Annotated in this window: 41 protein-coding genes and 1 riboswitch; of the genes, 13 read left to right on the forward strand and 28 right to left on the reverse strand. The window is 67.9% G+C overall.

The annotated features are described in order from the left end of the window. Positions 1-203: 203 nt before the first annotated feature. Together WDC87_RS15790 and WDC87_RS15795 are read right to left on the reverse strand one after the other, a co-directional pair. On the reverse strand, positions 204-1,115 hold the full coding sequence (locus WDC87_RS15790) for an MBL fold metallo-hydrolase (RefSeq protein WP_252745123.1): 912 nt from the start codon (positions 1,113-1,115) through the stop codon (positions 204-206). A gap of 65 nt (positions 1,116-1,180) precedes the next feature. After that, positions 1,181-1,819, reverse strand: a complete 639-nt coding sequence (locus WDC87_RS15795) for an NAD(P)H-binding protein (RefSeq protein ID WP_072167743.1) — start codon at positions 1,817-1,819, stop codon at positions 1,181-1,183. A 108-nt stretch (positions 1,820-1,927) separates the two neighbouring features. On the opposite strand from WDC87_RS15795, the gene WDC87_RS15800 reads away from it, so the two are divergent. From WDC87_RS15800 to gph, 3 genes are all read left to right on the forward strand, one after another. Further along, on the forward strand, positions 1,928-2,857 hold the full coding sequence (locus WDC87_RS15800) for a LysR family transcriptional regulator (RefSeq protein WP_072167744.1): 930 nt from the start codon (positions 1,928-1,930) through the stop codon (positions 2,855-2,857). Further along, positions 2,854-3,645 (forward strand): class I SAM-dependent methyltransferase, encoded by a 792-nt coding sequence (locus WDC87_RS15805; protein ID WP_005415136.1) that lies wholly within the window; start codon positions 2,854-2,856, stop codon positions 3,643-3,645. Before WDC87_RS15800 ends, WDC87_RS15805 begins: the two co-directional genes overlap by 4 nt. 63 nt (positions 3,646-3,708) lie before the next feature. Continuing rightward, on the forward strand, positions 3,709-4,377 hold the full coding sequence (gene gph, locus WDC87_RS15810) for a phosphoglycolate phosphatase (protein ID WP_088496580.1): 669 nt from the start codon (positions 3,709-3,711) through the stop codon (positions 4,375-4,377). Positions 4,378-4,468: 91 nt separating this feature from the next. Here gph and btuB read toward each other — a convergent pair whose 3' ends face one another. Next, on the reverse strand, positions 4,469-6,310 hold the full coding sequence (gene btuB, locus WDC87_RS15815) for a TonB-dependent vitamin B12 receptor (protein WP_088496579.1): 1,842 nt from the start codon (positions 6,308-6,310) through the stop codon (positions 4,469-4,471). Between the two features lie 114 nt (positions 6,311-6,424). Next, positions 6,425-6,648: riboswitch (cobalamin riboswitch) on the reverse strand. Positions 6,649-6,791: 143 nt separating this feature from the next. Between btuB and WDC87_RS15820 the strand changes: the two genes are divergently transcribed. Then, positions 6,792-7,373: a histidine phosphatase family protein gene (locus tag WDC87_RS15820; protein WP_088496578.1), complete on the forward strand. Its 582-nt coding sequence runs from the start codon at positions 6,792-6,794 to the stop codon at positions 7,371-7,373. Positions 7,374-7,462: 89 nt separating this feature from the next. Here the strand turns inward: WDC87_RS15820 and WDC87_RS15825 are convergent, their stop codons facing one another. Beyond that, a complete protein-coding gene (locus tag WDC87_RS15825) occupies positions 7,463-7,825 on the reverse strand; it encodes a TfoX/Sxy family protein (protein WP_053498035.1) in 363 nt (120 codons plus the stop codon). After that, complete coding sequence (locus WDC87_RS15830) at positions 7,822-8,304, reverse strand: GAF domain-containing protein (RefSeq protein ID WP_004140850.1); 483 nt, start codon at positions 8,302-8,304, stop codon at positions 7,822-7,824. Before WDC87_RS15830 ends, WDC87_RS15825 begins: the two co-directional genes overlap by 4 nt. 68 nt (positions 8,305-8,372) lie before the next feature. Between WDC87_RS15830 and bioD the strand changes: the two genes are divergently transcribed. Continuing rightward, positions 8,373-9,056 (forward strand): dethiobiotin synthase, encoded by a 684-nt coding sequence (bioD, locus tag WDC87_RS15835; protein ID WP_061478648.1) that lies wholly within the window; start codon positions 8,373-8,375, stop codon positions 9,054-9,056. Positions 9,057-9,134: 78 nt separating this feature from the next. On the opposite strand, the gene WDC87_RS15840 is transcribed toward bioD, so the two are convergent. From WDC87_RS15840 to msrB, 4 genes are all read right to left on the reverse strand, one after another. Beyond that, positions 9,135-10,586, reverse strand: a complete 1,452-nt coding sequence (locus tag WDC87_RS15840; protein WP_252745122.1) for a PLP-dependent aminotransferase family protein — start codon at positions 10,584-10,586, stop codon at positions 9,135-9,137. A 210-nt stretch (positions 10,587-10,796) separates the two neighbouring features. Beyond that, positions 10,797-11,534, reverse strand: coding sequence for a peptide-methionine (S)-S-oxide reductase MsrA (gene msrA, locus WDC87_RS15845; protein ID WP_252745121.1), 738 nt, complete (start codon positions 11,532-11,534; stop codon positions 10,797-10,799). 14 nt (positions 11,535-11,548) lie between these two features. Beyond that, entirely contained in the window at positions 11,549-13,318 is a 1,770-nt protein-coding gene (locus WDC87_RS15850; protein ID WP_252745120.1) for a cytochrome c biogenesis protein DipZ, read from the reverse strand. A gap of 2 nt (positions 13,319-13,320) precedes the next feature. Next, positions 13,321-13,893, reverse strand: a complete 573-nt coding sequence (gene msrB, locus WDC87_RS15855; protein ID WP_074725511.1) for a peptide-methionine (R)-S-oxide reductase MsrB — start codon at positions 13,891-13,893, stop codon at positions 13,321-13,323. A 144-nt stretch (positions 13,894-14,037) separates the two neighbouring features. On the opposite strand from msrB, the gene WDC87_RS15860 reads away from it, so the two are divergent. Both WDC87_RS15860 and WDC87_RS15865 read left to right on the forward strand, forming a co-directional pair. After that, the gene (locus WDC87_RS15860) at positions 14,038-14,757 is read left to right on the forward strand and encodes a response regulator transcription factor (protein WP_053462082.1); all 720 of its coding nucleotides are present in this window, start codon (positions 14,038-14,040) and stop codon (positions 14,755-14,757) included. Then, positions 14,754-16,223, forward strand: a complete 1,470-nt coding sequence (locus WDC87_RS15865) for a HAMP domain-containing sensor histidine kinase (RefSeq protein WP_053506601.1) — start codon at positions 14,754-14,756, stop codon at positions 16,221-16,223. The genes WDC87_RS15860 and WDC87_RS15865 overlap by 4 nt, the downstream gene beginning before the upstream one ends. On the opposite strand, the gene WDC87_RS15870 is transcribed toward WDC87_RS15865, so the two are convergent. After that, on the reverse strand, positions 16,220-17,566 hold the full coding sequence (locus tag WDC87_RS15870; protein WP_252745132.1) for an ATP-binding protein: 1,347 nt from the start codon (positions 17,564-17,566) through the stop codon (positions 16,220-16,222). The genes WDC87_RS15865 and WDC87_RS15870 overlap by 4 nt on opposite strands. Beyond that, on the reverse strand, positions 17,563-18,252 hold the full coding sequence (locus WDC87_RS15875) for a winged helix-turn-helix domain-containing protein (protein ID WP_010484092.1): 690 nt from the start codon (positions 18,250-18,252) through the stop codon (positions 17,563-17,565). Before WDC87_RS15875 ends, WDC87_RS15870 begins: the two co-directional genes overlap by 4 nt. A gap of 349 nt (positions 18,253-18,601) precedes the next feature. Between WDC87_RS15875 and asnB the strand changes: the two genes are divergently transcribed. Then, entirely contained in the window at positions 18,602-20,503 is a 1,902-nt protein-coding gene (asnB, locus tag WDC87_RS15880) for an asparagine synthase (glutamine-hydrolyzing) (RefSeq protein ID WP_164083288.1), read from the forward strand. Positions 20,504-20,937: 434 nt separating this feature from the next. Here asnB and WDC87_RS15885 read toward each other — a convergent pair whose 3' ends face one another. Both WDC87_RS15885 and queD read right to left on the reverse strand, forming a co-directional pair. Further along, positions 20,938-21,285, reverse strand: coding sequence for a phasin family protein (locus WDC87_RS15885; protein ID WP_049466358.1), 348 nt, complete (start codon positions 21,283-21,285; stop codon positions 20,938-20,940). A 118-nt stretch (positions 21,286-21,403) separates the two neighbouring features. Further along, positions 21,404-21,766 (reverse strand): 6-carboxytetrahydropterin synthase QueD, encoded by a 363-nt coding sequence (gene queD, locus WDC87_RS15890; RefSeq protein ID WP_053462085.1) that lies wholly within the window; start codon positions 21,764-21,766, stop codon positions 21,404-21,406. A 191-nt stretch (positions 21,767-21,957) separates the two neighbouring features. On the opposite strand from queD, the gene WDC87_RS15895 reads away from it, so the two are divergent. Both WDC87_RS15895 and WDC87_RS15900 read left to right on the forward strand, forming a co-directional pair. Further along, a complete protein-coding gene (locus tag WDC87_RS15895) occupies positions 21,958-24,597 on the forward strand; it encodes a TonB-dependent receptor (RefSeq protein WP_164082359.1) in 2,640 nt (879 codons plus the stop codon). Between the two features lie 71 nt (positions 24,598-24,668). Then, positions 24,669-27,263 (forward strand): M14 family zinc carboxypeptidase, encoded by a 2,595-nt coding sequence (locus WDC87_RS15900; RefSeq protein WP_164082358.1) that lies wholly within the window; start codon positions 24,669-24,671, stop codon positions 27,261-27,263. Between the two features lie 530 nt (positions 27,264-27,793). Here WDC87_RS15900 and WDC87_RS15905 read toward each other — a convergent pair. The 13 genes from WDC87_RS15905 to WDC87_RS15965 form a co-directional block, all read right to left on the reverse strand. Beyond that, on the reverse strand, positions 27,794-29,218 hold the full coding sequence (locus tag WDC87_RS15905; RefSeq protein ID WP_164082357.1) for a DEAD/DEAH box helicase: 1,425 nt from the start codon (positions 29,216-29,218) through the stop codon (positions 27,794-27,796). Positions 29,219-29,669: 451 nt separating this feature from the next. Continuing rightward, positions 29,670-31,037, reverse strand: coding sequence for an SLC13 family permease (locus WDC87_RS15910; RefSeq protein WP_088496420.1), 1,368 nt, complete (start codon positions 31,035-31,037; stop codon positions 29,670-29,672). Positions 31,038-31,141: 104 nt separating this feature from the next. Then, on the reverse strand, positions 31,142-32,062 hold the full coding sequence (mdcH, locus tag WDC87_RS15915; protein ID WP_111201161.1) for a malonate decarboxylase subunit epsilon: 921 nt from the start codon (positions 32,060-32,062) through the stop codon (positions 31,142-31,144). After that, positions 32,059-32,916, reverse strand: a complete 858-nt coding sequence (gene mdcB, locus WDC87_RS15920) for a triphosphoribosyl-dephospho-CoA synthase MdcB (RefSeq protein ID WP_227836623.1) — start codon at positions 32,914-32,916, stop codon at positions 32,059-32,061. Before mdcB ends, mdcH begins: the two co-directional genes overlap by 4 nt. Further along, entirely contained in the window at positions 32,913-33,554 is a 642-nt protein-coding gene (gene mdcG, locus WDC87_RS15925) for a malonate decarboxylase holo-[acyl-carrier-protein] synthase (RefSeq protein ID WP_252745247.1), read from the reverse strand. The genes mdcB and mdcG overlap by 4 nt, the downstream gene beginning before the upstream one ends. Further along, the gene (gene mdcE / locus WDC87_RS15930) at positions 33,547-34,251 is read right to left on the reverse strand and encodes a biotin-independent malonate decarboxylase subunit gamma (protein WP_065178163.1); all 705 of its coding nucleotides are present in this window, start codon (positions 34,249-34,251) and stop codon (positions 33,547-33,549) included. The genes mdcG and mdcE overlap by 8 nt, the downstream gene beginning before the upstream one ends. A gap of 2 nt (positions 34,252-34,253) precedes the next feature. Beyond that, the gene (locus WDC87_RS15935; RefSeq protein WP_252745248.1) at positions 34,254-35,162 is read right to left on the reverse strand and encodes a biotin-independent malonate decarboxylase subunit beta; all 909 of its coding nucleotides are present in this window, start codon (positions 35,160-35,162) and stop codon (positions 34,254-34,256) included. After that, positions 35,159-35,479 carry a malonate decarboxylase acyl carrier protein gene (gene mdcC / locus WDC87_RS15940; RefSeq protein WP_065178127.1) on the reverse strand — a complete coding sequence of 107 codons (321 nt, stop codon included), beginning with the start codon at positions 35,477-35,479 and terminating at the stop codon, positions 35,159-35,161. The genes WDC87_RS15935 and mdcC overlap by 4 nt, the downstream gene beginning before the upstream one ends. 10 nt (positions 35,480-35,489) lie before the next feature. Next, entirely contained in the window at positions 35,490-37,133 is a 1,644-nt protein-coding gene (mdcA, locus tag WDC87_RS15945; RefSeq protein ID WP_188241185.1) for a malonate decarboxylase subunit alpha, read from the reverse strand. A 163-nt stretch (positions 37,134-37,296) separates the two neighbouring features. Then, the gene (locus tag WDC87_RS15950; RefSeq protein ID WP_252745249.1) at positions 37,297-39,504 is read right to left on the reverse strand and encodes a TonB-dependent siderophore receptor; all 2,208 of its coding nucleotides are present in this window, start codon (positions 39,502-39,504) and stop codon (positions 37,297-37,299) included. A 329-nt stretch (positions 39,505-39,833) separates the two neighbouring features. Next, complete coding sequence (gene mqo / locus WDC87_RS15955) at positions 39,834-41,525, reverse strand: malate dehydrogenase (quinone) (RefSeq protein WP_252745251.1); 1,692 nt, start codon at positions 41,523-41,525, stop codon at positions 39,834-39,836. 257 nt (positions 41,526-41,782) lie between these two features. Beyond that, positions 41,783-42,367, reverse strand: coding sequence for a hypothetical protein (locus tag WDC87_RS15960; protein ID WP_072168683.1), 585 nt, complete (start codon positions 42,365-42,367; stop codon positions 41,783-41,785). Positions 42,368-42,533: 166 nt separating this feature from the next. Further along, positions 42,534-43,439 (reverse strand): LysR family transcriptional regulator ArgP, encoded by a 906-nt coding sequence (locus WDC87_RS15965; RefSeq protein ID WP_072168684.1) that lies wholly within the window; start codon positions 43,437-43,439, stop codon positions 42,534-42,536. A 138-nt stretch (positions 43,440-43,577) separates the two neighbouring features. Here WDC87_RS15965 and WDC87_RS15970 point away from each other — a divergent pair, with 138 nt between their 5' ends. Together WDC87_RS15970 and WDC87_RS15975 are read left to right on the forward strand one after the other, a co-directional pair. Beyond that, complete coding sequence (locus WDC87_RS15970) at positions 43,578-44,213, forward strand: LysE family transporter (protein ID WP_072168685.1); 636 nt, start codon at positions 43,578-43,580, stop codon at positions 44,211-44,213. 163 nt (positions 44,214-44,376) lie between these two features. Beyond that, the gene (locus WDC87_RS15975) at positions 44,377-46,365 is read left to right on the forward strand and encodes a prolyl oligopeptidase family serine peptidase (protein WP_088496413.1); all 1,989 of its coding nucleotides are present in this window, start codon (positions 44,377-44,379) and stop codon (positions 46,363-46,365) included. Between the two features lie 56 nt (positions 46,366-46,421). On the opposite strand, the gene WDC87_RS15980 is transcribed toward WDC87_RS15975, so the two are convergent. Then, positions 46,422-48,176 (reverse strand): oligopeptide:H+ symporter, encoded by a 1,755-nt coding sequence (locus WDC87_RS15980; protein ID WP_180890469.1) that lies wholly within the window; start codon positions 48,174-48,176, stop codon positions 46,422-46,424. Between the two features lie 79 nt (positions 48,177-48,255). Beyond that, positions 48,256-49,404 (reverse strand): DUF1624 domain-containing protein, encoded by a 1,149-nt coding sequence (locus WDC87_RS15985; RefSeq protein WP_072168688.1) that lies wholly within the window; start codon positions 49,402-49,404, stop codon positions 48,256-48,258. Between the two features lie 200 nt (positions 49,405-49,604). Here WDC87_RS15985 and WDC87_RS15990 point away from each other — a divergent pair, with 200 nt between their 5' ends. Continuing rightward, positions 49,605-51,569 carry an oligopeptide transporter, OPT family gene (locus WDC87_RS15990; RefSeq protein WP_072168689.1) on the forward strand — a complete coding sequence of 655 codons (1,965 nt, stop codon included), beginning with the start codon at positions 49,605-49,607 and terminating at the stop codon, positions 51,567-51,569. The last annotated feature ends 284 nt before the right edge of the window (positions 51,570-51,853 follow it).

Raw genomic sequence — 51,853 nt, forward strand, 5'->3', positions numbered from 1 at the left:
GATGGGTGAATACCTGAACTTGGCGATCGTGCAGGTGGCAGAGATGTGGTGGAAGGGGACGCGGAAGACCGAGCTTACATGGACGTACTTGCAGCGCCCCCCGCAACCGGACCCACCTCGCCTTCCCACCGATAGCCAGCTGTTGCTGTTGCTGTTGCCTCTGCAGGTGCAGGGCGCAGCCCTGCAAAAGAAAACTCCCCACCTCATGGCCACTGCATCTCGCCCTTGGCCACCTTCGCACTCAGCTCCAGCGACGCCACGCCGTCCAGCTTCGGATAGCGCGCCTGCATCGCCTTCACCAGTGCCGCGCTGTCCTTGGCCTTTGCCGCCTCGGCGTCGAACGCGCGGATGTAGTCCGCAGTGAAGCGCAGCGCACTGGCATCCAGCGCCGCACCCGGCGCGTAATGCCCCGGTACCACCACCTTCGGCTTCAGTGCCTGCAACCGCTGCAGGGTCTGCAGCCAGTCAGTGTGCGACTTCGTCGTCTGCGTGTCGGCCATCCACACGTGCTCACCGGCCACCACCGGAATGCCGCCGACGATCGCGCGCAGCGACGGTACCCACAGCACCGTGCGGTCCGGGGTCGGGCCATCCAGGCCGATCAGTGGCAGGCGCTGGCCTTCCAGCTGCAGGGCATCGCCGTCCAGTACCTGCGGCACCACGATGCGTGCCGGCACGTCGGCGCCCATTTTCGGTCCCCAGTGGGCCAGCTTGCCGGCCTGGGTCTGCTGGATGTGGGCGACGGTCTGCGCAGTGGCGACGATGCGTGCCTGCGGGAAGGCATCCTGCAGGGTGGCCAGGCCGAAGTAGTAGTCCGGATCGCCGTGACTGATGTAGATCGTGGTCAGCTGCTTGCCACTGGCGCGGATCCGTTCGACCAGCTTGCGTGCGTCGCTGGCGCCGAACTGCGCGTTGACCAGGATCGCGTCGTGGCGGCCTTCGATCAGCACCGAGGATACCGAGAACATCGCCTGCGGGCCGGGATGGAAGGTCTGCAGGTGCAGTTGTGATTTCGTCGCGATGGTCGGCGCCGCGGTGGCCGGTGCGGCCAGCAGCGGCGCACTGGTGAACGTGGCGGCCAGGGCGAGGGGAAGCAGCAGGGCAGCGGTACGCATGGGGAATTCCTTGTGTCGGATAGGGAGCCGAGCGTGGGCTTGGCCCTACAGGGCTCGCGCGTCGATCAGTACGCGGCCGTGATGATCTGCTTCGGGTACTGGTGCGCTTCCAGCTCGGCGACGAACGCGGCGCCGTAGTCGGCATAACTGATGCGGCTGTGACCGCTGGCGTCGGCCAGGAAGGCCTTGGGCTGCACACGGTACTGGCCGCGCTCTTCGCCCGGGCCGATTTCGGCGGCCGGCGAGAAGAAGGTCCAGTCCAGGTCGTCCACTGCCTGCAGGCGATTGAAGGCTTCACGATGGGCCAGCGCGTACGGCTTGTAGGCTTCCGGGAAGTTGGGGGTATCGACCAGCTGCACGCCCGGCGCGACTTCCAGGCTGCCGGCGCCACCCACCACCATCAGGCGCGGTACGCCGGCCTTGCGCGCGGCGGCCGCCAGCTGCGCGGCGATCTCGCCCACGCGGCCGATGTCATCGCCCGGACGCGGGCCGTAGGCGCTGGCCAGCACGTCGTGGCCAGCGATGGCGGCGACCAGCGCGTCCTGGTCATCCAACGAGGCGATCACCGGATGGGCACCGGCCAGTTCGGCCGGAAGGTCCTGCGCGCTGCGCACGATGACGGTGAGTTCGTGGCCGTGGGCCAGCGCGTGGCGGGCGATCTGGCGGCCGATGTTGCCGGTGGAACCAACGAGGGCGATCTTCATGGCAGGACTCCGTGGGGCGATGTGGGCTGGGAATGGGGCCACTCTAGGCCGCTGCAGTCGCTCTAAAAACAGCGTATAACGCGCTTGTTTGTTGCACGAATCGAGCATATGGACCGATTGACCGCCATGGCCGTGTTTGTCGAGGTGGCCGAGCGCGGCAGCCTCACCGCCGCCGCAGAAGTGCTGGACATGTCGCGGGCGATGGTCAGCCGCTACCTGGCCGAGGTCGAGGGCTGGCTGGGCGCACGCCTGCTGCACCGGACCACACGCCGGGTCAGCCTGACCGGCCCGGGCGAGGCGGCGCTGGCGCGCTTCCGGCAGATGCTGGCAATCGGCGAAGAACTGCAGGGCGAGCTGGCCAGTGATGATCCCGAGCCGCACGGCACGCTGCGGGTGACCGCCAGCGTGTCGTTCGGGCAGAGCCACCTGGCGCGGGCGGTGGCCGGTTTCGTCGCACGCCATCCGGCGGCGCGCATCGAGCTGCTGCTGGTCGACCGCACGGTGAACCTGGTCGAGGAGCGCGTGGACCTGGCCGTGCGCATCGCGCGCCAGATCGACCCCAGCCTGATCGCGCGGCGGCTGGCCACCTGCCGCTCGGTGCTGTGCGCGACGCCGTCGTACCTGCAGGCGCGTGGCACGCCGACCGCGCCGGAGCACCTGGCCGCGCACAACTGCCTGACCCACCACTACGTCGGCAAGAGCCTGTGGCAGCTGCACCGCGATGGCCGTTCGCTGTCGGTGGCGGTGGGCGGCAACATCAGCGCCAACGATGCCTCGCTGCTGCTGGAGGCGGTACGCGCCGGTGCCGGGATCGCCATGCTGCCGACCTACCAGGTGGCGCCACTGCTGCGCAGCGGCGAGCTGATCGAACTGCTGCCCGGATTCAGTCTGGACGAGCTCGGCATTCATGCCGTGTACGCATCACGGCGCCAGCAGCCCGCTATCATGCGGCGATTCCTGGATTACCTGGCCGAGTGTTTCGCCAGCCCGGCCTTCCAGGATCTGGATTGGCGCCCACCGGGCAAGGAGAACACATGAACCATGGACAGGCCTTGATCGACCACAACCGTGCTGCCTGGGACCGCCAGGCCAGCGAAGTGCGCGAATGGTCGCGCCCGGTGGAGAGTTCAACCATTGCCGCCGCGCGCGAAGGCCGCTGGCAGGTGCACCTGACCCCACGCGCGCTGCCACTGGACTGGCTGGGCGACGTGCGCGGCCGCCGCATCCTGTGCCTGGCCTCGGGTGGTGGCCAGCAGGCCCCCGTGCTGGCCGCTGCGGGCGCCGACGTCACCGTGTTCGACCTGTCCGACGGGCAGCTGGAACAGGACCGTCGGGTCGCTGCGCGTGATGGACTGCAGCTGCGCACGGTGCAGGGCGACATGCGCGACCTGCACGTATTCGCCAACGACAGTTTCGACGTGGTGTTCCATCCGATCTCCAACCTGTACGTGCCCGACGTGCGCCCCGTGTGGACCGAATGCCGCCGCGTGCTGGCGCGCGATGGCATGTTGATGGCCAGTTTCTACAACCCGGTGCTGTTCGTCGGTGCACGTGATCCGCAGCTGGATGCACAGGGTTTGATCCGGCCGCAGTACGCCATTCCCTATTCGGACCTGGAAGACCTGCCCGCCGCAGAGCGTGAGGCGAAACTCGCGCGCGGTGATGCGCTGACCTTTGGCCACAGCCTGACCGAACTGATCGGCGGGCAGCTGGATGCAGGCTTCGTGATTGATCGGTTCATGGAAGACTGGCAGCCGAAGCCGCGCTTCCTGATCGACCGTTACCTGCCCACCTTTCTGGCCACCCGCGCACGCAGGATCGGATGAGGCGGATCCTGGAAAAAAACGCGGCGTACAATGGGCGGCCCCACGTTGTACAGGCGTCGTCCCTTGTCGTATCCCTATCCGCTGGTCGTATTCGATCTCGATGGCACGCTGGTCGACAGCGCATCTGACATCGCCGAAGCGCTGAACCGCACGCTGGAAGCCATCGGCATGGCACGCGTGCCGGAAGCCACCGTGCTCGGCTGGATCGGCGACGGAGTGCGCCGCCTGGTCGAACAGGCCGTGCACGCCGCCGGTCTTGAGGTCGATCTGGCCGAGGTCATGCCGGTGTTCATGGTGCACTACCGTGAATGCCTGCTGCGCAGCCCGCGCCTGTTCGATGGCGTGGCCGAGGCACTGGCGCAGCTGCGCGCGCGCGACGTGCCACTGGCGATCTGCACCAACAAGCCCGAAGCACTGGTGCCGCCGCTGCTGCAGCACCTGGGCATCGGTGATGCGTTCGCGCTGGTACTGGGCGGCGATTCACTGCCACAGCGCAAGCCCAGCGGCGAACCGCTGCGGCACATCGCCACGCACTTCGGGCTGCCGGTGCAGGCGTGCCTGATGGTGGGAGATTCGTTGACCGACTACCGCGCCGCCGAAGATGCGGGCATGCCGATCGCGCTGGTGCGCTACGGCTATCCGCGCGGCCTGGACCTGGCCAGCGCGCATGCGGTGGCGGTGATCGACGACCTGCGTGAACTGCCGGGGTTGACCGCCGGCGTCCCGGTGTAGAGCCGAGCCCATGCTCGGCTGCTTTGCTGCCTGAGCCGAGCATGGGCTCGGCTCTACAGAGAAAGCGCCGGGCAATGCCCGGCGCCTTCTTTCATTTCGGCTGGTAACGCACACTCAACTGGTACTCACGGCCCGGCTGGTTGAACCACGCCACCGTCTCATACCTGCGGTCGAACACGTTGGTGGCACGCGCCAGCAGCGACCACGACGGCGTCAGCGCGTACTCGGCGCGCAGATCCAGCGTGCCGTACCCCCCCACCTTCACCGCGTTGGCGGCATCGTCATAGCGCTTGCCCGCACCCTGAACCGTCAGGCCTGCGCGGAAGTCCCCGAAACGCCGGTCGATGTCCAAGCGCGCGGTCTGCTGTGCACGACGCGGCAGCCAGTTGTCGAACTGCGTGCTGCCGCCGGTGCGGTTGCGTGGGTCGGTGTAGCTCAGCTGGGCGTTGATGTCGAAGCCGGCCAGCAGCACGCCACCGGTCAGTTCGGCACCGCGGATGCGCGCCTTCTCCACCTGCTGCATCCTGAAGGTCGCCGCATCGTAGGTGATCAGATCATCGATGCGGGTTTCATAGACGTCCAGGCCCCAGTGCCAGCCCTGTCCCTGCTGCGAAACGCCCAGGTTGGCGCTCTTGGACTTCTCCGGGTTCAACGTCGGCACACCGCTCCACGGGTCATACAGGTCGCTGAAGGTCGGCGCCTTGAACGCGGTGCCGTAACTGGCATTGACACGCAGGCCGTGGCCGAGCTCCATCGCCCAGCCGAGGCTGCCCGTAGCGTGGTTGCCGAACTGCTGGTTGTCGTCGTTGCGCGCGCTGGCCTGCAGCTGGTGGCGGCCGAAGCGCCCCTGGTACTGCACGAACACGCCGGTGTTGCGGCGGCTGTCGACCCGATATCCGGCACTGCTGCCATCCAGGTTGTCTTCGCTCCAGTCCACGCCGGTGCTCAGCAGCTGGCCTTCGGCCAAGGCGAAGTCACCCTGCAGCGAGGCACTGTCGCGGTGGGTCTGAGCGCTGCCACGGGCACCGAAGTCACCGAAGTTGTCCGACTCGTTGTCACTGCGCCCGACATTGGCGGTGAACGCCAGGCGTTCGGACGGGGTGTAGCGCACCTTGCCGGCCAGCACCTGCTGGCGGGTTTCCGAATAGTTGTAGTAGCCGTCGTAATGGTTCTTTCCGTCGGCACGCAATGCACTGCCTTCCACGTTCCATTGGTCGTTGAAGGTGTAGCCACCGCGCAGGCTCTTGGACAGGTTGCGGTAGCCATCGCGGTCATGTTCGTCGGCAAAGCAGCCGGTGAACAGCGTTGCCGAGCCGCGGCAGGCATCGATGCCATCGGAATGCTGGTAGGCGATGTCGGCGCCGAACCAGCCGCGTTCGGTCCCGCCACCGATCCCGCCGCTGGCTTCGCGCAGGCCGTTGCTGCCGCCACCGAGCTGGAAGTGCGGGGCGAAATCACCCTGGTTGCGGCGGGTGAAGATCTGGATCACGCCGCCAATGGCATCGGCGCCGTACAGGCTCGACTGCGGGCCACGCACGATTTCCACGCGCTCGATCTGCGCCAGCGGCAGGTCCTGGTACATCGCCAGGCCGAGGTCGGCACTGTTGATGCGCACGCCGTCGACCAGCACCACGGTGTGGCCCGAGTTGGTGCCGCGCAGGAACAGCGAGCTCTGCTTGCCGAGCCCACCGGCATTGGTCAGGTTGATGCCGGCGCGGCCGCGCAGCAGTTCCTGCAGCGACGTGGCCTGGCTGGATTCGATCTGCGCGCGGTCGATCACCTGGGCCGGCGCGATGCTGTCCTGCAGGGCGATCGGGGTGCGCGTGGCGGTGACCAGGATCTGGTCGAGCGCGGTGGTGTCATCGGCGGCCTGTGCCAGCGCGGGCAGGGCGGCCAGTACGGCCAGGGACAGCATTCGGGACTGCAGCTTCATGGGGGACTCCAGGTGCCACGCACGCCCGCGTGGCGAAGGGGCGGAGCCGCGAAGGCAGGCACGCGCCGATGCCGCAGCGCACGCCACGGTCATCCAGCGCCATGCCCACCGCATCGCGACCTGAGGCTTCCGGGCCGGTCTCCGGGCTTGCCGCCGGGTGGCGCGAGGCCACCGTCCAGGCGCCTTCCCATGCCTGCGGCACAGTGGCGGTGTTGCCTGGAACTGACGTGCTTACCGTTGCGGGGGCAGCGCCGGCCTGGCGTGGAATCACGCGTCACCGGCTTCCCGTTTCAACCTGCCGGCCACGGCCGCAGGTCACCTGGAAGTGCGCGCAGTCTACGGCATCGCAGGCCGTCCCGTTGCGTCGCGCCTGCGCGGCTGCCTTTGCTGTGCCTTTAGAATGGTTGCTCGATCCCGTGGTGCCGTTACCGATGTCTGCCCGTTCTCCGTTGTACCTGCGTCGCCCGTCCGGGACGCACGCATGATCCTCGACCTGGTCCGCCATGCCGGCAACGGTCGCGATGAGTTCCTTGATGGCCGCAGCGATCCACCGCAGCTGGCCGGCCTGCCGCAGGAGCTGGTCGAGGCCTATGCCGAGCAACGCTGGGAGCGGGTGATCAGTTCACCGCGGTTGCGCGCGCTGCACACGGCGATGGCGCTGGCCACCCCACGCGGGCTGGACGTCGAAGCGGACGAGGAATGGGAAGAACTGGATTTCGGCGATTGGGACGGGCAGTCGCTGTTCGACCTGCCGGAAGATGCGCTGGCCGCCTTCCACGCCGATCCGCATGCGTTCCCGCCGCCGAACGGCGAGAGCTGGGGGCATTTCGAGCGGCGTATCGCGCGCGCGCTGGATCGCCTGCTCGATGATGATGATCATCCGGTGCCGACGCTGGTGGTCAGCCATGGTGGCCCGCTGCGCATGGTGTTGTCGCAGGTTTGCGGCCTGCCGATGTCGCTGTGCTGGGCCCTGCGCATCGACCACGGCACGCGCCTGCGGGTGTGGCTGGAGCGGGGCGAGGTCGGGCTGGTGGGCGAGCTGCTGGAACTGCAGCAGCCCTGATCTGCTCTTGTAGAGCCGAGCCATGCTCGGCTGCACTTCGATCAGAAAGGCCAGCCGAGCGTGGGCTCGGCTCTACAGGAGGGCGCGGCTCAATCCTCGTCCGCGCGCTCGGCCACGTTGTCCTCGGCGTCATCGTCGGCATCGAAGCGCTGCTCGTGCACCGGGCCCGACGCCGGGCCGGCCGCCTTCAGCGGATGCGCGGCGATGCGCGCCTCATAGTCCTGCACCAGCGCCTCACGCTGCGGCTCGCTCAGCTCCTGCCAGTGGCAGTCCAGCAATGCGCCTTCCAGCGAGTACAGCAGGTTCAGGCTGGGCTTGAAGCCGGCCCGCTTGACCTTGACGAAGGCGCCGACTGCGCCGATCGCCACCAGGTCCTCGCGGCTGCGCAGCCCGACCTGGCGCAGCCAGGCTGCACTCTTCGGGCCGATGTTGCGCAGCTTCGGTGCGCTCATCCCAGTGCCTCGACGAACACGCGGGCGATGGCTTCCAGGCCGGCCTGATCGTCGGCGTCGAAGCGGCCGACCTTCGGGCTGTCGATATCGAATACGCCGATCAGTTCATCGCCGCGCAGCAGCGGCACCACCAGCTCCGAACGCGAGGCCGAATCGCAGGCGATGTGGCCGGGGAAGGCATCGACGTCGTCCACGCGCTGGGTTACGCGCTGGCTGGCGGCGGCACCGCACACACCCTTGTCCAGCGGGATGCGCACGCAGGCCGGCAGGCCCTGGAACGGGCCGACCACCAGTTCCTTGCCGTCATACAGGTAGAAGCCCACCCAGTTCAGGTCGGGCAGGGCGTGATAGACCAGTGCGGAGAGGTTGGCCGCGTTGGCGATGCGGTCGGACTCGGCGTAGACCAGGCCACGGGCCTGTTCCAGCAGCTGGGCGTATTGTTCCGGCTTGCTGCCGGTGAGCGAGGCATTGGCGAACATGCCCGCAGTCTAGCAAGTGCACCGGGCCGGCGATAATGCACACACTGTTGCCCTGTTGGAGCCCATCGATGCCGTTGCCCGCTACGCTGCCGCCCGCCCTGTTCGTTACCGGCACCGATACCGAAATCGGCAAGACCGCGGCCAGCACCGCGCTGCTGCATGCACTGCGCCAGCGTGGCCTGCGTGCAGTGGGCATGAAGCCGGTGGCCAGCGGCAGCGAGGATCTGGGGCAGGGCCTGCGCAACGAGGACGCGCTGGCCCTGCAGGCGGCCAGCTGGCCGGTGCCGGACTATGCCGATCTGAATCCCTATGCGCTGCGGCAGCCACTGGCACCGGAGCTGGCCGCTGCCGAGGACGGCGTGCAGGTGGAGCTGGCGCCGATCGTGGCCGCGTTCGAACGCCTGCGCGCGAAGGCCGATATCGTCGTGGTGGAGGGCGTGGGCGGTTGGCTGGCGCCGGTCTCGGCCACGCTGGACCAGCTCGACCTGGTGCGTGCGCTGCAGCTGCCGGTGCTGCTGGTGGTGGGCATGCGGCTGGGCTGCGTCAACCACGCGCGGTTGACTGCGCAATCACTGCAGGCCAGCGGCGTGGACTGCCTGGGCTGGATCGGCAACCACATCGACCCGGCGATGCAGCGCCAGGACGAGAACATCGCCACGCTGCAGCAGCGCCTGCCGATGCCGTGCTGGGGACGGCTGCCGCATCTGCCGGGGGCGGATGGTCAGATCCTGAGTACGCACCTGCTCGACTGACCTGCTTCCTGTAGAGCCGAGCCCATGCTCGGCTCAGCGGGGACCGTCAGCGAAGGGCAGCCGAGCGTAGGCTCGGCTCTACAGGAGCTGGCGCACTGCCAGCTCCCGCGCGATCGCACCCAGCCGTTCCACCGCACCGATGAAGCGCGCATCCAGGCTCTGGCAGCACGACAGCCGCAGGCAGTGGCGATAGCGCGCACCACGCGAATAGACCTGGCCGGGCATGAACACGATGTCCTCCAGCAGCGCTCGCTCGAACAGCTCGCGCGTGTCCACGCCCGGCAGTTCCAGCCACAGCAGGAATCCGCCCTGTGGTTCGGTGGCGCGGGTGCCTGCCGGGAAATGCTCGGCTACCAGCTGGCGCAGCCGTCCCACCTGTTCGCGGTACAGGCGGCGCATGCGATGCAGATGGTGCTCGTAGCTGCCTGCTTCCAGATACGCGGCCACCGCATCGCCGAGCAGCTGCGGCTCGCCGCCGGTGGACTGGAACTTCAGCAGCGCGATGCGCTCTGCGAAGCGGCCGCCATCCAGCCAGCCGATGCGGTAATCCGGCGCCAGTGTCTTTGAGAAGCCACCGACCACCATCACCCAGCCATCGCGATCGAAGGCTTTCAGCAAGGGTGCCGGCGGTTCGCAGAACTGCAGCTCGGCGTACACCGCATCCTCGATCAGGGGCAGCTGCCGTGCGTTGACCAGCTCGGCCAGGCGTTGTTTGGCGGCGGTCGGCATGGTGCAGCCGAGCGGGTTGTGCACGGTCGGCATCACCACCAGTGCGGCCAGCGGCGTGTGCTCCAGCAGCGCATCCAGTGCATCCACATCCAGTCCGTGCTGCGGGTGGGTGGGTAACTCGATGGCCTGCAGGCCGAGGTTGGCCAGCAACGGATACAGGTTGAAGTAGGACGGCGCCTCGATGCCCACCGCATCACCGGGCTGGGTGACCGCGCGCAACGCCAGCTGCAGGGCTTCCATCGCACCATGGGTCAGCAGGAGTCGCTCGGCGTGGGTGTGCAGGCCCATGCGCGGACTGCGGCGCACGATCTGCGCCAGCAGCCGGGGGGAGCCGTTGGGTCTCGCATAGGTCTCCACCGTCTGCTGGCCGTGGCGCAGCACCTGCGCGGTATGCCGGGCCAGCTGCGCGCCGGGATAGAACTGGCGACCACGTGGGCCGGCGAAGGCTAGGTCGACCACACCCGGGCGGCGCTGCGCTTCCAGCACCCGCGCCATGAGTACCTGCTGCAGCGGTGCGGTCGGGGCCGAGGGCACATCGCGCAGTGACCGTTCCGGTACCGACAACCGCGGCGCCACCTCGAAGCCGGCCTTGGGCCGCGGAATCACCAGGCCGGCATCTTCCAGCTGGCGGTAGGCGGCAATCACGGTGTTCAGGCTGAGCCTGCGCTGCGAGGCCATCTGCCGCAGCGAGGGCAGGCGGCTGCCGACCGGAAGACGCCCGCCATGGATGGCCTCGGCCAGTTCATCGGACAGCCGCTGGTAGCGGGGAGGAATCATCGTGGCCTGGTCATCTGTATCCATCGAAGTTCCCGCCATCTGGTGCTGTACCCGTGATGATGGCGAGCCTAGCATGTCGTCGTCGGCCGGGCCTGATCGGGGCGTGGCCGGTATTTTCCAAGCGCACGGCTGGATGGCCGTGCGTTTTTTTTTGGATAGTGCCGGCCGCTGGCCGGCAATACCTCGATCCGGAAAAGTGCGGTTGCCGGCCAGCGGCCGGCGCTACCCAGGTCGTTACCGCATCGGCACCAGCACCGCCTCGCGCCGGTACAGCGCCGGGAACTGCTTGGCCAGGGCCGCCAGCTTCGGTGCGTCGTAGTAGCGGATGTAGGCCGCCTGCGGGTAGTTGGTCATGTAGTTCTGGTGGTAACTCTCGGCCGGGTAGAAGCGCTGGTCGCTGACCAGCTGGGTGACGATCGGTGCGCGGTAGCTGCCGGCCTGGCCGAGCTGGGTGATGTAGGCGCGGCTGGCGGCCTGCTGGCGGGCGTCATCGCTGAAGATCGCCGAGCGGTACTGGCTGCCGTGGTCGGGCCCCTGGCGGTTGAGCTGGGTCGGGTCGTGCGCGACCGAGAAGAACACCTGCATCAGCTGCCCGTAGCTGACCTGGCGCGGGTCGTAGTCGATCTTCACTGCTTCGGCATGGCCGGTCTGGCCACCGCTGACGCGCTCATAACGCGCATTGGCCGCACTGCCACCGATATAGCCGGAGACCGCGTTGCTCACGCCCTTGACGTGCTGGAACACGCCCTGCACGCCCCAGAAGCAACCACCGGCGAACACCACGCTGGCGTGGGTCGCGTCATCGCGGAACGCCGCATCGCCGGTGGGGGCCGGCAGTGCCTGGATCTGCGCGCTGGCTTCGACCGGTGCCGCAGCCGCGCCGTGGTCGACCAGCAGCACGCCGGCAATCAAGGCCGTGGCCACCAGGCCGGCCACACCGGCGGCGATGCCCTGTTCAAAGGAGAGTTTCATCATGTCCTCCCGGTTCAACCGAAGGTGAAGGCATAGGCCTGCACGCCCGCATCGAGGAACTCGATCTCGAAGCGGTGCGGGCCGACCGTGCCGCGCTGGCGCACCAGCTGGTACAGGCGGTGCTCGTCGACCACGCCACTGCCATCGGCACCGACATCACTGCCGGCGTCGGCGGCGGGCAGCGGCTTGCCATCCAGCCAGACGCGGAAGCGCACCGGCGTTCCTTCCTGGCCCGGTGCCAGCACCAGGTGCAGGTCGCGGGCATGGAACTGGAAGGCGATGCGGCCGCCGGCCTGCTGCAGCTGTGCGGCCTCGTCGGTGATGGTCCAGCGCCCGGACAGTCCCCACTGGTTCAACGCCAGGCTGGCCGGCAGCGTGTAGTCGAACGCGGCGTCGCTGCGCTGCCCGCCGGGCGAGGCGAACTGCTCGGCACGGGCGTGGCCCAGGTAGGTTTCCGGCGAACGCAGGTTGCTCATGTCGGCCTGCGCGGCCACGCCCTTCAGCTCGGCGGCAGCGGGATCGGCGGGCGGCGGCAGGTTCGTCTGCCCGGCGTCGGCCAGCAGGCGACGGATCATCTGTTCCGAGCGCGCATAGTTGCCTTCACCGAACTGGTGGCCGCGGATGTTGCCCTGTGCGTCGACGAAGTACTGCGCCGGCCAGTAGCGGTTGTTGAACGCGCGCCAGATCGTGTACTGGTTGTCCAGCGCCACCGGGTACTCGACCTTCAGCTGCTGCACCGCCTTCATCACGTTGCGCGGGTCACGCTCGAAGGCGAACTCCGGCGTGTGCACGCCGATCACCACCAGGCCGTGGTCGCGGTAGCGGCGCTCCCATTCGTGCACGAACGGCATCGCGCGCAGGCAGTTGATGCAGGAGTAGGTCCAGAAATCGATCAGCACGACCTTGCCGCGCAGCTGCTGGGCTGCCAGCGGGGGGCTGTTGAGCCAGCCGGTGGCACCGTCCAGCGCGGGCAGGGTGCCTTCCACCGGCAGCGGTGCATCGGCAGCGGCGTTGGCACCGGCCACCATCATCATCGGCGGTGCCGACGGCTGCGCGCCGGGTACCGCATCCAGCAGGCCCTGCTCGATGCGGGCGGTGCTGACCGTGGAAAGACGGGTCAGCAGGCCGGTATCCCAGCCCAGGCCGATCGCCACCACCGCCAGCAGGGCGGCCACGCCCAGCCCCTTGCGCAGCGCATCGCCGAGGCCAAGCCGCGCCTGCAGCGCACGGAACACGCGGCCGCCGACCCACACCGCCAGCGCCAGCGCAGTGATCGCGCCCAGCGCATACGCCAGCAGCAGGGTGCTGGTCCCCACGCTGGCGCCATGCAGGGCGGCACCGGTCAGCACCAGGCCAAGGATCGGCCCCGCGCAGGGCGCCCACAGCAGGCCGGTGGCGATGCCGATCAGCAGCGATGTCCACGCACCGCCCCGTCCCGCCGCGTCGGCGGCATCGGCACGCGCGCTCAGGCGGGCGCCCACGCGCTGGAACGGTGCCAGCAGGTGGTCGGCCAGTCGCGGCCACAGCAGCGCCAGCGCGAACAGCGCCATCAGCAGCAGGGCGATCCAGCGTCCGACCTGGTTGGCCTGCGCCACCCACTGGCTGCCCACCGCGGCCAGGCTGGCAACCACGGTGAAGGTGAGCGCCATGCCCAGCAGCAGCGGCAGCGTGCTGCGCAGGAACGGTCGGTCGGCACGCGCGAACACGAACGGCAGCACCGGCAGGATGCACGGGCTGAGCAGGGTCAGCGCGCCCCCCAGGTAGGCAAGCAGCAACAGCAGCATGGTCAGGCTCCGGAAACAGGAGAAGAACCGACCGGCACCCGCCAGCCGTCGGCGGTGCCATCCGTGGCGCCGGGAACGAACACCATCGCCGCACCGTTCATGCAGTAGCGCAGCCCGGTCGGGCGCGGGCCGTCGTTGAACACGTGGCCCAGGTGGCCACCGCAGCGGCGGCAGTGCACCTCCACCCTCAGCATCCCGAAGGTCACGTCGCGGTCTTCGCCGATGGCGTTGTGCAGCGGTGCCCAGAAGCTGGGCCAGCCGGTGCCGCTCTCGAATTTGGTGGACGAGGAGAACAGCGGCAGCGCGCAGCCGGCGCAGGCGAAGGTGCCCTGCCGGTGTTCCTTGTTGAGCGGGCTGCTGTAGGGGCGCTCGGTCGCCTGCTGGCGCAGCACCGCGTACTGCGCCGGGGTCAGGCGCTGGCGCCACTCGGCATCGCTGTGCATGACCTCGAACTGTCGCGACGGACGCGCTTCGGCGGCGGCCGGGGCGGCGCGGCTGCAGGCCCCCAGGCCGAGCAGGCCGGCGGCGGTGGCAACACCGCCCAGGCCCAGCAGATGGCGGCGGGACAGGGACATGGCGGACTCCGGGAAGGGGCGACGGGGCCATGCTGCGCCCGCCCGGGTCAACGAATCCTCACGCAGGATTCAATTTTTCGTGAGGTATCGGCGGCCGTCCCGCGCCACAATGCAGCCAGCCTCCCCGCTGGCCCCGAGTTGCCGATGTCGACCAAACGCGTGCTGATCGTTGAAGACGATGCCCACATCGCCGACCTGCTGCGCATGCACCTGGGCGATGAAGGCTACGAGGTCGCCCATGCCGCCAGCGGCGACGCCGGCCTGCGCCTGCTGGAGCAGGACGGCCCGTGGGACGCACTGGTGCTGGACGTGATGCTGCCCGGCGTGGATGGCCTGCAGGTCTGCCAGCGTGCACGCGCGATGGCGCGTTACGTGCCGATCATCATCATCAGCGCGCGGGGCAGCGAAACGCAGCGCATCGTCGGCCTGGAGCTGGGCGCGGACGATTATCTGGCCAAGCCGTTCTCGATGCCGGAGCTGGTGGCGCGGGTGCGTGCGCTGTTGCGCCGCGCCGAGGCGATGGCACAGAGCGCGCGCATCGATGCCGGTGCGATCGAGCTGGGCGGGTTGCAGCTGGACCCGGTCGCGCGCACCGCCTCGGTGGATGGCAACACGCTGGAGCTGACCCCGCGCGAATTCGACCTGCTGCTGTTCTTCGCCCGTCACCCGGACCAGGTGTTCGCGCGCATGGAGCTGCTCAACCAGGTCTGGGGCTACCAGCACGACGGCTACGAGCACACGGTCAACACCCATATCAATCGCCTGCGCAGCAAGATCGAGCCCGACCCGGCCAACCCGCGGCGGTTGCTGACGGTGTGGGGCCGTGGCTACAAGCTGGTCGACCCGGCCGGGGCGGCCGCATGATCAAGCCGAACCTGTGGCAAAAGCTGGCGGTGGTGACCGCTGCGCTGATGCTGGCGTGCTGCATGGCGCTGCTGGCGCTGCAGATGCGGGCCAACACCCGCCACGAGCAGGAAGTCGTGCAGCGGCTGTCGCTGGGCCTGGCCGAACATATCGCGCAGCGTAGCGAGCTGATGGATACCAGCGGCATGCGCGATGCCGCGGTGCGTGCGCTGTTCGGCCAGCTGATGGCGGTCAACCCCAGCGTCGAGGTCTACCTGCTGGACGACCAGGGCCGCATCCTTGGCCACGATGCGCCCAGTGGGCACCTGGTGCGCACCCGGGTGGACGTGGCGCCGCTGCGCCGCCTTCTGGCGGGAGCACCGTTGCCGATCCTCGGCGATGACCCGCGCAGCGCCGACGGCCGCAAGGTGTTCAGTGCTGCACCGTTGATCGTTCAGGGCCGCCAGGCCGGTTATGTGTACGTGGTGCTGGTGGGCGAGCACCGGCAGATGCTGGCCGACGACCTCGCCGCCGGCAGCCAGTGGAACACCACGCTGTGGTCGGTGGCACTCGTTGGTGGCCTCGGCCTGCTGGCCGGGCTGGTGGCGTTCTACTGGGTGACACGCCCGCTGCGGCGGCTGACCCGGCGCATCCAGGCCTTCGACATCGATGCACCCACGCCGCTGCCGCCGGCGGAGCCGCTGCGCCCGGGTGAGCGCGATGAACTGGTGATCCTCGAACATGCGCATGCGCAGATGGCGCAGCGGCTGGGCGAGCAGTGGCAGCAGCTGCGCCAGCAGGACCTGCAGCGCCGCGAGCTGGTGGCCAACATCTCGCACGACCTGCGCACGCCGTTGTCATCGCTGCACGGCTACCTGGAAACGCTGGCATTGAAGGATGCCACGCTGTCGCCGGACGAGCGGCGCCGTTATCTCGGCATCGCCCTGGCACAGAGTGCCAAGGTCGGCCGGCTGGCGCGTGCGCTGTTCGAGCTGGCGCGGCTGGAGCATGGCGAAGTGCGGCTGGAGTGGGAGGTGTTCGCACTGCCGGAGCTGCTGCAGGACGTGCTGCAGAAGTTCGAACTGGCGGCGCAGGCGCGTGGCCAGCAACTGCACGCGGCATTCCCGCCCGGCCTGCCGCCGGTGCGCGCCGACCTTGGCCTGGTCGAGCGGGTGCTGACCAACCTGCTCGACAACGCGCTGCGGCATGCACCCGAGGGCGGGCAGATCGAGGTGCGCCTGCGCGCAACCGATGACAGCGTGGAGGTGAGCGTGGCCGATGACGGTCCCGGGGTGGCGCCGGCACTGCGCACGCAGCTGTTCCAGGCACCGGCCGCGCTGGGTGCCCGGCGCGGCGAGAACGGCGGATTGGGCCTGTTGATCGTGCAGCGCATCGTGCAGCTGCATGGCCGGCGCATCGAACTGCGTGACAGTGCGCGCGGCGCGCTGTTCGTGTTTGCCTTGCCGCGCGCGGAACCGGCGGCCTAGCAGGCCGCTTCGCCCTCTGCGCTGCCGCCGCTCTCCAATGGCAGGTGCAGGCGGATGCAGGCCCCACCCGGCTCCGAATCGGTCACCTCGACGTGGCCACCGTGCTTGTCGGCCACCACCTGCACCAGTGCCAGGCCCAGGCCGAACCCGGGACTGCCCGGGTCCAGCCGCACGTAGGGTTGCAGCACCTGGCCGCGGAGCTCCGGTGCGATGCCGGGGCCGTCGTCCTCCACCTGTACGCACAGCCAGCCGTCGTTGACGGTGCTGGCAATGCGGATCTGCCGCCGCGCGTACCGCAGGGCATTGCCGAGCAGGTTGCGCAGCGCCAGTTCCAGCATGTGCCGGTTGACGTTGACCAGACCCACCGGCGACAGCGCCTGCTGCACCGGCATCGGCAACGGTGCGAACTGGGCGACCACGCCACGCACCAGGGCCGCCAGCTGCAGGCGCTGCCGGGTCAGCTGATGGCAGCGGCCCAGTGCGGCGTACTCGACGCCTGCATCGGTCAGGTGCTGCAGCCGATCAACGTCGGTGCGCAGGCCGCCCAGCGCATCGCGCTGCACGTCGTCAAGTGCGCTGTCTTCCAGCTCGGCCAGGCCGAAACGCATCCGTGCCAGCGGCGTGCGCACCTCGTGCGCCACCGCCTGGGCCAGCACCCGCTGGCTTTCCAGCAGTTGCTGCAGCTGCTCGGCCATGTGGTTGAAGGCATTGGCCAGCGGCCGCACCAGTGCGGTGCCGGCGCGCGGCGCACGCGTGTCCAGCTGGCCGTCGCGCATGCGCCGCGCCGCCTGGGCCAGCTGCGAGACGTCGCGCCACAGCCGGTAGACCATCACGTACATCGGCAGTGCCACCGCCACCATCAGGATCAGCAGCAGGATCGCCACGCCGGACACTTCGCTGTCCTGCCACCCCTCATCGGGCAGTGCTTCGTCCAGCGGCCCCAGCATCACCGCGTAGTCGCTGTCACCGATGCGCTGCAGGCTGCGCATGTGCTCCAGGTCGATCTGCACGCGGCCGTTGTTGAACGGAGGGCGCTGGCTGGCCGGCAGCGCCTTCGCCGCCTCGGCCAGCGGCACCAGGCGCAGGGCATAGGCGAAATCAGCGTCGAGTTCGCGGGCCAGCGCCGGCCATTGCTCACGCGGGGTTTCGGCGAAGCGATGCTGCAGCAGCGCGTGCGTGCCGCGCATCTCGGCCTGCAGGCCGGCTTCGGTGCGGTCTTCCAGCAGGGCATCCCAGGCCCACAGGCCCAGCACGATCAGCAACAGGTGGGCGAGCAGGAAGCCGATGCCGTAGCGCAGGAAGTGGAAGGCGTGGCCGCGCATCGCCGACGGCGTGCGCGTCATCCCCATGCCGAGCGGCTGAACAGGTAGCCGCGGCCGCGGACGGTCTTGATCCGTTCCGGTTGCTCGGGGTTGTCGCCCAGCTTGCGGCGCAGGCGCGAGATGCGGGCATCGATCGAGCGGTCCAGGCCGTCGAAGGCGATCCCGCGCAGGCCGCGCAGCAGCGCATCGCGGTCGAGGATCTGGCCGGCGTTGCTGGCCAGCAGGAACAGCAGGTCGAACTCGGCCGTGGTCAGCTCCAGCAGGCCGCCCTGCAGGTGCACGTTGCGGGTGGAAGGGTCGATGTTCAGCTCGCCGAAGCGCAGGCTGCCGTCACGCGGCTCGACCCGGCGGTGGCGGCGCAGGTGGGCACGCAGCCGGGCCAGCAGCACCCGCGGCTCGATCGGTTTGCCGATGTAATCGTCGGCCCCCAGTTCCAGGCCCAGCACCTGGTCGATGTTGTCGGTGCGGGCGGTCAGCACGCAGATGATGCCGTCATAGTGGGGCCGGATCTGCCGACACACTTCGAAACCATCCTGGTCGGGCAGGCCGACATCGAGCAGGACCAGCGCCGGCTTTTCCGCCAGGATCCGGGCCACTGCGCGCTCGCCGCTGCGTTCATGGGCGACCTGGTAGCCATGCCGCTGCAGGTAGTCACTGACCATCGTTCCCAGGCGGGCATCGTCTTCGACCAGTACGATATCCAGCATTTCCAAGGCCTCCGTGGACGCAAACGTACCGCCACGGCACGAGCGCGGCGATGCTATCCCAGCCGTCGGGCCGCCCGGGTCCCGGGGGCGGGCGCCATTCAGCCGGGGTTGCTGGCGCTCCGGCCGGTTCTCAGTCCCGGCAACGACTTGCCGCCCAGCATAGCCTGTCGCTGTTACAAAACGTTACCTTCGTGATACGGCTGGTGACGATCGCTGACAGCAAAGCGACTGACGCGGCGGGGCCCGCGGCCGAGCATGGAGTCTCCTCCGCTCCGCGTGCCGTCCTCATGTCGCCCGCCGCCCGCTGCCTGTTCATCCCACCCCGCCGCTGCCACTGCCGAGGCGCCCGATGAGTGGCGTGGTCGGGGCCTGGCTGCCGCCCGCCGAGGACGAGCAGCTGCTGCAGCAGCTGGCACCGATGCTGCGTGCCCTGCAGCAGCGTGGCCGTGGCCGCATCGGCTACTGGACCGACGCCGAGGCCGGCCTCGCGCTGGGCCACTGCCGGGCGCCGGCCGATACGCCGTTGCAGCCGCTCAGCTCGGACTGCGGTCGCTACGTGCTGTGCCTGGACGGCCGCCTGTACAACCGCGGTGACCTGCAGGCGCAGCTGCGCGACCTGCCACGCAGCTGCAGCGATGCGCGGCTGCTGCTGCAGGCGATCGTCGAATGGGGCGTGCAGCGGGCGCTGTCGCGCATCGAGGGCGCCTTCGGCTTCAGCGTATGGGACCGGGAGGCGCGCGTGCTGTGGCTGGCCCGTGATCCGGTCGGCGAGCGGCCGCTGTATTACGGCTGGTACCAGGGCCAGTTCCTGTTCGCCTCGGAGTTGAAGGCGCTGCAGGCCTTCGCCGGCTTCGCGCCGAGCATCGATCAGGACGCGCTGAGCCTGTTGCTGCGCCATGACTACGTGCCGGCACCGCATACCATCTACCGCGGCATCCACAAGCTGGTGGCCGGCGCGATGCTGCGCATCGATCTCAGCGACCACGCCGCAGGGGGCTCCAGCCATGCCGCGCAGGGGGGCGCGCGTTACTGGTGCGCGCGCGACGCGATGCAGAGCGCGCTGCAGCAGCCGCTGCAGCCGGCGCCGAGCCTGGAACAGGCCACCGACCAGCTGGAAGCAGCACTGCAGAAGGCGATCGCGGCGCGCATGCACTCGCCACTGGCCTGCGGCGCGTTCCTGTCCGGCGGCACCGATTCCTCGCTGGTGACGGCAATGATGCAGGCCCAGTCGACCCTGCCGATCGAGGCGTGGACCGTCGGCTTCGACGATCCGGGGCATGACGAGAGCGACTGGGCGTCGCAGGTCGCGCGTCACCTGGGGGTGCAGCACCACCTGCACCGCATGGATGCGCGCCAGGGCCTGGACCTGCTGCAGCGCCTGCCGCAGGTCTGGTGCGAACCCTTTGCCGACGCTTCACAGCTGCCGACGTTGCTGGCCAGTGAACTGCTGGGGGCGCGCAAGCCGGTCGCGCTGACCGGTGACGGCGGCGATGAGCTGTTCTTCGGCCACCCCAGCTATGGCCGCGCGCTGCGCAATGCGCGCCTGTGCGGCGGCCTGCCGGACTGGGTACGCGACCTGGCGCGGCGCAGCGGCAATCGCTTGAACGCCGAGCGCGGTCGCCTCGGTGGCTGGCGTGCGCTGGTGGCCGAGGTCGCTGCCAACGATGTGGAGGGGCATTACCTGCAGCGGGTGACCCGCTGGCGACAGCCGGCCCAGGTCGTGCTGGGGGCGCGTGAGCCGCTGACGATCTTCCAGCAGCAGGACACGGCGCTGCCGGCCGAGGCGCGCATCCAGCTGCTGGATTTACGCATGGACCTGGCCGAGGGCATCCTGGCCAAGGTCGACCGTGCGGGCATGGCGGCGGGTGTCGAGACCCGTGCGCCGCTGCTGGACATGGAGGTGGTGCGCCTGGCGTGGCGCCTGCCGCAGCACCTGAAGTACCACGATGGGGAACACAAGCGGATCCTCAAGCACCTGCTGGCGCGCTATCTGCCGGAACCGCTGGTGTACCGCCCCAAGCGCGGCTTCGGCCCACCGATGGCGCGCTGGCTGGCGGGGCCGTTGCGTGACTGGGCGGAGGCACTGCTGGACCCGCAGCTGCTGCGCAACCAGGGCTGCTTCGATGCGGTGCGCGTGCGCGGCATCTGGGAGGCGTTCCTGCGAGGCGAGCGCAAGTGGCACACGCACTTGTGGAACGTGTTGATGTTCCAGGCGTGGCACCAGCATTGGCACGGTGGTCGCGGGCGCTGAGGCTCCTTCGCGGATTGTTCTGCGTGGCGCAGGGCGGATGCCCTTGCGTACGAATGTCCTCCGGCGCCGGCCGTTGGCCGTCACCTCCCCCTTTACTTCGTACGCAAGGGCATCGGCCCTGCGTTCGGAGTTCGTCGGCGCTTCCTTGAAAGGCGGCTGCGCGTGCTGCGCTCTCCTCACCGCACGCCGAGCCTCGTCGGGGCGGGCAGGGGTTTGGGCAAAGTAAAGGAGGAGGTGGCGGCCAACGGCCGGCGCCGGGGGACATTTGCCCAGGCCCCTGCCTGCCCCGGCGGGGCCCTTCAGCCGCAGAGACGTCGGGTGAAGACGCACTTCGATACCCAAACGCCAGGCAAAAAAAGACCCGGCAGAGGGAGGGATCTGCCGGGTCCGGATTGCGTGGGGGGAGGGACCCACGCAATGAGCGTTGCGTCGCGTCAGTGGTTGTTCGCGTCCGCCGTTGATTCGTTGTAGCCCTGCACCAGTTCGGACCAGGCCTTGCTGGCCTGCAGGCCGAGACCGACTACGTCCTGCTGTGCCTGTCCCAGTCGCTGCAGGTTGTCCTGCCACAGCTGTGCACCCCTGGAGAGCGTCCCGGCCGCATCCTCGCCGCGGGCCAGTTCGCCGAGCCAGCCGCCGGTCGCGGTCAGGTTGCGCTCCATCACCTTCAGCTGCACGCCGAACACGCTTTCTGCGTTCTCCAACGCCAACCGGTTCGCCCGCGTTGCGGCGGCGGCGAGCTGGCGGGTGGCATCACTGAAGCGATCGCTGAAGGCGGCGGCCATGGGGGGCATCAGGGAGTGGCTTGATGCAATGCAGCATACGCCGTTGATGCGGCAATGCAACAAAAATTACAAAGGCGCCCGAGGCGCCTTTGAAAACCCTTTCAGATCAGTGGGTTGATCAGCGGGTGGGCCCGCGGTAGCGGCAGCCGGACGTGCAGGTTTCGTGCACGGTGATCTCGCTCAGCGCCGGCAGGCTGGGTTTGAGTTCGTTCCAGATCCACACCGCCAGGTTCTCGCTGGTCGGGTTCTCCAGGCCGGGGATGTCGTTGAGGTAGTGATGGTCCAGGCGGTCGTAGATCGGCTGGAAAGCCGCCTTCACGTCGCCGAAGTCCATGATCCAGCCGGTCTGCGCACCGGGTTCGCCCTCGACCTTCAGTTCCACCCGGAACGAGTGGCCGTGCAGGCGCGCGCACTTGTGCCCCGGCGGCACGTTGGGGAGGCGGTGCGCCGCCTCGAGCATGAAGACTTTGAAGATTTCCATGGCGCGATTGTACGCCGCGGGCTGCCGGGCAGCCCGGGTGTGCCCCGGTCTTTCATGAATAAATTCTTTTCATCCGGATGAAGAGATGATAGTTTCTCTTATATCCGTATGAAGAGATGTTATTGGCCGCACCCGGCCAGGCATGGACTACTGCGGAACTTCGTCGCCCTTACCACCTCCCCCACATCGTCATGCCCAAGCACACCCTGCTCGTGGCGGCCCTGGCCGTCGCTCTGGCCGCGCCTTTGTCCGCCGCCGCCGAAACCTCCGCCGACGCCGTTGGCGACGCCAATACCCTGGCCGCCGTGCGCGTCACCGGTTCCAACATCAAGCGCACCGATACCGAGGCCTCCAACCCGGTGCAGGTGATCGGCCGCCAGCAGCTGGAACAGACCGGCAAGGCCACCGTGGCCGACGTGCTGCGCTCGATCTCGGCCAACACCGGCAACGCTGCCAACGAAACCACCAACAACGGCTGGGCGTCCGGCTCGGCCGGCATCGGCCTGCGTGGCCTGTCGCAGAAGAACACGCTGGTGCTGCTCAACGGCCGCCGCTTGGCCAACTACGGTTTCCCGGCCGGCGGCCTGTCCGACACCTTCGTCGATCTCAACGCGCTGCCACTGGTCGCCGTCGAGCGCATCGAAGTGCTCAAGGACGGCGCCTCCGCGGTGTACGGTTCCGACGCCGTGGCCGGCGTGGTCAACATCATCACCCGGCAGAACTTCGAAGGCGCCGAGATCGGCGGCAGCTTCGGCGGTGCCGACCAGGGCGGCCTGCACGAGCAGAACCTGAAGTTCGTCGGTGGCCTCGGTGATCTTGACACCGACGGCTACAACATCCTCTTCAGCCTGCAGGGCTACAACCGCGAGCGCCTGGACCAGGACGAACGCAATCTGACCAAGAGCGGCATCTACACCGACAAGCCCGGTGGCCGCTGGAACGGCTGGTCGGCCAAGGGCGCGCGCTACCTGGTCAACGGCGTGTCGGTGCCGATGCTCGATGCCAACGGCAACTGCCCGGCCGGCACCACCCGCGTTGCCAGCGCGCCGATCGATGGCCTGTCCGGTGATACCTGCGGCTTCAACCAGGCGCCGTTCACCACGCTGATTCCCTCGACCAAGCGCTACCAGGCCTATGCCAACGGCACCTTCCGCCTGAACGACAACGTCGAGGCCTTTGGCGAAGTGCTGTACAGCCAGATCAAGAGCGCCGCCTGGTTCGGCAGCAGCCCGTTCTTTACCCTGGAAAGCGGTCGCTTCGCGTTGAACGCCAACAGCGGCCTGGCCGAGCCGGTGTCGTCGCTGCTGCCGGCCAACAACCCATACAACCCGTACGGCCGCGCGATTCCGATCGAATACACCTTCTTCGACCTCGGTGGCACCATCAAGACCAACCGTTCCACGGCCTACCGCGGTGTGTTCGGCCTGCGCGGCACCGCCGCGAACTGGGACTGGGAAGTGGCCGCGTTCGGTGCACGCAGCAGCGAGCGCGAGAGCGTGTCCGGCGGCTTCGCCAATCGCTGGGCGCTGGCCGATGCGCTGGCCACGGGCAGCTACAACCTGTTGAACCCGGCGGCCACGCCGCAGTCGGTGCGTGATTCGATCAACATCGCCACGCTGCGCCCGGCCGAATCCAAACTGCAGGGCGTCGACGCGAAGATCTCCGGCAGCCTGGGCCACACCTGGGCGGGTGAGATCGGCTTCGCGGCCGGTGCCGAATGGCGCCGCGAGAAGCTCGATTCCAACAACCCGTGGCAGATCGATGCCGGCCTGCAGGTGCGCCCGGCCATCGCCGAGGTGCATGGCCAGCGCCAGGTCACTGCCGCCTACGCCGAAGTGAACGTGCCGCTGGCCTCGACGCTGGAGCTGTCGGCCGCCGCGCGCGCCGACCACTACGACGATTTCGGCGATGCGTTCTCGCCGAAGATCGGCCTGCGCTGGCAGCCGCTGGATGTCCTGCTGGTGCGCGCCTCGGCGTCGAAGGGCTTCCGCGCGCCGTCGCTGTCGGAGAACTCCAACAGCACCAGCATCGCCTATGGCAGCGTGGTCGATCCGCGTGATCCCGACGTGCCGGGCTCGCGCCAGAGCCCGACCTTCTTCACCGTCGGCAACAACGCACTGAAGCCGGAGCGAACCAAGAGCGTGAACTTCGGCGTGGTGCTGTCGCCGTGGGCCAACACCAACCTCAGCGTGGACTACTACCGGATCCAGCTGGACAACCTGGTCGGCACCAACAACACCCAGACCCTGGTCAACGACAACGTGGCCGGCGCCGTGCAGCGCGACGAGCGCGGCAAGCTGCAGGCGGTCTACAACCGCTACCAGAACCTGAGCGAGCTGAAGACCTCGGGCATCGACGTCGAGCTGCGCCAGCGCATCCCGACCGCTGCACTCGGCGACTTCACCGTGTCCTCGGCCTACACCCACGTGCGCGACTACCGTCGCCCAACCGTGGTCGGCGGCCCGCTGGTCGACTACGCCGGCAGCAACCTCGGCGCAACGCTGCCCAAGGACAAGGCCACCACCACGCTGGACTGGACCTTCCGCGACTTCACCGCGGCCGTCACCTGGTACTACACCAGCGGCTACGACCAGAAGGCCAGCACCGCCGCCGCGGCCGTGCAGGACCGCATCAATGCGTACAACCAGTTCGACCTGTACCTGGCCTATGCCGGCATCGACAAGCTGACCGTCTACGCCAAGGTGCAGAACCTGGCCGACAGGACGCCGCCGTACGACGCCTCGTTCCCGGGCATCCGCGCGCCGTACGACTTCAGCCAGTACGACCTGCGTGGCCGCTACTTCACCCTCGGCTTCGATTACCGCTTCTGATGCCATCGCCGCGGCCGGCCACACCCCGTGGCCGGTCGCGTTGCCGCTGTCCTGTTTACTGGGGAGTCACCGTGTCCTTCCACCGCCGTGCCGTTCTTCCGCTGCTGCTTGCCGCCGCCAGCGCCCTGTCCTCGCCGCTGCCGGCGCAGGCCCAGAGTGCGTACTTCTTCCCGCAGGCCACTGACGCTGCCGCGTTCGATGCCGCCATTCCCAGCCCCGAGCAGTTCCTCGGCTACCCGATCGGCAGCCGCTACACCCGGCATGACCAGCTGGTGGCCTATTTCCAGGAACTGGCGAAGCACTCGGACAAGATCCGCGTGCAGGAAATCGGCCGCAGCTACGAAGGCCGGCCGCTGCTGATCGCCACCATCACCGCCGCCGACAACCAGGCGCGCATCGAGCAGATCCGCCAGCAGCACGCTACCCTGGTCGACCCGGCGCAGCCGCGCAGCGCGGCCGGTGACAGCCCTGTCGTGGTCTGGCTGGGCTACAGCGTGCATGGCAATGAAACCTCCAGCGGTGAAGCGGCGATGCTGACCGCCTACTACCTGGTGGCCAACCGCAGCGCCGAAACCCAGCAGTGGCTGCAGCAGTCGGTGGTGCTGTTCGATCCTGCGCAGAATCCCGACGGCCGCGACCGTGCCGCGAACTGGCACAACGCCTGGGCATCGGACCCGGCCTCGTCCGACCCGGCCGACAAGGAACATGTCGAACCGTTCCCGCAGGGTCGCACCAACCACTACTTCACCGACCTCAACCGCGACTGGCTGGCCCTGACCCAGCAGGACTCGCGGCCCAAGCTGGCCGTGTTCCACCAGTGGTACCCGAACGTGCAGATCGACTTCCATGAGATGGGCAAGGACAGCACGTACTACTTCGAGCCTTCGCCGAAGAGCATGCACAGCCCGCTGATTCCGGCGGCGTCCTACGAGTTCAACAAGACACTGGCCAAGTACCACGCGCAGTCGCTGGATGCGCTGGGCTCGCTGTACTACACCGGCGAGAACTACGACAACTTCTCGCCGGTATATGGCTCGACCTATCCGGACTTCCACGGCGCGGTCGGCGTCACCGTCGAGCAGGCCAGCTCGCGTGGCCGCGTGCAGGAATCGGTGAACGGTCTGCTGACCTTCCCCTTCACCATCCGCAACCAGGTCGCCACCGGCCTGGGCACGGTGCGCGGTGCGGTGACCGAGCGCAGTGGCCTGTTCGACCTGCAGAAGGATTTCTTCCAGAGTGCGCTGAAGCAGGCTGCGCAGCAGCCGGTGAAGAGCTTCGTGTTCGGCGATGCGCACGACCCGGCATTGACCCGGCGCCTGCTGGAGCTGTTGCTGCTGCACCGCATCGACGTGCATGCGTTGGATCGCAGCGTCACCGTCGATGGACAGCGCTTCGACGCCGGCAGCGCCTACGTGGTGCCGGTGCAGCAGGCGCAGTTCCGCCTGGTCCATTCGATCTTCGCCGAGACGCCGTCGATCAAGGGCGACGTGTTCTACGGCAGCACAAGCTATGCGATCGCACCGGCCTACGGCGTGGCGTTCGCTGGCAGCCGCAGCCGTATCGATGGCGGCGCCCGCGTGGCGGAGCTGCCGCCGGTGCAGGGTGCGGTCAACGGCGGCCAGGCTGGCTTCGCGTACGCCATCGACTGGCGCGACTACAACGCCGGCCGCGCGCTGGCCGTGCTGCAGGCCAAGGGATTGACCGCGCGCGCTGCGTTCAAGCCGTTCAGCAGCGCCACCGCGCAGGGCCAGGTCGACTTCGCCGCGGGCAGTCTGGTCATCCCGGTGGCCGGCCAGCCGCTGCAGGGCGCGGCCCTGCTCGAGGCGGTGACCGCTGCCGCACGCGACGCCGGCGTGCAGGTGCATGCCCTGTCCAGCGGCCGCAGCAGTGAGGGCATCGATCTCGGCAGCGATGGCGTCAAGGCACTGCGCAAGCCGGCCGTGGCGCTGGTGATGGGCGAGGGCGTGGCTGCGACCGAGATTGGTTCGGCCTGGTTCCTGCTCGACCAGCAGCTGCACCTGCCGGCCAGCAAGCTGGATCCGCAGCAGCTGGGCAAGGTCGCGCTGGACCGCTACACCACCCTCGTGCTGTCCGGCGGCACCTACACCGGCATCGACGCCACCGCCGTGGCCGCGCTGAAGCGCTGGGTGCAGGCCGGTGGCTCGCTGGTGACCTATGGCAGCGCGTCGAAGTGGGCGGTGGAGCAGAAGCTGGCCGAGGGCGAATCGCTGGGCAAGGACGAGGAAGCGCGGGACGCCGACCGCCGCGCGTTCGGTGACCAGCGTGAAATCGCCGCGATCGAGCGGGTGAGCGGCAACATCCTCAGCGCCGATGTCGATACCACCCATCCGCTGGCGTTCGGCGTGCCGCGCCGGCAGCTGGCGGTCAACAAGGAAAACACGGTGACGCTGCAGCCGAGTGCGAACCCGTTCTCGACGGTGGTGCGCATCGACGCGACGCCGCGGGTGAATGGTTACCTGTCCGAGCGCAACCGTGCGCGGGTGGCGGGGAGTGCGTGGCTGCTGGTGTCGGCGCAGGGGCAGGGCAACGTGGTGTTGTTTGCCGATGATCCGGCGCATCGCAAGTACTGGCACGGTACCGATCGCCTGCTGATCAATGCGATTTTCTTCGGGAATCTGGTGAATCCGGCTAAGGCGCGGGGTTGAGGCGTTTGGCGGCTTGTTGATGCGGGGGGGGAGGACGGATGGGCCGCACAGGACACGCCGCAAGTACGTCCTTGCAGGCTCGTAGGCGCTATCCATGGCGCCTGCGGTCCTGCGCAACCCATCCGTCCTCCCCCGACAGTTTCACGCGGGCGCGGACGCATCAAACCCAAGGCGGGAGCAAGGGCAATAGCAAAAGCAAAAAGCAAAAGCAGCGGCTTCGGCTTCTGCTCTTGAATTTGAATTTGATCTTTCTTCCTTCGGCTACTCCGAGGGAGAAGAAAGGCGCTGGAAATGTCTGAAGCGCTGGGGAGCGGGGGCTGCGCAAAACCGCAGGCGCCATGGATGGCGCCTACGAGCTTACATGGATGTATTTACAGCGTGTTTTGCGCCGCCCCCGCTCCCCAGCGCCCACGCAAAACCCACCGCAGGCTCTCAAACAAGCCAGGTAGCCAGCACAAAAAAGGACGGCGCCTCAGCGCCGTCCCTCGATAGCCCCCGCAGCGGGAAGCGCAACAACCGTCAGCTGGGGATCAGCCAGCGCGACCGCCGACGTTGCCGCCCTGGCCGCGGCCACGGCCGCCACCACCATTGCCGCCACCGCCACGACGCTGGCTCTGACCCGCGCCCGCACCGGCACGCTGCTGGCCATTGCCACCGCCTTCGCGACGGCCACCGCCGGCCTTCTTCGGGCCCGCATGCGCATGGCGCGGTGCATCGCCGTGCGGGCGACGCGCGTGGCTCTTGCGCGGTGCGCGCTCGCCGGTATCGTGCTCGGCCTTGCCCGGTGCACTGTTGCCCCAACGGATCGGCGTCTGCAGCTCGAAGCCCGGCACGTCGCGGATATCCATGTCGCGGCCCAGCAGGCGGGTGATCGCGCGCAGCAGCTTCACTTCATCCTGCGCCACCAGCGAAATCGCCTGGCCGGTCGCACCGTTGCGACCGGTACGGCCGATGCGGTGCACGTAATCCTCGGCCACCATCGGCAGGTCGAAGTTGATCACCTTCGGCAGCTCGTTGATGTCGATGCCGCGCGCGGCGATGTCGGTGGCTACCAGCACGGTCACGCGACCGGCCTTGAAATCACCCAGTGCACGCAGGCGCTGGCCCTGGCTCTTGTTGCCGTGGATGGCTGCGGTCTTGATGCCGGACTTTTCCAGGAACGAGGCCAGCTTGTCGCTGCCGTGCTTGGTGCGCGCGAAGACCAGGGTCTGCTCGCGGCTGTCCTGCGCCAGCAGGTGCAGCAGCAGCTCACGCTTGCGGCTGCCATCGACCGGGTGCACGCGGTGGGTGATGGTCTCGGCCACGGTGTTCTTCGGCGTCACCTGGATCTGTTCCGGGTTGCGCATGAACTCCAGCGCCAGCTGGCGGATGTTGTCCTCGAAGGTGGCCGAGAACAGCAGGGTCTGGCGGTTCTGCTTCGGCAGCTTGGCGAGGATGCGCTTGATCGATGGCAGAAAGCCCATGTCAAGCATGCGGTCGGCTTCGTCCAGGATCAGCACTTCGATGCCGGACAGGTCGACGCTGCGACGCTCCAGGTGGTCGATCAGGCGGCCTGGGCAGGCGACCAGCAGGTCGACGCCCCGGCGCAGGATGTCCAGCTGGTTGCCCATGCCGACGCCGCCGTAGATGCAGGCGCTGGGGATGCGCAGGTACTTGCTGTAGCCGCGCAGGCTGTCATGCACCTGGGTGGCCAGTTCGCGGGTCGGGGCCAGGATCAGCGCGCGCGGCTTGCGCGGGCCGCTGCGCACTTCCTGCGAGGCGGTGCCCAGGTGCTGCAGCAGCGGCAGGCCGAAGGCGGCGGTCTTGCCGGTACCGGTCTGTGCGCCGGCCAGCAGGTCGCGACCGGCCAGCGCCAGCGGGATCGCCTGCTGCTGGATCGGGGTCGGGTTTTCGTAGCCCTGCTCGGCGAGCGCGCGCAGCAGGAAAGGCGCAAGGCCCAGGGATTCAAAAGACATTGAGATTGCTCCAAGTACAAGAAACGCCTGTCCGAACGGACAGACGGGGGCAGATCAAACTGATCGGCTGACTCGGAGCGTTCCCGTGAACCGCGCTGCGAGAATTGGGTGCAGCCGGCACGGAGCGCAGGCTGGAATGCGTGACGAACGGCGTCGGAGTGGGGGCGGGCGAAGTGGGCGGACCCAGGTCGCCGGCGATCCCGAAGGGAAACGGACGGCCGCTGCAGACCGCGCAAGTCTAAACGATCTTCCCTACTCCGCGCAAAATCCCCTGTTCAGGTAGGGGGGTATCTGCAGGGCTTGCAGCCCTGCACCCGCTAACGTCAACGTCAAAAGCGGGCTATCCGTGGGTTGGCGGGGGGGGGGGGGGGGGGGGGGGGGGGGGGGGGGGGGGGGGGGGGGGCGGGGGGGGGCGCCCCCCCCCCCCCCCCCCCCCACTACCGTTGGGTAGTTACATCCAGCCCGGCACCACGAATACCAGCCAGGCCAGCAGCGGTCCAAGCGCCACCACCAGTCCGCTGTAGACCAGGAAGCGGCGGAACAGGGTCTCGCGTTCCTCCTTGGCTGCCGAGGCCACCACCAGTGCGCCATTGGTGGAGAACGGGCTGACATCGACGATGGTGGACGACACCGCCAGCGCGCAGATCACGCCGGCGGCGCTGAGGTGACCCTGCATCAGGAACGGCACCGCCAGCGGAATCGTGGCGCCCAGCACTGCGGCCGACGAGGCGAATGCGGAGACGATGCCGCCGACGTAGCAGACCAGCAGCGCGCCGAGCAGCGGAATGCCGATGTCGGACACGCCATTGCCGATGAAGTCCACCGCGCCGGCATGTTCCAGCACGCCGATGTAGGTCACCACGCCACAGATCAGCAGCACGGTGGACCAGCTGATGCCATCGACCGCGCCCTTCTGGCTTTGTGGCGACAGCAGCGCCAGCGCCACCGCGACGGTGATCGAGACCAGGCCGACGTTGAGGTTGTAGATCAGCGCGGCCACGCCCAGGCCGAGCAGGCCGATCAGGGTGAACAACCGTTCGCGGGTCAGGCCCACCGCATCCAGTGCCGCCGGATCATTGCTGAGCGTGCCGCCGCCTGCTGCGACCAGCGCGCCATGGCCTTCGATCGCGAACTGGCGCGACGACGCCTGCGGGCCACCGGCCATCGCCAGTTCGGCATTGCCGATCGTTCCTGCCGCGGTGATCGAGCCGCGACGCAGCAGGGCGATGCCACCGAAGGCGAAGAAGCAGATCGTCGCCATCATGAAGTTGAAGCCCAGGCTGGTCAGGAACACTGCCATCTCGGTCACTTCCAGCCCAGCCTTCTGCACCACGCCGTTGGTGATGCTGCCGTACACGCTGATGGGCGAGAAGCCGCCGGCCTGCGCACCATGGATGACCAGCAGGCCCATCATCAGCGGGTTGATGTTGTACTGCTTGGCAAAGCGCAGCGCGACCGGGCCGATGATCGCGACCGCCGCCGGGCCCAGCGAACCGAACGCGGTGAGCACCGCGGTGATCACGAACATCACCCACGGAATGGCCACGATATGGCCACGCACCACTTTCACCGCCCAGTGCACCAGCAGGTCGATGGTGCCGTTCTTCTGCGCGATGGCGAACAGGTAGGTGATGCCGACCAGGGTCAGGAACAGATCGCCGGGAAAGCCGGCCAAAACCTCCTTGCCGCCCATGTCGACCCACAGCCCGCCGATGATGAAGGCCAGCGCAAAGGCGACCGCGCCCATGTTGATCGGCATCGCCGTGGCGACGATGAACATGATCACCAGGCCGATGATCGTTGCGATTTGTGGACTCATGCGCCCTCCCAGACACGTGGCTCACGTACAGCGCGGATGGAGACCCGCCATCCCGGGTTAAGGCGACGTACTGCGTGATGCGTGATACGTACTGCTGGAACCCGTTACTGCAGCCGCTCCAGCGCACTGCGGACCCACGCCGCGGCGCCTTCCAGGCTCTGGAACTCTTCCACCGCGCGCACTTCGCAGCACGGATAGGACGGCGCGACCACGCGCGCCAGTGCGTTGCCCGGGCCCAGCTGCAGGAACACCCGCGCGCCGCGCTCGAAGGCCTGGCGCATCACCTGCGCCCATTCGATGGTCTGCGCCAGCTGCGCCGACAGCGTGTGCACCACCGTGGCACGATCACGCACAGGCCGCGCATCGATGCCGGCCAGCAGCGGCAGGCGTGGGGCTTGCAGCGGCGAGGCATCGAGTGCGGCAGCGAACGGTGCGACCGCCGCCGCCAGCAACGGCGTGTGGGCAGGCACGTGCACCGCCAGCGGACGGATGCCGGCACCCTGCGCCCGTGCGGCACCGGCCAGCCGCTGCAATGCGGCGTGCGTGCCGCCCACGATGAAATGGTCCTGCCCATTGGCGATGGCCACGTACGCACCGTGCAGATCGCACAGTGGCTGCAGTACATGGCGCTCCAGGCCAAGTACCGCCTGCAGGCCTGCATCGGCGGGGCTGGCGCCGTCCATCAACTGCGCGCGCTGCGCCGCCAAGGCAAGGCAGGTGGCCGCATCGAAGCTGCCGGCGATGGCATGCGCGGCCAACTCGCCGATGCTGTAGCCGGCGGCCAGCGTCGGCGTTGGCACGTTGTCGCGCAGCCCCTGCCACTGAGCCAGAGTGGCCGCGCACAGCAGCGGTTGCGCCTGCGCATTGTCGAAACGGTCGTCGGCCACCGCGGCGGAAAACACATCGCGGCCGAGCACCGTGCTGGCCCGATCAAGGGTGTGGCGCGCGGCCGGAAGATCGCGCACGCGGTCGAACATCGCTGCGTGCTGCGCGCCTTGGCCGGGGCAGAGCAGGGCCAGGCTCATGCGCGCTCCTGCAGCAGCAGGAACCCGCTGCAGGCCAACAGGTCTGCGCTGCCGCCTGGGCTCAGCCGGCGCGCGACGAAGCCATCACCGATGCGACGCAGATGTGTCCGCCAGTCCGGCGCGAAGGTGCCGCCCGCGTCCAGGAAGGTGCGGGCCTGCCGCTGGGCCCAGCGCAGGCCGTCGGTGCCGCCACGGTGCAGCAGGTTGAGGTCATCCACGCACGCGATTAGCTGCATCAGGGTCTGGCACATCGCGGCCTCGCGTGGCAGGCCGCTGGCCAGCGCGTGACGCATGGTAGGCAATGCCACGCCGCGCAGCAGCGGATAGCCGGCGGCCGCTTGTTCGCGCACACCCTGCACGCCGTGCCGTGCGCGCGCGCGCTGGCCAGGGCTGTTCGCATCCAGAGGTGCGTCGGCGAGCTCGGCAGACCAGCGGCGCACTTCCTGGCAGACCTGCTCACCCGTGGCGGCATGGCCCAGGCGGGAGCGACAGGCCGCGGCGGCCGCCACCAGCAGGCCGAGACTGAAGACCGCGCCACGATGGGTATTGACGCCGGCGGTTGCGCGCAGCATCGCGATTTCGGCTGCGATGCCACATCGGCGCAAGGCGTCGAAGTCCGCCCCGGCTGCACCGAGGCAGGCCACGGCGGTGAAATAGTGGCGCAGCGCGAACAGGCTGCGCAGGAATGTGCCGGCGTCCATGTCGTGATGGCTGCCGCTGTCGAATGGCGTGACCAGTCCGGGCTTGGGCGCCAGCGCCAGCTCCGCATGCAGGCTGGCGACGGCGAGGCGCCCCAGGCGCGCGCTGTCCACGGCAGCTGCCGGCCTGACTGCCGATTGCACGACGGCGGTCATGCGCTCACCCCGGCGGAGGCGAACATCGCATCGCGTAGTTCCAGTGCGGCACCATCGAGGCGCTTGACCAGTACCTCGCGGCTGCGTCCGGCGTACTCCCGCCAGTTCACGGCGGCGTCGCCGCCCAGGCACAGCTCGCCATCGACCCGCCGGTCGTGTTCGGCTTCCCATGCCTGTAGCCGTACAGCCAGGGCATCGGCCTGCGCGGTGGTGTCGATCGGCCACAGCAGATCGACGTCCGAGCGCGCGTGCACATAGCGCAGGCCAGTAAGGTGCTGCCACGCGAAGGCACCGAATACGCGCGCCTCAGCGATGTTCTGCAGCACTTCAAGGGGCCGCCGCCAGTCCTGCGGAACGTCGCCTTTCAGCACCGCCTGGAGTGCCGGCGGCGGTGTGGTGCGCAGCACATCGTGTGCTGGCACGCGCAGGCCCAGGCGCAGTTTGCCCTCGGCGGGCGGCAGCGGCACGCCGAGACGCAGGCGTGGATCGGCATCGTCGGCGGCACGTCGCGCGACGATGGCCGGCCGGCCCTGTGCAAACCAGTCGGCCAAGCGCGACTCATGCGCGGCGATGTCCGCCTGCCAGCCGGCGTGCGCTGACAGCCAGACCAGCGTATGTCGGGGCAGCCGCTCAGGCATCGCCCTGGCTCACGGCTTCAGCCACGCGTGCGGCAAGCATGCGCCCGCCACGTTCGGCTCCGCGCACTGCGCGGCGGTCGCCATGGGCGGGCGTGCGCAGGGCCTGCAGAAGGTGCTGGGCAAGATTGCCCTCCCACAACGATTCCACCGCACCCATCGCCACGTAGTTCTCCACGCCCGGTGCGAACACCGGTGAGGTCTGGCTCAGCGCCTGCAGTTTATCCAGCGGCTGCTTGGTCACCCGGGCCATCGCGCGCAGGTCCATCACCCGCACCTGCGCATCCGGCAGTGCATGGATGTGGTCGGCCATCAGCCCGAACGAGAGGAAGCCGCCACTGACGGATTCACCGTAGACCAGCGTGACCAGTCGGGCGCCACGTCGACGCGCGAGATCCAGCGTCTGCGCCAGGTGCGCGAAACAGCCGTTGATGCCGAGCAGTTCGTCGCGGCGTGCCAGGCGCTGGCCGGCGGTGTCGACCAGCATCACGATCGGTTGCTGCGGATGCGCGGCGGTGCTGGCCAGCACCGTCTCGGCCAGTGCCAGTGCGTGGTCCACGCCCACCTCGAGCTTGTTGGCGGTGCCGATCACAGTCACATCGCCGTTGTCGGTGGTGGCGCTGCCGGTCAGCACCGAATCGCTCACCGCAATGGCATGCCCATGCGGAAACAGGGCATCGAGCAGTGTCTGCAACGGCATGCTCATGGCAGGCTCCGGTCGCCGGTGGCGGTGAGGAATTCATCGGTGTCGAGCAGTGGCAGGCGTTCGGGGTGGGCAATGCCCAGCCGCGCCCAGATCTCCAGGCCATCGCGGCAATCGCCCCAGGCCCGCACGCGCGCCTTCAAGGCCGCATGGCGTTCCTGCAATGCGGCCAGTGCAGCATCCGGGTCAGTGCCGCCCGCATCGGGGTGCAGCGCGTCGCGCGCGGCCAGCGCGAATGCTTCAAGGGCATCGGGCACCAGCACCTGCGCCTGGTCGATCAGGTACCGGTGCTTGCCACCGGTCACACGCCAGACCAGCGCGCGATCGCGTGAGTCGAACTCTTCCACGCCGCGAACGGTTTCGATCACCTCCGGTCCGGACAGCGACATCCGGCCTTCCTCGGACATGATGACCGTGGTGCAGCAACGGGCAACGATGCCCATGCCACCGAAGGCGCCGTTGCCGCTGCCGATCAGCGCGATCACCGGCACGCCCGCTGCACGCGCGCCCAGGGTGGCGCGCATGATCTCGGAGATCGCAATCAGGCCCGCATTGGCTTCGTGCAGCCGCACGCCGCCGGTATCGAGCAGCAGCAGCACGCCGTCAGGGCGGGTGTGCGCTGCACGGCGCAGCAGCCCGGTCAGCTTGGCGCCATGCACTTCGCCCACGCCGCCGCCCATGAATTCACCCTGTTGTGCGGCCAGCAGCACGTGTTTGCCCTGCAGCCTGGCCTCGCCGACGACGATGCCATCGTCGAACGCGGCCGGCTGGTCGAGCTGGGCCAGGTGCGGACTCATCATCCGTCGCGCCGGGCCGAGGAACTCGTGGAACGAGCCGGCGTCGACCAGCCCGGCGATGCGCTCGCGCGCATCGGCTTCGTAATAGCTGTGGCGCTGTACGTGGTTCATGGCGCGCCTCCGGCCAGCAGGGTTTCCACGGCCTGGTCCAGGCGCAGGCTGACCACGGCCGGGGTTGCACCGGCGTCGTTGATCGAGACGCGCACATCGCGCAGCGGATGACGTTGTGCGAAGTCGTTGATCACCGCCTGCCAGATGCTGCCGAAGCCCTGCGCGGCGGTGATGACGCGCACCGTCATCGCGCCCTGCTGCGCCGCCGGTTCCAGCAGGATTTCCAGGTTGCCCGACGCCAGCACGCCCACCAGCACCGCATCGCGCGCGAAGGGCACGTCGGTGCGGCCTTCGAATCGATAGTCGAGGGTTTCCATGCTCAGCCCCTTACCAGTTGCGGAAGCGCTTGGGCGGGTCGTACAGACCGCCGGACCAGCGCACCAGGTCCTTCACCGAACGCGCCGCCAGCAGGTCACGGCTGGCATCGCGCACGGAGATGCCGAGGTCACCGGGACGGCGGATCACGCCGCGGTCGCGCAGGTTCTCCACCATCGCGCGGTCGCGCCCGATGCCCACGGCGGTATAGCCGGCCACGCCACGGATCGCCTGTTCGCGCTCCTCGGGGGTGCGGCACAGCAGCAGGTTGGCGATGCCTTCCTCGGTCAGCACATGGCTGACGTCGTCGCCGTAGATCATCACCGGCGGCAGCGGCATGTTCGCGCGTTCGGCCAGTTCCCAGGCGTCGAGGCGGTCAACGAATGCCGGGGCCATGTGCTCGCGGAAGGTTTCCACCATCTGCACCACCAGTTTGCGCCCGCGTGGCATCTCGCCCGGGCGTGCGGCCTGCCGGCCGGCCTTGATCCAGGCCTCGCTGGCATGGCGGCGGCCGCGCGCGTCCGAGCCCATGTTCGGTGCGCCGCCGAAGCCGGCGATGCGGTCGCGGGTGGCAGTGGAACTGTTGCCCTGCAGGTCGATCTGCAGGGTGGAACCGATGAACATGTCGCAGGCATACAGGCCTGCGGTCTGCGAGAACGCGCGGTTGGAACGCATCGAGCCGTCGGCGCCGGTGAAAAACACATCGCCCCGCGCGGCAATGTATTTCTCCATGCCCAGTTCCGAACCGAACGAATGCACCGATCTGACGAAGCCCGATTCGATCGCCGGAATCAGTGCCGGGTGTGGGTTCAACGCCCAGTGCTGGCAGATCTTTCCCTTCAGACCGAGCGATTCGGCGTAGGTGGGGAGCAGCAGTTCGATGGCGGCCGTATCGAAGCCGATGCCGTGATTCAAACGATTCACGCCGTACTCGGCGTAGATGCCCTTGATGGCCATCATTGCCATCAGTACCTGGATTTCGGAGATCTGCGCAGGGTCGCGGGTGAACAGCGGCTCGATATGGTTCGGCTTCGGCGCCTGCACCACGAAGTTGACCCAGTCCGCAGGAACATCGACGCGGGGGAGGCTGTCAACGATCTCGTTGACCTGGGCGATGACGATGCCGCCACCGAAGGCGGTGGCTTCGACGATCACCGGAGTGTCTTCCGTATTCGGCCCGGTATAGAGGTTGCCGTGGCGGTCGGCGGCCTGCGCGGCGACCAGCGCTACGCGCGGCGTAAGGTCGATGAAGTAGCGGCCGAACAGTTCCAGGTAGGTGTGGATGGCACCGATCTGGATGCGCCCTTCGGCCACCAGGTTGGCCAGTCGCACCGATTGCGGGCCGGAGAACGAGAAATCCAGTTTCGAGGCGATGCCACGCTCGAATACGTCCAGGTGCGAGGGCAGTGAGAGGACCGACTGCACCATGTGCAGGTCATGCACGCGGGCGGGGTCGAGGTCGGCCAGCGCCTGGGCGAGGAAATCGGCCTGCTTCTGGTTGTTGCCCTCCAGGCAGACCTTGTCGCCTGGCTCCAGCACTGCGTGCAGCAACTCGCCGACGTCGCTGCTGGCGACCTCGCGTCCCCGGGCCCACGGCGCGGCACGTTCCAGGCGGGCCTGGCGACTGCGTTCCAACGTATCCCAGCTCGGGTTCATTGACCGGCTTCCGACGGGTGTTGAGATAATTACGGCATAATTACGAAGTGGGTACAACCTGCAGTGCAGCAAAAAGAAGGGCCCGCGCGGAGGCGGGCCCATTCAGGGTGTGGGGTGTGGGGTGTGCCGACCAACCGTCGGCACCCACCGGTTCGCAGGTGGCTCAGAACTTCCAGCGCAGGCTGGCCGATACGAAGCGCGGCTCGCCGTAGTTGTTGTAGTCCAGGTTGGCCCAGTAAGTCTTGTCCAGCGCGTTGCGCACGCTCAGCGTTGCAGTCCAGCTGTCGCTGATGCGGTAGTTGGCATTGAATTGCACCAGCATGTACGCCGGCTGGTTCACGGTCACCGTGCCGCCCAGCGGGTAGGCGATGTTGTAGCCCTGCACCTTGCTCTGCCACTGCAGGCCACCGCCGATGCTCAGGCGTTCCAGCGCACCGCGCAGCTGCAGTTGCGTGTTGAGCTGCAGCAGGTCCTTGGGCGGGTTGGCGTACAGCAGGTCGGTGGCGGCGCGGGTGACCTTGACGTGGGTGTAGCCGGCATTGACCGTCCAGCCCGGCAGGATTTCGCCGTTGATATCCATCTCCCAGCCACGCGCCTTGGTACCGTTGACGCCGATGTAGGCCGAGCTGCCGTCGCTGAGCGAACCCTCCGGCACGCCCATGTCACGCACCGCGTAGTTGTCCTGCTTGGCCTCGAACACAGCGGCATTTGCGGTCAGGCGGCCATCGAACCACTGCGTCTTGAGGCCCGCTTCCAGGTTCGAGCCCTGCACCGGTGCCAGCAGGTTCTCGTTGCGGTCCTTGTAGTTCTGCGGATTGAAGATCTCGGTGTAGCTGGCATAGGCCGACACGTTCGGGGTGATCTCGTAGACCAGGCCCACGTACGGAGTGACTTCATCGCTCACCTTGTACGCACCGCTGGTGCCGGTATAGGCGCCGGCGGCGTTGTAGGAGCGGGTGAGGGTTTCCCACCGGCTCAGGCGTGCACCGGCGATCAGCGACAGCGGATCGGCCAGGTGCAGGCGCGTGGCCAGATAGACGCCACTCTGCGTGGTCTTGGCCACGCGGCGCGCGCCGGTGCGGCGGTAGGTCACCTCGGAGATATCGCCGTTCCAGCTGTAGACGTTGGGGATGTAGTAGCAGCGCTCGCGTGCACCCGTGGCGCTGACACACGTTGCCCAGTCGCTCGGGAAGTTCAGCGCCACGGTGTTCGTGGTCCCTTCCAGATCCGACCACTGGGCACCGACCGTGAGGTCGTGGTCGCGGCCGAACAGCGGGAAGCTGCCGGTCAGGTAAGCATCGACATTGCGGCGGGTGTCTTTCGAATCACCGGCGGCCGCACGCAGGAAGATGCCCGAGCCGGTCACCGGGTCCGGGTTGCCGGTGCCGTACAGGCGCACGTTCTGCACGTTGCCGCGGGTGTAGGCGGTGTTGATCTTCAGCAGCCAGTTGTCGCCGAAGCGCTGTTCCAGGTTGGCGAAGGCGGTGTTGCTCTCGCGCTTCCAGTAGCTCCACTTCGGCGACAGGTTGGTCGAGCGCGGCAGATGGGCGAAATTGCCCTGCCTGTCGAAGAACGGCACGGTGCCCCAGGTCGAACCGGTCGGGTTGTTGTCCTGGGTCTGGTAGCCGAGGGTGAGGGTGGTGCTGTCGGTGACATCGCCTTCCAGCACCGCCATGCCGGCCATCTTGTTCTCGTCGTAACGGTCGTAATACAGGCCACGATCGGTGTAGGCGGCGACCACGCGGCTGCGGAAACGGCCGTCATCGGTCAGCGGCGCGGTGACATCGGCTTCCATGCGGCGGTAGTCCCAGCTGCCGGCGCTGACCGCGAACGACGCGTCGAATTCCTTGCCGGGGCGCTTGCGCAGCAGGTTGACCGTGGCCGACGGCACGCCGGCGCCGCTGAGCAGGCCGTTGGCACCGCGGATCACTTCGATGCGGTCGTAGAAGGCGGTGTCGTATTCCTGGTTGGTGGAGCCGCTGTAGGTGGGAATGCCGTCGACCTGGAAGTCGGTGATGGCGAAGCCACGCGCGTAGTACAGCGGGCGCTGCGTGTCATAGAAGGACACGCTGACGCCGGTCACGTTGCGCATCACATCGTTGATGCTGAACAGTGATTCGTCCTGCAGGCGCTGCAGGCTGATCGCGGTGGCCGACTGCGGGGTTTCCTGCAGGGTGATCGGCAGGCGCGTGGTACTGGCCGGCGGAGCGGACCGCTCGGCCCGGACGCTGACCCGGTCCAGGGTCTTGGCATCGGCGGCGGCATCGGTGGCGGCGAACGCGGCGGGCGTGACCAGCAGGGTCAGCGACGAAAGCAGGGCAGCCGACAGCAGCGCGCGGCGGGGCAGGCGGTTACGGACAGGCAGGGGCATGGTGGGCTCGAGGCTTGGAAACGGGGAAGGGCGGCAACAGTCGTCCAGCACCCGGGGCGGCGGCTTCGGGCACGGTCATGTCCTTCTGGAGAGGCGCGATCACTGCGCAGGACGCAAATGTAAATAATTCTTAACAAGATTACAATTCGTGTCATTGCGTAGAGGCTTTCCGGCATCCAGCAGGCTTCCTGTTGAGCCGAGCCCATGCTCGGCTGTTGGCAGCCGCGAAGAGCAGCCGAGCGCAGGCTCGGCTCTACATCCGGTGGCCGCCCAGACGAGAACGGCCACCCGAAGGTGGCCGTCCGTCTGCATCGAAGGAACGCGCGGGCTTACAGAGCCTGCAGTTCCTCATTGGCATTGCGCTTTTCCTTCGCCGGAGCCGGAGCCGCAGCGGCCGGAGCCGGCACCGCCGCGTTCGCATCCACCGGCACCTCCAGGTACGGCAGGTGCAGGGTCTGGCTGGTCAGCGTACGGATCTCGTTCACCAGCGCCGGGCTGTCGTTGAGCTTGCGCCCATACGACGGCACGATCTCGCGCAGGCGGGTTTCCCAACCGGCCTTCATCTGGTCCGGGAAGGCCTTGGCCATCAGGTCCAGCATGATCGGCGGCGAGGTTGACGCGCCCGGCGACGCGCCGAGCAGTGCGGCGATGGTGTGGTCCTTGTCGGTCACGATCTCGGTACCGAACTGCAGCACCGGGCCCTTCAGCGGATCGCGCTTGATGATCTGCACGCGCTGGCCGGCGGTGACCAGCTTCCAGTCACCCGGCTCGGCATTGGGGAAGTACTTGACCAGTTCGGCCTGGCGGTCGGCATCGTTCAGGCGCGCCTGGCCCATCAGGTACTGCACCAGGTCCAGGTTGTCCTTGCCCACTTCCAGCATCGGGCCAACGTTGTTGTGGGTCACCGAGGAATACAGGTCCCACCACGAGCCGTGCTTGAGGAACTTGGTGCTGTACAGCGCAAACGGCCCGAACAGGACCACCGGTTTGCCGTCCAGCTTGCGCGCATCCAGGTGCGGCACCGACATCGGCGGCGAACCGGTCTCGGCCATGCCGTAGGCTTTCACGCCATGGCGCGAGGTCACGTCCTGGCCCTGGAAGGCGAGGAACTGGCCACCGACCGGGAAGCCGGCATAGTCCTTCGACTCCGGAATGCCGGACATCTGCAGCAGCTTCAGCGCGGCGCCGCCGGCACCGATGAAGACGAAGCGGGTGTGGGTGGTGGTTTCGGTGCCGGCCTTGAGATCCTTCACCGTCACGTTCCAGCTCTTGTCGGCGTTCTGCCGCAGCGCGGTCACTTCATGGTTCAGGTGCAGGCTGAAGTTCGGGCTGCGCTGCAGGCCGGCGGTCAGCTGGCGGGTGATCACACCGAAGTTGACGTCGGTACCGAGCGGCATCCAGGTCGCGGCCACCTTCTGCTTCGGGTCGCGGCCTTCCATCAGCAGCGGCGCCCACTGCTTGATCTGTGCCGGATCTTCCGAGTACTGCATGCCGTAGAACAGCGGGTTCTTCACCAGCGCCTGCTGGCGCTTGTGCAGGTAGGCGATGTTGTCATCGCCCCAGACGAAGCTCATGTGCGGCGTCGGGTTGATGAAGTCGCTGGGCTGGCTCAGCCGGCCTTCCTTCACCTGGTGCGACCAGAACTGGCGCGAGACCTCGAACGATTCGGCGATGCCGACCGCGCGCTTGGTCTCGATGCTGCCATCGGGCAGTTCCGGGGTGTAGTTCAGTTCGGCGAACGCCGAATGGCCGGTGCCGGCGTTGTTCCAGCCGTCGGAGCTTTCACCGGCGACGCCGTCGAGGCGTTCGTAGACCTGGATGTTCCAGTCCGGCTGCAGTTCCTGCAGGTAGGTGGCCAGGGTAATGCTCATGATGCCGGCGCCGACCAGCACCACATCGACGGGCTTGTCGTTGCTGGCGGCGGGCACCGAGCGCTGGGTCAGCGGCCAGTACAGGAACAGCGCGGCGGCCAGCAACAGCAGCACGAGCAGGGCGAGAAGAGCCTTGCCAAATTTCTTCATGGGGGCGGGATCGTTGGCGGAGGGGAAGGGGTCAGGATGCGCGTGGGGCAGGGAAAGGGCGTGAAGAAACAACGCCTTGCCGCATCCAGGTGCGATTCTAACCGGATCCGGTCCGTTTTTGATGCAACGCAGCATCCGGTCGGCGGTCCTCTACCATAGCGCCAGGCCATGCCCGGCGACGCGGCCGTCCCTGCGGATGCCGATGCCGCCCGGCCGCGGGGCGTCGAAGGCGTTTCCCGGGAGTGCAGGCAGCCGGGTCAGTCACTGCCGACGGTGAAGTATTCCACGGCGAAATAGCCGATCTGGTACGCCAGCGTTGCCAGCACCAGGCGCAGCTGTGTGCGTTGGCTGCGCAGTCGCCAGCCGAGCACCGCCACCGCCAGCATCAACACGGCATGCAACGGGTACGCGGCTCCCAGCAGCTTCCAGCGGCTGCTGCCCTTGATGGCGGTATCGACCAGGTCGAGCAGGGTCAGTGCAGCAATCACGCTGAAGATCCAGCGCCGGCGCTGCATGAGATAGTTCCCGTAGCTGCCGTATTCGCGCAGGTCGTCGGGAAACAGCAGCGCGCACAGCAGGAACCAGGTCGCGCAGTACACGATCACGAACAGGTAGGTTTCAAACGTCCAGCGGTGCACCTCGATGAGGCGGAACTCCCACCACCAGAAGGTCACCAGCGATATCAGCGTCCACGCCACCCAGCCCAGGTGCAGGGCCGAGCAGCCGCGGCGCTGCGGATGCTCGATGATCTGCGCCAGGCCCTTGAGCACGGTGGTAATCGACAGGCCGAGGATGATGCCCATCACCACCCGGATGTGCAGGAACAGCGGATCGGTCTGCATCGCGGCGCTCCGTGTCGGGTGCTGCGATGCTGGCACAACCGGGCGCCCCGGAACGGACCCCGGTCACGCGCCGAAAAAGGGGACGCCGGGGATCAAGTCGTATCAGGCCATACGGCCTGCACGGCGGAAGCGACTTGATCCCTCCACGCCCTTGTCGCTGTGCAGCTCAGCGCTTGCGCCGGATCAGCGCCGAGGACGCATCCAGCACCGCGCGGGTCAGAAGAGCCATGGTCTGCACGTCGCCTTTCCAGTGTTGCCAGTACAGCGGCACGTCTTCCCACGCGCGCTGGCGCACGTAGACCAGGCGGCCTGCGTCCAGGTGGCGCTTGACCAGCGGCAGCGGGTTCATGGTCCAGCCCAGTCCGCCGAGGTTGGCCTGCACGAAGGCCCGGGTGGAGGGAATCCACCAGGTCGGTGCGGTGCTGGGCAGGTCGTCGCCGGCCATGCGCCGGGCGAAGCGCGACTGCATTTCGTCCTTGCGGTTGAACACCAGCACCGGGGCCTGCGCCAGAGCCTGCGCGGTCACGCCCTTGGCGAAGTGGCGTTCGCGGAATTCGGGGGTGCAGGTCGCTGCATAGCGGATGCTGCCCAGCGCATGGATCTGGCAGCCCTGCACCGGCTCGTCCAGGGTGGTCACCGCGCCCAGCACCGTGCCCTGGCGCAGCAGCTCCACCGTGTGGTCCTGGTCTTCCACACGCAGGTCCAAGGTGGTGCCGGTGCTCTGCGCGAACTGGTGGGCCGCCTGCGGAAACCAGGTTTCCAGGCTGTCGTGGTTCACCGCCACCGGGATGCTGGCCTGGGGCAGATCCTCATCGGCCAGGCCCATCCGGTGCAGCGCATCGTGTTCGAGCAGGGCGGTCTGCTCGGCCAGCTGCACCAGCAGCTGCCCCTCGGCGGTGGCGGTGGCCGGCGTGCCGCGCTTGACCAGCAGGCGGCCGATCCGGTCCTCCAGTGCCTTGACCCGCTGCGAGATGGCCGAGGGCGTGACATTCAGCGACTGCGCGGCGCGGTCGAAGCTGCCTTCGCGGATCACCGCGGCCAGGGCGCGCAGCTGGGCATGATCGATACGCATCGAATTAAGCTCCGCTAATGTTGATTTAGGAAGTTTAGCTCGTCTTTTTCATGTTGCGGCGCGACAATAGCGCCCGTTCCGGTGCTGTCCGCCTTCGCGAGGCACCGTCCCCCCAAGCAATACAAGGCAGTGAATCCCATGTTCTCGGTCATCTCCGCCAGCACCGGCCTCGGTGCCTGGTTCTCTGGTGCAGCCACCGGCATCGGCCTGTTCGCCGTGGTCGGCGCCCAGAGCGCCTTCATTCTGCGCCAGGGCATCCTGCGCAAGCACATCGTGCCGGTGGTCGCCACCTGCGCGGCCATCGATGCCATCTTCATCTTCGCCAGCGTGGCCGGCCTGCGCACGCTCACCTCGGCGCTGCCGTGGCTGACCAGCGCCGTGCTGTGGACCGGCGTCGCCTTCCTGGCCTGGTATGCGATGAAGTCGGCACGCCGTGCAATCGCGGGGGGCGGTGGCATGGGCGAGGCTGACAGCGACGACGGCAGCCGCCGCGCGGTGCTGATGGCCGCGGTCGGCTTCTCGCTGATCAATCCGCACTTCTGGCTGGACATGATGGTGATCGGCTCGATCGCCGAGAACTTCGGTAACGCCCGCATGGCCTTCGCCGCCGGCGTGGTCACCGCCAGCTGCCTGTGGCTGACCGCGCAGGGCCTCGGCGCACGCCTGCTGGCGCCGCTGTTCACCAAGCCCAGCACCTGGCGCGTGCTCGACGGCACCATCGCCGTGATCCTCAGCATCCTGGCCCTCATGTTGGCGGTGCGCGGGGTCCACTGACCCGGCGCACGCCCCCCGAACCCACGTCCTGACTCTCTCTCCAAGGTAGTGGCAACGACGGCACCGGCAACGGTGCCGTCGTCTTTTCCGGCTCTGGCGGGAAAGGCATGGCCCTGCCTAGAATCGGCCACCAGGACAAGGTGTCCACAGGAGCAGGGGAAGGATGCACAAGACGATTCTGGCGGCCGCACTGGCCGTCATCGGGGGCGTTGCCGCAGGCAGCGTGGGGGCGGTGGACCTGACGCAGTACCTGCGCCGGGAGACCTTCACCGACATCAAGATTTCGCCGGGGGGCGAGTACGTAGCGGCAACGGTGCCGAGGGAAGACAGCACCGCGATCGCGATCCTGCGGTTGAAGGACAAGCAGCTGGTCGGCAGTTTCTGGCCACCCAGCCGCAACCACGCGCAGGAATTCGACTGGGTCAGCAACGAACGCCTGTTGATCGGCCTGGCCCAGAAGTGGGGCTCGCTCGACCAACCCAATCCCACCGGCGAACTCTATGCCGTCGACGCCAACGGCAACCGTGGCGAGCTGCTGGTCGGCTATCGCGTCGAAAGCAAGGGCCCGGGGACCCGCATCCAGCCGAAGAAAGTCGAAGCAGTGGCCGCCTTCCTGGCCGACGACCTGCCGGGCGACGAGCGCAACGTGCTGGTGACCGTATGGCCGCTGGCCGAGGACCCGTTCACCCGCGTCGATCGCATGGATGTGACCACCGGCCGCCGTGCGCGGGTGGCATCTTCGCCGGTACGGCGCGGCGAATTCACCACCGATGGCGCCGGCGAGGTCCGCTTCGTGCACGGCTCGGGCAGCGACAACATCAACAAGCTGTATTTCCGCGAACGCAGCGGCGACACCTGGAAGCTGATCAACGACGAGGCGGTCAGCAAGCGCATCGAAACCGCCCTCGGCTTCTCGGCCGATGACAGCCTGGCCTACCTCAACGTCGAGCAGGCCCAGGGCCCGGATGCGATCGTCAGCTGGAACCCGCAGACCGGCGAGCGTGCCACGCTGCTGCGCGACGAGGTGGTCAATCCGTATCGCATCATCCATCGGCCCGGCACCCACGTGCCGGTGGGCGCGCTGTATCTGGGCGATACGCCGCGTACCCGGTTCTTCGACGAGAAGTCGCCGGAGGCGCGCCTGTACCGCAGCCTGGAAGCCGCCTTCGGAGGGCCCGTCTACATCACCTCCAGCACCCGCGATGGCCGTGTCGTGCTGGTGGAAACCTGGTCGGGCTCGAACCCGGGCGATTTCTACGTGTACGACACGGTGGCGCGCAAGGCTGATCACCTGATCAGCCGCAGCGACTGGATCGACGTTGACCGTAGTGCCAGCGTGAAGCCGATTGCACTGAAGGCCCGCGATGGCCTGCCGCTGCATGGCTTCCTGACCCTGCCGGCCGGCAGCGACGGGCGCAACCTGCCGATGGTGGTGATGCCGCATGGCGGCCCGTTCGACATCTTCGATTCCGGCCAGTACGACCGCGAAACGCAGATGCTGGCCGCGGCCGGTTATGCCGTGCTGCAGGTCAACTTCCGTGGTTCGGGCAACTACGGCCGGGCCCACACCCAGGCCGGTGCGCAGCAGTGGGGCGCGGCAATGCAGGACGATGTCACTGATGCCACCCGCTGGGCAATCAGCGAAGGCATCGCCGACGGCCGTCGCATCTGTATCTACGGCGCCAGCTACGGGGCCTACTCGGCGATGATGGGTGCCGCCCGCGAACCCGGGTTGTATCAGTGCGCGGCGGGCTATGTCGGGGTTTACGACCTGCCGATGATGTACACCCGCGGCGACATCCAGGACCGGGGTTCAGGCGTGACCTATCTGCGCGAATGGCTGGGGGATCCGGCCAAGCTGGGTGCGGTGTCGCCGGTGAACCTGGCCGAACGGATCAAGGTGCCGGTGTTCCTGGCCGCCGGTGGCGAGGACAAGCGCGCGCCGATCCAGCACACCGAACGCATGGAAGCGGCGCTCAAGCGCGCCGGCACGCCGGTGGAAAGCCTGTACTACAAGACCGAAGGCCACGGCTTCTACACCGAGGCCCATCGCAGCGAGTACTACGACAAGTTGCTGGCCTTCCTGGCGCGCAGCCTGGGTGGCAAGACCGCGACGGCCGCGCCTGCGACCGGCAAGGACAAGGCGCCCTGAGCTGACAGGGCGGCGGATGAACGTTCCGCCGCCCTGGTTTTCCGCAAGCGCGGGGTTTACTTCACCCCGTGCATCATCTTCTTCAGCAGCGGTGCGGCGATGAAGGCCGCCAGTGCGCAACCCAGGCCGATCCACATCAGCAGCCAGAACAGGTGCGCGTAGGCGCCGGCTGCGGCCACCATGTCCAGCGATTCGCCTTCCGGCACCTCGATCGCGGCCAGTTTGCCGAACAGCGCGGCCAGCGTCTCCGAGAATGCGGTGGCCAGGAACCAGGTGCCCATCATCAGGCTCATCACCCGCGGCACGGCCAGCTGGGTCACTGCCGACAGGCCGACCGGCGACAGGCACATCTCGCCGCTGGCGAGCAGGAAGTAGGCCAGCACCAGCCACCACACGCTGGCCATCTCGCCGGTGGCGCCCACCTGCTGCGCCGCCAGTGCCAGCGGCAAGAACGACAGTGCGCCGATCACCAGGCCCCAGGCCGACTTCACCGGCTTGCCCGGCTCCCAGCCGCGGCGGTCCATCCACGTCCACAGCGCGGCGAAGACGGGCGCCAGCAGCACCAGGAACAGGCCGCCGAGATAGGTGAGCGAGCCGGCGGTCTGCGGGATCACCAGGCAGTCGCGCACCAGCAGCACCAGCATCAGCACGACGATGGCGGCGAAGAACGTGCGCGGTGCAGACGAGCCCGGGCGGCGCTCGGACAGCCGCGCGCTGATCACGAAGCCCAGCGGTGCCAGCAGCAGCGAGAGGATCGACCACGGCAGCGGCGTGCCGCCGGTGATCACCAGCGAGGGCACGATGTCCTTGGTCAACAGGCGGTCGGTGAAGGTCACCCACGAGCCGTAGGACTGCTCGTACATGGTGAAGAACACCAGCGCCAGGAAGATCAGTACCATCAGCGCGATCATCTGCTGGCGCTGCACCGGCGTGCACTTGCTGCCGGTGAACCAGGCGAACCAGACCAGCACGCCGCCCAGCACCACCAGCATCAGCATCAGCGCCAGGCTGATTTCACCGCCCAGCGCGAACGCGCCGTTGCCGGCAGCCCACATCAGCCACGCCACCGGCAGCACACCCAGCACCGCGCACAGATAGATGAGCCATTCGCGCGGCAGTCCCAGCACCTTCTGCTTCAGCGCGGCCGGTTGCGGCGGTTCGGCATGGCCCTGCAGGTACTTCTGGCCCCACAGGAACATCGCCAGGCCGGCCAGCATGCCGATGCCGGCAGCACCGAAACCATACTTCCAGCCATAGGCCTCACCGAGGAAGCCACACACCAGCGAAGAGAACAGCGCGCCGAGGTTGATGCCGGCGTAGAACAGCGAGAAGCCCGAGTCGCGACGCGGATCGTCCTTGGCGTACAGCTTGCCGACGATGGTCGAAATGTTCGGCTTGAGGAAACCGACGCCCATGATGATCAGCGCCAGCGACAGGTAGGTCACCGCCAGTGCCGAGGTGTCGCGCACCACTTCGCCGTTTACCCGGTAAGCGGCGCGGCCCTCGAAGGCCATGCCGAGGTGGCCGAGCACCAGCAGGATGCCGCCGAACAGCACCGCCCGCCGCATGCCCAGCCAGCGGTCGGCCAGCATGCCGCCGAACACCGGGATGCAGTACACCAGGCCACCGTAGGCACCGAGCAGGTCCAGGCCGGCCTTGTCGCCGAACAGGTGGTACTTGGTCAGGTACAGCAGCAGCAGCGCCTTCATGCCGTAGAAGGAGAAGCGCTCCCACATTTCGGTGAAGAAGCAGACGTAGACGCCCTTGGGGTGGCCCAGGAAGTCGTCGGAAGCGATAGCGGTGGAATTCATCGCGGAATTATAGGCCTGTGACCTGATCCGCTTTCAGTAGATCCACGCCATGCGTGGATTGCCGGACTGGCCTGGGCGATCACAGGTATCGCAACCAAGGCAGATCGCGCCTTCGCGCTTTGAACCGCGCGAAGGCCCGCGTCGGCGGGTACAGCACCACCGCCAGCGCACAGGCCACCAGCAGCAGGCCGCTGACCGAATCCAGGGCATACAGCTCGCCATGGGTCGGCCCCCAGGCCGCCAACGCGGCCAGGTACAGCCCCTTCAGTACGTACAGGTGCAGCAGGTAGAAGAACATCGGCGCAGCGCCGATATCGGCCAGCGGCTGTAGTGCCCGCGCCAGCGGCGGCCATTCGTACAGCCGCAGCAGCAACATTCCCACCCCCAGGGTCAGCAGCAGGAACTGCAAGGACGGCGGGTATTTGGTGACATTGAAGATGCTCAACCACGTGCGCAGCGTAGTGGTCTGGTACGACCAGGGAGCATCCCCATACTGGTTGGCGAACCGCAGCAATGCGAACAGGGCCAGCGCGCCGAAGCCTGTCCACAGCAGCCAGCGCTGGCGCTGCTCCGGCGCGCGCTCGCGGGCGAACCAGGGCCCCATCAGATAACCCAGTGCGATCACCCCGATCCACGGCAGCACCGGATAGGAGGTACGCAGGCGCAGCGCGCCAGCCTCGATCCAGCCGCGCTGATGCAGCACTTTCCACAGCACCGCCAGCAGGCCATCGCCTTGCACCCGCATGCCGTCGAACAGGTTGTGCGCGGCCACCACCGCGATTGCCAGCATCAGCAGCGCCGGGCGTGGCAGCCACAGCAGGCCGGCCAGCGCGATCATGCTCAGCCCGATGGCCCAGATCACCTGCAGGTACAGCGTGTCCGGCGGCAGCTGGAAGGTCCAGGCGAAGTTCACCAGGGTCAGCTCCAGTACCACCAGGAACAGGCCGCGCTTGAGCAGGAACGCGGCCGTGGCCCGGCGCGGATCCGCCTGGCGCTGGCCGTACAGCCAGGCCGACAGGCCGGTCAAGAGGACGAACACGGGTGCGCACAGGTGGGCCAGCAGGCGGCAGGCGAACAGCGCAGGAGAGACTGTCGCTGCATCCATCGGGTCGCTCACCTGGTGCTGCAGGAAGAAGGTCTCGCGCACGTGGTCCAGCAGCATCAGCAGCATCACGGTGCCGCGCAGCTGGTCGATGGAGGCCAGGCGAGGGGAGGGGGAAGGGGGCATGCGATGCAGTAAGAACAAGGTAGAATTAAGATATAACATATCATTTGCGGCGCGCCCATCCGGACTTTGCCGGGTCGGTCGATTGCCGGGCCACGTGTTGGCCCGTTGCGCTGCAGCGCACGCCCCCATCCTTTGGCACGCTGGACTTGATCTGCCCTGAACGCTAGCGTGACAGGGATTTTTTGCCAGCAGGGGCTTCCATGAACCACGACGCTGCGCCCAAGCAGCTCACCTTCCGCGCAGTGGCCCTGGCCATCGTGCTGGCGGTGGTGCTGTCGGCCGCCAACGCCTACCTCGGCCTGTTCGCAGGCCTGACCATCGCCACCGCCATTCCCGCCGCGGTGATTTCCATGGGCGTGCTGCGCCTGCTGGGCGGTGGCTCCATCCTTGAAAACAACATCGTGCAGACCGGTGCCTCGGCCGGTTCATCGATCGCCGCCGGTGTGATCTTCACCATCCCCGCGCTGGTGATCATGGGCTACTGGCCGGACTTCAAGTACTGGTGGGTGCTGGGCATCGCCGGCCTCGGCGGCCTGCTGGGCGTGCTGTTCTCGGTGCCGCTGCGCCGTTCGATGATCGTCGAAGACCCGCTGCCGTTCCCGGAAGGCAAGGCGGCGGCGGAAGTGCTCAAGGCCGGTGAGAACCCGGGTCCGGGCCTGAAGATCCTGGGCCTGTCGGCGGTGATCGGCGCCTTCGTCAAGCTGGCCGCGGAAAGCGGCATGCGCCTGATCCCGGACGCCTGGGCCACCTCGGCCTATGTCGGCAGCTCCAAGGTCACCGCCTTCATCGGCACCAACCTGTCGCCTGCACTGCTGGGCGTGGGCTACATCGTCGGCCTCAACGTCGGCATCGTGGTGGTGTCCGGCTCGATCCTGACCTGGCACATCGCCATTCCGATCTACCAGGCGTTCTTCATGAACACCGATCCGGCATTGGCCGCGTCGGTTGCCGCGGCTTCCTCCACCGAGGCCGCGTTCGCCATCTGGGGCGCGAAGATGCGCTACCTGGGCGTTGGTGCGATGCTGATCGGTGGCATCTGGACCCTGATCTCGCTGCGCAAGTCGCTGCTCAACGGCGTCAAGAGCGGCTTCGCCGCGGCCCGCAAGAGTGGCGGCCCGGTGCTGGCGCACACTGAGCGCGACCTGCCGATGAAGTGGATGCTGGTCGCCCTGGTGGCGTTCGTGCTGCCGCTGCTGGCCCTGTATCAGGCCATCGTCGGCCAGTGGCACGTGTCGATCCCGATGACCCTCATCATGATCGTCGCCGGCTTCCTGTTTGTTTCGGTCTCGGCCTACCTGGCCGGCCTGATCGGTTCGTCCAACAACCCGGTCTCGGGCATCACCATCTCGACCATCCTGTTCGCCTCGGCCGTGCTGGTCGTGCTGCTGGGCGCTGACGGCCTCAAGCCGGTCGGTGCCGGCGGTGCACCGCTGGGTGCGGTGGCTGCGATCATGATCGGTGCGGTGGTGTGCTGCGCCGCTGCGGTCGGTGGTGACAACCTGCAGGACCTCAAGGCCGGTTACATCGTCGGTGCCACCCCGTGGAAGCAGCAGCTGATGCTGGGCATCGGTGCGTTCTCGTGCGCGCTGATCATGGCCCCGGTACTGAACCTGCTGGCCACTGCCTACGGCATCGGCGTGAAGTCCGAGCTGCACCCGAACGCGCTGGCTGCGCCGCAGGCCAACCTGATGGCCTCGGTGGCCAAGGGCCTGTTCGGTGGTGAACTGCCGTGGACCTTCATCGGCATCGGTGCTGTGGTCGGTGCTGCCATCATCGCCTTCGACAGCTGGCTGAAGTCACGCAACGCGCGCTTCCGCGTGCCGGTGCTGGCCGCCGCCATCGGCATCTACCTGCCGCTGGAACTGATGGTGCCGATCTTCCTCGGCGGCCTGATCGCCCATCTGGTCGAGCGCTTCCACAAGGTGCGCGCCGATGACGAAGAAGGCCGCGACCGCGTGCACAAGCCGGGCGTGCTGTTTGCCGCCGGCCTGATCACCGGTGAGGCACTGATGGGCATCGCCATCGCGATTCCGATCGTGATCAGCAGCCGTGCCGACGTGCTGGCGGTGCCGTTCCACCTGCCGGGCGCACAGTGGATCGGCCTGGCCGTGCTGTTCCTGGTCGGCTGGCTGATCTACCGCACCGGCAAGTACGCCAAGGCGTAAGGGGCGGGCTCTGACCCTGGGTGCAACGGGTAGTGGGGGGGGGGGGGGGGGGCCCCCCCCCCCCCCCCCCCCGCCCGGGGGGGGGGGGCCCCCCCGCGCCCCCCCCCCAAAACCCCCCCCCCCCGGGCGGTGCGTTTTTTGGGCTTAGGCCCCCGACCCCCCCACCCCATCGCGGGGGGGCCCCCCGCCCCGGGGGGTCCAAAAGTTTTTTTTTTTTTTTGGGGGCCCCCCCCCAATAAAAAACAAAAAACCAAGTCCCACACGGCAGCGCGGGGCCCCCGCCG

Origin of the sequence: Stenotrophomonas maltophilia group sp. Smal12, from assembly GCF_037079935.1 — a bacterium.
GTDB lineage: Bacteria > Pseudomonadota > Gammaproteobacteria > Xanthomonadales > Xanthomonadaceae > Stenotrophomonas > Stenotrophomonas sepilia.

Bases quoted from the DNA above. Each gene is read 5' to 3' on its own strand.
- WDC87_RS15790 (WP_252745123.1), bottom strand. From the start codon at position 1,115: ATGCGTACCGCTGCCCTGCTGCTTCCCCTCGCCCTGGCCGCCACGTTC.
- WDC87_RS15795 (WP_072167743.1), bottom strand. From the start codon at position 1,819: ATGAAGATCGCCCTCGTTGGTTCCACCGGCAACATCGGCCGCCAGATC.
- WDC87_RS15800 (WP_072167744.1), top strand. From the start codon at position 1,928: ATGGACCGATTGACCGCCATGGCCGTGTTTGTCGAGGTGGCCGAGCGC.
- WDC87_RS15805 (WP_005415136.1), top strand. From the start codon at position 2,854: ATGAACCATGGACAGGCCTTGATCGACCACAACCGTGCTGCCTGGGAC.
- btuB (WP_088496579.1), bottom strand. From the start codon at position 6,310: ATGAAGCTGCAGTCCCGAATGCTGTCCCTGGCCGTACTGGCCGCCCTG.
- WDC87_RS15820 (WP_088496578.1), top strand. From the start codon at position 6,792: ATGATCCTCGACCTGGTCCGCCATGCCGGCAACGGTCGCGATGAGTTC.
- WDC87_RS15825 (WP_053498035.1), bottom strand. From the start codon at position 7,825: ATGAGCGCACCGAAGCTGCGCAACATCGGCCCGAAGAGTGCAGCCTGG.
- WDC87_RS15830 (WP_004140850.1), bottom strand. From the start codon at position 8,304: ATGTTCGCCAATGCCTCGCTCACCGGCAGCAAGCCGGAACAATACGCC.
- bioD (WP_061478648.1), top strand. From the start codon at position 8,373: ATGCCGTTGCCCGCTACGCTGCCGCCCGCCCTGTTCGTTACCGGCACC.
- WDC87_RS15840 (WP_252745122.1), bottom strand. From the start codon at position 10,586: ATGGATACAGATGACCAGGCCACGATGATTCCTCCCCGCTACCAGCGG.
- msrA (WP_252745121.1), bottom strand. From the start codon at position 11,534: ATGAAACTCTCCTTTGAACAGGGCATCGCCGCCGGTGTGGCCGGCCTG.
- WDC87_RS15850 (WP_252745120.1), bottom strand. From the start codon at position 13,318: ATGCTGCTGTTGCTGCTTGCCTACCTGGGGGGCGCGCTGACCCTGCTC.
- msrB (WP_074725511.1), bottom strand. From the start codon at position 13,893: ATGTCCCTGTCCCGCCGCCATCTGCTGGGCCTGGGCGGTGTTGCCACC.
- WDC87_RS15860 (WP_053462082.1), top strand. From the start codon at position 14,038: ATGTCGACCAAACGCGTGCTGATCGTTGAAGACGATGCCCACATCGCC.
- WDC87_RS15865 (WP_053506601.1), top strand. From the start codon at position 14,754: ATGATCAAGCCGAACCTGTGGCAAAAGCTGGCGGTGGTGACCGCTGCG.
- WDC87_RS15870 (WP_252745132.1), bottom strand. From the start codon at position 17,566: ATGACGCGCACGCCGTCGGCGATGCGCGGCCACGCCTTCCACTTCCTG.
- WDC87_RS15875 (WP_010484092.1), bottom strand. From the start codon at position 18,252: ATGCTGGATATCGTACTGGTCGAAGACGATGCCCGCCTGGGAACGATG.
- asnB (WP_164083288.1), top strand. From the start codon at position 18,602: ATGAGTGGCGTGGTCGGGGCCTGGCTGCCGCCCGCCGAGGACGAGCAG.
- WDC87_RS15885 (WP_049466358.1), bottom strand. From the start codon at position 21,285: ATGGCCGCCGCCTTCAGCGATCGCTTCAGTGATGCCACCCGCCAGCTC.
- queD (WP_053462085.1), bottom strand. From the start codon at position 21,766: ATGGAAATCTTCAAAGTCTTCATGCTCGAGGCGGCGCACCGCCTCCCC.
- WDC87_RS15895 (WP_164082359.1), top strand. From the start codon at position 21,958: ATGCCCAAGCACACCCTGCTCGTGGCGGCCCTGGCCGTCGCTCTGGCC.
- WDC87_RS15905 (WP_164082357.1), bottom strand. From the start codon at position 29,218: ATGTCTTTTGAATCCCTGGGCCTTGCGCCTTTCCTGCTGCGCGCGCTC.
- WDC87_RS15910 (WP_088496420.1), bottom strand. From the start codon at position 31,037: ATGAGTCCACAAATCGCAACGATCATCGGCCTGGTGATCATGTTCATC.
- mdcH (WP_111201161.1), bottom strand. From the start codon at position 32,062: ATGAGCCTGGCCCTGCTCTGCCCCGGCCAAGGCGCGCAGCACGCAGCG.
- mdcB (WP_227836623.1), bottom strand. From the start codon at position 32,916: ATGACCGCCGTCGTGCAATCGGCAGTCAGGCCGGCAGCTGCCGTGGAC.
- mdcG (WP_252745247.1), bottom strand. From the start codon at position 33,554: ATGCCTGAGCGGCTGCCCCGACATACGCTGGTCTGGCTGTCAGCGCAC.
- mdcE (WP_065178163.1), bottom strand. From the start codon at position 34,251: ATGCCGTTGCAGACACTGCTCGATGCCCTGTTTCCGCATGGGCATGCC.
- WDC87_RS15935 (WP_252745248.1), bottom strand. From the start codon at position 35,162: ATGAACCACGTACAGCGCCACAGCTATTACGAAGCCGATGCGCGCGAG.
- mdcC (WP_065178127.1), bottom strand. From the start codon at position 35,479: ATGGAAACCCTCGACTATCGATTCGAAGGCCGCACCGACGTGCCCTTC.
- mdcA (WP_188241185.1), bottom strand. From the start codon at position 37,133: ATGAACCCGAGCTGGGATACGTTGGAACGCAGTCGCCAGGCCCGCCTG.
- WDC87_RS15950 (WP_252745249.1), bottom strand. From the start codon at position 39,504: ATGCCCCTGCCTGTCCGTAACCGCCTGCCCCGCCGCGCGCTGCTGTCG.
- mqo (WP_252745251.1), bottom strand. From the start codon at position 41,525: ATGAAGAAATTTGGCAAGGCTCTTCTCGCCCTGCTCGTGCTGCTGTTG.
- WDC87_RS15960 (WP_072168683.1), bottom strand. From the start codon at position 42,367: ATGCAGACCGATCCGCTGTTCCTGCACATCCGGGTGGTGATGGGCATC.
- WDC87_RS15965 (WP_072168684.1), bottom strand. From the start codon at position 43,439: ATGCGTATCGATCATGCCCAGCTGCGCGCCCTGGCCGCGGTGATCCGC.
- WDC87_RS15970 (WP_072168685.1), top strand. From the start codon at position 43,578: ATGTTCTCGGTCATCTCCGCCAGCACCGGCCTCGGTGCCTGGTTCTCT.
- WDC87_RS15975 (WP_088496413.1), top strand. From the start codon at position 44,377: ATGCACAAGACGATTCTGGCGGCCGCACTGGCCGTCATCGGGGGCGTT.
- WDC87_RS15980 (WP_180890469.1), bottom strand. From the start codon at position 48,176: ATGAATTCCACCGCTATCGCTTCCGACGACTTCCTGGGCCACCCCAAG.
- WDC87_RS15985 (WP_072168688.1), bottom strand. From the start codon at position 49,404: ATGCCCCCTTCCCCCTCCCCTCGCCTGGCCTCCATCGACCAGCTGCGC.
- WDC87_RS15990 (WP_072168689.1), top strand. From the start codon at position 49,605: ATGAACCACGACGCTGCGCCCAAGCAGCTCACCTTCCGCGCAGTGGCC.